This window comes from Pseudomonas fluorescens (genome assembly GCF_005938625.1).
GTDB classification, from domain to species: Bacteria; Pseudomonadota; Gammaproteobacteria; order Pseudomonadales; family Pseudomonadaceae; genus Aquipseudomonas; species Aquipseudomonas fluorescens_BD.
In genome coordinates this window covers 112,695-158,779 of the sequence record NZ_VCNJ01000026.1, presented here as the reverse complement: position 1 = coordinate 158,779, position 46,085 = coordinate 112,695, and the positions used below count along the sequence as shown (strand labels likewise).

Sequence of the window (46,085 nt, the reverse complement as noted above, 5' to 3'; positions counted from 1 at the left end):
ATGTACCCGGTCTTTACCCACGCCAGCCCTCTCCCAGAGGGAGAGGGGGCCGACCGCGCTGTCTTGCGCTCGACATCGACCTGAAAGGCCGAGTCGATTATGGATCAACAGATAATCGTTTGATTTGATGCTTCTGATACCTGAGTTCGGCTCGGTATTTCAGGTCGGCGTAACTCGTGAAAACACCTCGGTCAGTCCCCTCTACCTCTGGGAGAGGGCTAGGGTGAGGGTGCTTCTGACAACCGTTGGGTAAATAAGAGCGTGTCCCCAACCCCCATCCCCCCCTAAAATACCCGCCATTCCCGATTTCGCCCGTCCGAGGCCGCTTTTTCATGTCCGTTACTGCACCTGTTACCAAGCCTGCGCCCGATCACCACGCCCAGTTCATCGAGCTGCTGCAAACCAGCCTCGACCAGAACGGCTTCATCAAACTGGTGCTGGCCAAGTACGTCGGTGACGAAGCGGAGCTGCAGCGGGTGATCATCAAAGCGGTCACCGTCAAAGCGCAGCCGAACTTGTCCTTCGTCTATCGCTACAAAACCCGCGACATCACCAAAAACCTGCCGCTAAGCGAAGGTGTTGCGACCATTGCCGCGCTGCTGCCGGCCTCGTTCAAAAATGCGCATTTGCTCGCCGTCACTGACGAAGCCCAGCTCGAATACAGCAAAAAGGGCAAGAGTTCGCTGTTCAAAAGCAAACCTCAGCAATTGCGCGAAGCGCCGTCCGCCGAGCACAACCGCGAGAAAAATCGCTTCCTCGAATTGAGTCGGCCGTTCCTCAAGGACCTGGGCGTGACCAATGCCCAAAACGAGCTGATTCCGGCGATGTCGCGCAAGTGGAAGCAGATCAACAAGTTCATCGAAGTGTTCAGCCATGCGCTGACCTCGTCGCCGCTGGCGCTGGACAAACCGGTGCGTGTGGCGGATTTCGGTTCGGGCAAGGGTTATCTGACTTTCGCGATTCACGATTACCTGCGCAACACCTTGAAGGCCGAGGGCGAAGTCACCGGCGTCGAGCTGCGTGAGGAAATGGTCAACCTGTGCAACGCCGCGGCGGCAAAACTCGATCATCCGGGGCTGGTGTTCAAGTGCGGTGACGTGCGCAGCGTGGCGCCGAGCGAGCTCGATGTGATGATCGCCCTGCATGCCTGCGACATCGCCACTGACTACGCGATCCACACCGGCATCCGCTCGGGCGCGTCGATCATCATGTGCTCGCCGTGTTGCCACAAACAGATCCGCCTGCAGATCCAGAGCCCGGCGCTGCTCAAACCGATGTTGCAATACGGTTTGCACCTCGGCCAGCAGGCGGAAATGGTCACCGACAGTCTGCGCGCGTTGTTCCTTGAGGCCTGCGGTTACGAGACCAAGGTCTTCGAGTTCATCTCGCTGGATCACACCAACAAGAACAAGATGATTCTCGCGGTGAAACGCGCCGAGCCGGTGGATTCGGCCCAGTTGTTGGTGAAGATCGAAGAGTTGAAAGCGTTCTACAACATCAGCGAGCACTGCCTGGAAACCCTGCTGCGCGCCGACGGCTTTCTGGCCTGACCACATCTGCAATGCAACCACTGTAGGAGCTGCCGAAGGCTCGGGCCGCGATCGGACGATCTTTTGATCTTAAAAAACAAAGTCAAACGATCGCAGCCTTCGGCAGCTCCTACAAGGTTATGTGTTCAAGCTGTAGCAGGTTGTGCCGGGCTCACCGCAGTCTTGCGGCCGAGCATGACAGTGGCGATGACTCCGCAGGCAAACACCCAGGTTATCGGCTCGACATGTTCACCAAAGAACAGCGCCGAAAACGCGATGGTGAAGAAGATCTGCAACAACTGGATCTGACTGACCCGGGCAATGCCGCCCATGGCCAGCCCGGCGTACCACGCAAAGAATCCAAGAAACTGCGAAAACAGCGCCACATAACCAAACGCCCACCAGGTCTTGGCCGACACCGCGCCTTGATGTTGCAGCGCCAGATACAGCACCGGCCCGATCAACAGCGGCGTCGACAGCACCAGCGCCCAGCAGATCACCTGCCAGCCGCCCATCTCCCTGGCCAGTCGCCCGCCCTCGGCGTACCCCAGCCCACCGACGGCAATCGCCCCGAGCATCAACAGGTCACCCGCCTGAATACTCCCAGCGCCGGTATACAACGCATACCCGAGCACCAGCGCGCTACCCAGCGCCGCACAGGCCCAAAAGGCTTTCGACGGACGCTCGTGGGACAACCACGCGGCATACAGCGCCACGCACAGCGGTTGCAAACCGTTGACCAAGGCACCGTGGGACGCCGGCAACGTTTGCATGGCCCACGCCGACAGTACCGGAAAACCCAGAATCACCCCGGCGATCACCAGGCTCAGGCCTTTGACTTGCTGCCACGTCGGCCACTTCTCGCGGCGCCATAACAACAGCGCCGCCGCCGGAATTGCCGCGAACAGTGCTCGGCCCAAACCGTTGAGCAGCGGATGCAGTTCCTGCACCACGATGCGGGTGAAGGGCAGGGTGAGGCTGAAAATCACCACGCCGAGCAGGCCGAGGGCCATGCCGGTGTTTTCGCGCGAGGACATGATGGGGGACCAGATGTCGGGATGGTAGAAAGGTTTCCTCATCTAGCCATAATTCGTGGTGTACGGGCTGTTACAGCTAGGCACGGACTTAGGCGTACAGTTTCAGGGCCCCTTCGCGAGCAAGCTCGCTCCCACAGTGGATCGCATTCCAATGTGGGAGCGAGCTTGCTCGCGAAGAACGATGACACGGTCTCAGGTAGTAGCCGGTTGTTACCCGAGCCGCTGGATAAGGTCTACCTTGAACACTCCCAAGCATTTCCCCCAGAGGAGTCCTCCCCATGGCCGCGAAAAAGATCCTGATGCTGGTCGGCGATTACGTCGAAGACTACGAAGTAATGGTGCCGTTCCAGGCCCTGCAAATGGTCGGTCACACCGTCCACGCTGTGTGCCCGGACAAGGCTGCCGGCAAAACCGTGCGCACCGCGATCCATGATTTCGAAGGCGATCAGACCTACAGCGAAAAGCCTGGTCACCTGTTCGCCCTCAACTTCGACTTCGCCAAGGTCAGCGAGGCCGATTACGACGCGCTGTTGATCCCCGGCGGTCGTGCCCCGGAATACCTGCGCCTCGACGAAAAAGTCCTCGACCTGGTGCGCGCTTTCGACAAGGCCGGTAAACCGATTGCCGCGGTCTGCCACGGCGCACAACTGCTGGCGGCAGCGGGCGTTCTTGAAGGCCGCGAATGCAGCGCCTATCCGGCCTGCGCCCCGGAAGTGCGGCTGGCGGGTGGCACGTACATCGACATTCCGGTGACGGACGGCCACGTTCAAGGCAATCTGGCCACGGCACCGGCATGGCCGGCGCATCCGAACTGGCTGGCCGGTTTCCTTGGCTTGCTCGGCACCAAAATCACCCTGTAACGAGGATTCGCCGATGTGCGAGCTCTACGTCAAGGCTGACCCGATTCTCTACGAGTCACGCTCGCGCTCGCTGCGCATCTGCGGCGTGGTGACCACGTTGCGTCTGGAGAATCAGTTCTGGGACATCCTCAGCGAGATTGCCGAGGTCGACGGCATGACCACCAACCAACTGATCGCCAAACTGTATGAAGAGGTGATGGATTATCGCGGCGAAGTGGTGAATTTTGCCTCGTTCCTGCGGGTGAGTTGTACGCGCTATCTGAGTCAGCGGCGGGTAACTGCGCCTGAGTTGTCGGTGGTGCGGGCGGTGGTGAAATAGCCAGCATCGCAGTGACCCTTTCGCGAGCAAGCTCGCTCCCACTTTCGACCGCGTTCTGCAACTGGAATGCGGTCCCATGTGGGAGCGAGCTTGCTCGCGAAGGGGCCGGTACAGGCGACAGAAGTCTGGGGCTGGTCTTTACTCATTTGCGCGAAATCTCTCAATCGCCAAGGAGCAACGAGCATGTCCGGATGGTACGAAATCAGTAAAAGCAGCAACGGCCAGTTCAGGTTCGTGCTGAAAGCGGCGAATGCCGAAACGATTCTGACCAGCGAGCTGTACACCACTCGCGCAGCGGCCGACGGCGGTATCGCTTCAGTGCAAACCAACAGCCCGCTGGATGAGCGCTACGAGAAGAAGTCGACGAAGGACGGCCACCCGTACTTCAATCTGAAAGCGGCCAACCACCAGATCATTGGCAGCAGTGAATCCTATTCCTCGAATGCCGCGTGCGATAAAGGCATTGCCAGCGTTAAAACGAACGGTCCGAGCAAAGTGATCAAGGACAAGACTTTGCCGGTGCTCTGACCTCAGCACATCCCCCTGTAGGAGTGAGCCTGCTCGCGATCGCGGAGGGTCAGTCGACACATGTTCAACTGATTCACCGCGATCGCGAGCAGGCTCACTCCTACATTGGTTTTTGTGGTGTCAGTGAGATCAGCGCAGGGTCTTGAGGATTGCTTGCAGCTGAGTCTGGCCCGCTTCACTCAATGGGAATACCGGCAAACGCGGATCGCCCACCTCCAGCCCGGTCTGCCGCAACCCGGCTTTGATCGTCGCCGGCAAGCCCCCCTTGAGAATGAAATCCAGCAGCGGCAATTGGCGGTAGAACAAATCCCGCGCCCGATCCAGATCCCCAGCCATGGCGGCCTCGTACAAGTCCAGATTCAGTTGTGGAATCAAGTTCGGCGCCGCCGTGCACCAGCCTTTCGCCCCGGCGGCAAACGCTTCCAGCGCCAGCGGATTGCAGCCGTTGTAGAACGGCACCTGACCTTCACCGAGCAGTTGCAGTTTGTGCATGCGCTGAATATCGCCGGTGCTCTCCTTGACCATGGTCACGTTTTCCACGGCATTGACGATGCGCAGAATCAAATCCACCGACATGTCGGTGCCGCTGGTGGCCGGGTTGTTGTAGAGCATGATTGGCACGCCGATGCTCTCGCCGATGGCGCGGTAGTGGGCGAGGATTTCCGCCTCAGTGAGCTTCCAGTACGAGGCTGGCAGCACCATCACCACGTCGGCCCCGTGAGCTTCGGCGAAACGCGCTCGGCGCACGGCTTTGGCGGTGGTCAGGTCAGACACGCTGACGATGGTCGGCACGCGTTTGGCCACCTGCTTGATGCTGAATTCGGCGACCTGATCCCACTCCGCGTCGCTCAGGTAAGCGCCTTCGCCGGTGCTGCCCAGTGGTGCGATGGCGTGGACGCCGCTGTCGATCAGGCGATCGATCGATTGACCCAGGGCGGGCAGATCCAGTCCTTCGCCGTTGGCGCCGAACGGGGTGATGGTGTAGCCGATGATGCCGTGAATAGTGGACATGGGAATCTCTCCGTAACAGGGTTCAGTTCAGGCAATCGGCGTGTTGACGCAGGTTCTGCCGGGCGTAGTAGTTGAAGGCGGCGGCGTGGCGTTTCGGCTTGGCGATCCAGTCATGCGCCTCGCGGCCCAGCTCGGGGATGATCGGTTTGATCGTGCCGGCGGCCATCGCCAGCAATTGCAGCTTGGCCGCGCGTTCGATCAGTTGGGCGATGACACACGCCTCTTCAATCGTCGTACCGGTCGACAGCTGACCGTGGTGCGAAAGCAGGATCGCGCGTTTGTCGCCCAGGGCACCGGCAATCAACTCGCCTTCTTCGTTGCCCACCGGTACACCCGGCCAACCTTCGAGAAACGCGCAGTCGTCGTACAGCGGGCACAGGTCCATGTGGGAAATCTGCAGCGGCACTTCAAGCATCGACAGCGCGGCAACGTGGGTCGGGTGGGTGTGAATGATGCAATTTACATCCGGGCGAGCGCGGTACACCCAGCTATGGAAACGGTTGGCCGGGTTGGCCATGCCGTGACCTTCGAGGACTTCCAGATCCTCGTTGACCAGCAGCAGATTGCTCGCGGTGATTTCATCGAAACCCAGGCCCAGTTGCTGAGTGTAATAGGTGCCGGGTTGCGGGCCACGGGCGGTGATTTGGCCAGCAAGGCCTGAGTCGTGGCCGTTCTCGAAAAGAATCCGACAGGTCAGGGCCAGCTTTTGCCGGTCCGTCCACGTATTATCCGCCAGGGTTTTTTGCATCTGGGTCAGCGCTTGCTTGACCAGTTGGTCTTTGGGTAGTGCTAATGTCTTGGCCATGTCTGTGTCCTTTGGGTGATTGCAAATGACACGAAAGAGGCTATATGACACAAAGTGTCATTGGCAAGCACAAATCGTCGCTTCCTTGCTGGAATAACCGTCGCGCATGTCTATCCGTTTGAAATTATTGAGAAAAAAACTTGGTGTAACCCTTGAGGCACTGGCCGAAAAATCCGGCATGACCAAGAGTTATCTGTCCAAAGTCGAACGCGGGCTGAACACCCCGTCGATTGCTGCCGCGTTGAAACTGGCGAAAGCGCTGAATGTGAAAGTCGAGGAATTGTTCTCCGAAGACAGCGTCAGCCTCGACAGCTACAGCCTGGTGCGCAGTCACGAACGGCAGTCACTGTCGGCAAACGATCAGAGCCCGGGTTATGCGGTGCTGGCGCACCAGGTCAGCGAACGAAACCTGCTGCCGTTCATCATCTACCCGCCAAAAGAGTTCAGCGACAAAACCTTCAAGGAGCATCTGGGCGAGGAGTTTCTGTTCGTTCACGAAGGGCAGGTTGAAGTGGACTTCATGAACGAGAAGGTGCTGCTGGAGCGCGGTGATGCGCTGCACTTCAATGCGCAGAAGCCACACCGGATCAGGTCGGTGGGGGAGGTGCAAGCGCAGTTGCTGGTGGTGGTGCACAGCAGCGAAGAATGAGGTATCTGCTAAAAGCTTCGCGAGCAAGCTCGCTCCCACAGTAGACCGCGTTCCAATGTGGGAGCGAGCTTGCTCGCGAAGGCGTCGGCGGGGTCTACATTAAACCTCGACCGGCACCGACAACTTCGGATTCCCGAGCGCATGGCTCTTGGCATCAAAAAACCGCAACTCCACGCCCGTCCCCTCAAACACCTTCGCGTAATGCCGCTTCTGATGCTGAACAAACGCTGCACTGCGCGGATAAATCGAGATCGCCACTGTCGCAGGCTTCGCCATGCGCAGCGCCCGAACAATGTGCGCATCCTGCTCGCCCAACGCATGACCAAAGATGCACAAATTGCCGCCATGCCCGAGCAACTGCTCATAACAGAACGACAGATAATCCGAACTGCGAATGGTCTTGAGCTTGTCCGCGCTCGGCCCTTCGGTGACGAACAGCGGCACGTCATCCAGCGTCTTGATCGTGTTGTTGATGGCGAAGCTGCCGAGCAGCGTGCCCTCGGTTGAGGTCAATTTGCGCGCGGTGCCGTCCTGATTGCGCACCAGATGCAGACCGCCGTGCAGGTACAACAGGCGCGGTTTGTCGGTGGCAGTTTCGCTCAGATCAAAACTCGCGTTGGCGCCGTTGAAGAGATCGTCGATGGCGTCGCTTTGATGTTGCAGCGCCCAGTAATTAAGCAAGTCGTAATTGGTGGTGAACACAGTGCGATAGCGCGCCAGTTCTTCGTTCAACGTCGCCAGCGTCGAAGGCTTCACCAGTCGCCAAGGAATATGCACCGCGTGCACGGTGTTGATCAGCGCTTCCTTGATCGCATAGTAGCGATTGCGCGGCGCCGCCGAGCTGACGGCCAGCGCCTTGTTGACCCGGCTGGTGGTTTTCAGCGCGCCAAGGACCTGCTCGAAGCTGCGCGTCTGCATCGCGTCGAACACTGCCAGTTCCGACGGGCTCAGCGGTTTCTCTTCGACGGTACGGGCGTTTTCGAACAGCGAGTCATAGCCGAAATCGTCCCACACCGCACGGCTGGCGCCATTGCCCACCAGCAAGCCGTTGAACTCGGTCGCGGCGCGCAGGGTGTTCCAGTCTTCGAGGCTGGCGTCGACATCCAGAAAATCGGTCATTGCGTAGGCGGTCTCAAAACAAAGGGGCTGATGGGCGGCGACTTTATCACGAGCGGGCATTGAGCCAGATCAACATCGCTCGTGACCGATCGGTCGATGCTGTGTCTATCCGCCGAACCGGAGCAGTCGATTCGGCCCCTGTCAGGAGACGCGCGCATGACCAGTACCTTTTTCATTCCGGCGGTAAACATCATGGGCAACGGTTGCCTCGACGAGGCCATGGTTGCGATCCGCAACTACGGTTTTCGCAAGGCGCTGATCGTCACCGACACCGGGTTGGCCAAGGCTGGCGTGGCAACCATGGTCGCTGAGAAACTGGCGATGCAGGACATCGATTCGGTGATTTTCGACGGCGCCAAACCGAACCCGAGCATTGCCAATGTCGAGTCGGGTCTGGGACTGCTCAAGGAGAGTCGCTGTGATTTTGTCGTGTCGCTGGGCGGCGGTTCGCCGCACGACTGCGCCAAAGGTATTGCGCTGTGCGCAACCAATGGCGGGCAGATCCGTGACTATGAAGGTGTCGATCAATCGAGCAAGCCGCAACTTCCGCTGATCGCGATCAACACCACCGCCGGCACCGCCAGTGAGATGACCCGTTTCTGCATCATCACCGACGAATCGCGCCACGTGAAAATGGCCATCGTTGACCGCAACGTCACGCCGCTGCTGTCGGTCAACGACCCGGAGCTGATGGTTGCCATGCCCAAAGGCCTGACCGCCGCAACCGGCATGGATGCGTTGACCCACGCCATCGAAGCCTACGTCTCGACCGCTGCCAATCCGATCACCGATGCCTGTGCGCTGAAGGCCATGACCCTGATCAGCAACAACCTGCGCCTGGCCGTGCGCGACGGCAGCGACCTCGCCGCGCGGGAAAACATGGCGTACGCGCAGTTTCTCGCCGGTATGGCGTTCAACAATGCCTCGCTCGGTTACGTGCATGCGATGGCGCATCAGTTGGGCGGGTTTTACGACTTGCCCCACGGTGTGTGCAACGCCGTGCTGCTGCCCCATGTGCAGACGTTCAACGCGCTGGTTTGCGCCGATCGCCTGACCGATGTCGCTCACGCCATGGGCGCGGATATTCGTGGTTTCAGCGCGGAAGAGGGTGCCCAAGCGGCGATCAATGCGATCCGCTGCCTGGCCAAAGATGTCGAGATTCCCGGTGGCCTGCGCGAACTCGGCGCCAAGCTCAGCGATATCCCGGTGCTGGCCACCAATGCTTTGAAGGACGCCTGCGGCCTGACCAATCCTCGGGCGGCAGATCAGCGCCAGATCGAGGAGATTTTTCGTAACGCGTTTTGAGGAGCTGACTGGATGAAAGCCTTGAACGTCAGGTTTTGCCGTTCTCGGTCACCGTAAAGGTTCGAACGCGGCCCCAGTCTGAAACCTTGCCATCGATGTTGTGAACGGCGGACGTCCGGTACTGTGCGGCAGGTAAGGGCTGCGTCACCTGAGTACGCCATTGCCGGGTGCTGTCCACATTGGCTCTGGCAATCTCAAGGCCAGTGTCCAGGTCGAAAATGTTAACGAAGCCAGTGGCCTGTGTGACATCACCTGAGAAGACCGGAACCGAATCTACCTGTGCTCCCTCTTGCGGTTCGGAAATCACCGGGACGTCGATATCGGGCCGCAACCGCACGGTATATTTGCGCTCCTCACTCCAGTCTGACTTGATGCCTTCCCACGTCTGGTGGGCGCGAATCCCCTGCTGCCCCGGAAACTGGGCACCGCTGATGCTAAACGCCCATCGTCCATTTGCGCTGATCTGTCCACCACCGAGCGAATGTGTGTTTTCAATGTTCCAAACCTGCACCAGCGCACCCGGTATACCGCTGCCGAGCAACAGTGTTGCAGGCCCCGTGGTGCTGCCCTCTTCGGGGAGCGTGATGGTCGGCGGGGCTGGTTGGGTATTCTGCTCGTCGGGCGTGCTCATTGCTTTTCTCGTTTCGGGCTGAATGTGAGTCGAGAGATTGGCATGACGAATTTCGTTTCGAACCTGTAAAAACTACTAGTTTTTTAGCTTTTTTTGCTTGATTGGTAATTTCATTTTCTTCTAAAAAACTGTCATTTCTGTCAGTTGTCTGGCGTGGCTGCTTCGGATCGAATGCTCTGACAACGGAGGTCGACTTCGATCTCTCAAGGAGCACACGAACATGCCGAAAGCCACAGCACCCACAGTATCGAAAGCCCCCAGAACAGCAAAAGCACAATCAGCAGGAGAACTGGATGAGCGCTTTGGCCTGCGAACGCTGAATTTTCCCGGAGCGAGCAAAACCATTGGCCGTGGGGTGGCGATAACCCCGTCAGGGCAGATCATGGTCAGCGCAACCGTTGAGGTATCGGGGCTTTCGTATTTCGGCTTGGTGCGTCTGGATGCCAATGGAGATCGAGATCGGGGCTTTGGTGATGACGGCTATCTTCGCGGCCAATTTGGCAATGGTCTGCTCTCGCAAGCCGGAAAGTTGATCGTGGATGCAATCGGACGGATCTACCTGTGCGGTGTGATTGGCGTGATCAAAGGCACGGCCATCGATTACCAACAGGTCATCGCCCGCTTTCTGCCCGACGGCTCGCCGGACACCGGGTTCGGCGACGATAAGAGCGGCTATCGGATCGTGCCCACGCGTATTCCTCTGCTGACAGGTGCCACGGGCGGGCGTCTGATTCTGGCGAAATCCACTCCTCAGGCAGCAGAGCCGGACAGACTACTGTTCGTGACCTCGCAAAAGGGCAGTGGATTGCTGGCGCGGTTCAATCTCGATGGCTCGGACGATTCATTGTTCGCTACCAATGGCTGGATTGTCCTGACACTGCCAGGGGTGGCGATTGCATTGCCGGGAATCGTCCAGCTCGGCAATGGACTGATTCTCGTGCATGGCAAAACAGAAGTAACCAACCAGGGATTGGTCATGGCGTTCGACCACAGCGGAAAAGTCGCAGAAGCGTTTGGCAATAAAGGGACATTGCTGTTGAACCTTCAAAAGGATAACAAGCCGCTCGAAAGCTCGGTGGCGCAGATCATTGTGCAAACGTCAGAGCGCTTGCTGTTGATCGGATCGGCGGTCGAAGCGTCGGCAGGAGACAAATTCCAGCATGCATTTATAAGCGGCATCACCTACGCCGGCCGAATGGATGAAAAATTCAACGGTAACAACCCTGTTATCACCGCTGCGACAGGAGTACTCGATCTCAGAGGCTGGAAAGCAGGGCTTGCGCTGGATGACATCGCAGGCAAACGGATCGTCACGGTCGGACAGACCTCGGACGGCGAACGACGGTTACTCACGGGAGGCTTATTGGTCGACGGCGCCGTGGATCCGGCATTTGATGTAAAAGGCGCGGCCGCTATCGAGTGGATTGCGCAGGACGCCTGTCTGCAGGGCTCGTCAATGCTGGTGTTGGGGCAGAGCAATGAAGTGGCTCATCTGGTGCGATTGCTGACAGCGGCGAGCTGACGGGCAGGTTCATCACATTTTCGGTGTGATTGAAATCCGGGCTATCCTGCCGACTTGGAACAACCCCAGTCAGCGAGCCCTCCATGCTGCAAAAGAGCCTGATCCGCCGCCTCGACCTGATCACCCTGCAACTGTTTGTCGCCGTCCACGAAGAGGGCACGCTGACCCGCGCGGCCTCGCGCGAAGCCATCGCGGTGTCGGCGGCAAGCAAGCGCCTGATGGAGCTGGAAGAGGCGCTCGGGATCAGCTTGTTCGTGCGTCAGGCCAAGGGCATGACGCTGACGCCCGCCGGCGAAACGCTGCTGCACCATGCGCGGCAGATGTTGTTCAACGTCGAGAAAATGGGCCTGGAACTGGGTGAACACAGCCACGGCGTACGCGGTTATGTGCGCATGCTGGCGAACCTCTCGGCGATCATCCAGTTTCTTCCCGAAGACTTGCGCGACTTTTCCGCGCAGCATCCGCAGGTCAAGACCGACCTGGAAGAGCGACCCAGTGCTGGGGTGATTCAAGGCGTGCTTGATGGCGTGGCGGATCTGGGTATCTGCTCCAATGACAGCGATACCAAAGGTCTGCACAGCGTGTTGTACCGTCAGGACAAACTGGTGGTGGTGATGCTGCCGGAGCATCCGTTGGCCGCGCGTGAATCAGTGGCTTTCGCTGAAACCCTGGACAGTGATTACGTCGGATTGCACGCGGCCAGTTCGATCAACATGCGTACCCACGCGGCGGCGCGACAGGCCGGCAAGGTCTTGCGCATTCGCATTCATGTGCCGGGGTTCGATGCGGTGTGCCGGATGGTCCAGGCCAACATGGGCATCGGCATTTTGCCGCAGCGTGCTTATGAACTGTTTGGCCAGGCGCTGGGGTTGCACGCGGTGCCGTTGACGGATGACTGGTCGGATCGCGCGTTGATTGTGGTGGTGCGCGATGAGGCGGGATTGTCGCCGGTGAGCCGGTTGTTGTTTGAGCATTTGCGGGGGCAGGGAGCGTAGATCTCCAGTGAATGTTCCGGCCTCTTCGCGAGCAAGCTCGCTCCCACAGGTTTTGTGGTGTATTCAGATTTTGCGGCTGATCTCAATCCCTGTGGGAGCGAGCTTGCTCGCGAAGGCGGCCTCGAACTCACCACATCACCTTTGAGCGTTCGCATTTGGCGAACGCCCATTGCCGAGAGACGGCTGGATTGCCCGATCATCGTTCCTCTAGCCTTGGCGCATATTCCAAGAACAAGAGGTACCCCGCGATGACTGCCCCTTTGAGTGCGATCAAAGTGATCGAGATCGGCACGCTGATTGCCGCGCCGTTTGCTGCGCGCATGCTCGCCGAATTCGGCGCCGAGGTGATCAAGATCGAAGCCATGGGTCAGGGCGACCCGCTGCGCAAATGGCGCAAGCTGCACGAAGGCACGTCGCTGTGGTGGTACCTGCAATCACGCAACAAGAAGTCGCTGGCGCTCAACCTCAAATCTGCCGAAGGCATTGAACTGGTCAAGCAACTGGCCAGCGATGCCGACGTGATCATCGAAAACCTGCGCCCCGGTGCACTGGAAAAACTTGGCCTCGGCTGGGATGTGCTCCACGCGCTAAACCCCAATCTCACCCTCGTGCGTATTTCCGGCTACGGTCAGACCGGCCCGTACCGCGATCGTCCCGGCTTCGGCGCGATCGGCGAGGCCATGGGCGGCATTCGTTACACCACCGGCAGTCCCGGTTCGCCACCGGCGCGGGTCGGCGTCAGCCTCGGCGATTCGCTGGCCTCGCTGCACGCGGTGATCGGCGCGTTGATGGCGCTGCTGCGGGTCAAGACCGGGCAGGGCGGCGGGCAGATTGTCGATGTGTCGCTGGCCGAAAGCGTGTTCAACGTCATGGAAAGCCTGGTGCCGGAGTACGACATGCTTGGCCATGTTCGCGAACGCAGCGGCGGCGCGTTGCCAGGTATCGCACCGTCCAACACTTACCTCACGGCGGATGGCGCTTACGTGGTAATTGCCGGCAACAGCGACCCGATCTACAAGCGGCTGATGCAAACCATCGGTCGCGATGACCTGGCTGATGCAGAGGAATTCGCCCACAACGACGGCCGGGCGGCCAAGAGCGGTTTGCTCGATGCCGCGATCACCCATTGGACCAGCAGCCTGCCGATCGACGATGTACTCGCCGCGCTGGAAGCCGCTGAAGTGCCGGCCGGACGCATTTATTCGGTGGCAGACATCGTCGCTGATCCGCACTATCAGGCACGCGATATGCTGCTCAATGCCGAGTTGCCCGGCGGTGCAACAGTGAAGATGCCCGGCATCGTTCCCAAGCTCTCGGAAACCCCCGGCGGCGTTAACTGGTCGGGGCCGACACTTGGCCAACACACCGACGGCATTCTCGCCGGCCTCGGCCTGACTGAACTCGACATCGAACGCCTGAAGAACCAAGGGGTGGTGCAATGATCACCGACTATTCGCAAACCCTGATCGTCCAGGAAGTCTCGCCACGCGACGGTTTGCAGATCGAGCCGACCTGGGTGGAAACCGCTGACAAGATCGCGCTGATCGATCAACTGTCGCTGGCCGGTTTCAGTCGCATCGAAGCCGGCTCGTTCGTCTCTCCGAAAGCCATTCCGGCACTGCGCGATGGCGAGCAGGTTTTCACTGGCATTGAGCGACAGCCGGGGGTGATTTATGTCGCGCTGATTCCCAACCTCAAAGGCGCACAGCGTGCATTGGCGGCGGGTGCCGACGAGTTGAATCTGGTGATGTCCGCCAGCCAGACGCACAACATGGCCAATATGCGCATGCGCTGCGAGGATTCGCTGGCGGCGTTTGCAGAGATTGTCGCGTTCGCCAGCGGCTCCCGTGTGCGCCTCAATGGCAGTATCGCGACGACGTTCGGTTGCCCGTTCGAAGGCCAGATCGACGAGGATCGCGTACTGCAGATCGTCGACGCGTATCAGGAACTCGGGATTCAGGGCATCACCCTGGCCGACACCACTGGCATGGCCAATCCGCGCCAAGTCGACCGGTTGGTACGGCGAGTGTTGCAGCGGGTTTCTCCGGCGGATCTGACCCTGCATTTCCACAACACCCGTGGTCTGGGTTTGTGCAATGTGCTGGCGGCTTACGAGGCGGGGGCGCGGCGTTTCGATGCGGCGCTTGGTGGTCTCGGTGGCTGTCCGTTTGCGCCGGGTGCGTCGGGCAATATTTGCACTGAAGACCTGGTAAACCTGTGCGATGAGATCGGTATTCACACCGGCATCGACTTGCCGCTGCTGCTGAAACTCTCGCGCAGCTTGCCGGATCTGCTGGGCCACGAAGTCCCCGGCCAACTGGCCAAGGCCGGACGCAACTGCGACCTGCACCCCATCCCCACCTGAATATACAAATCCCCATGTGGGAGCGAGCTTGCTCGCGAAGACGGTGCATCATTCCCATTTGATTTCGACTGACTCGACGCCTTCGCGAGCAAGCTCGCTCCCACAAAAAAACGCTCCACAGTGAGCGTCATAACCAGACAACAAAAACAATCGGACGCCCACCGGCAGTCCGCCTGGAGAAAAGCTATGAGTCTCAATGTAATGGAGGCGGGCGCGAGTCCGTCCGTCGATCACGACGCCGAAAAAGCCCTGGTCAGCAAGGTCGCCTGGCGCCTGATGCCGCTGATCATGGTCTGCTACCTGTTCGCTTTTTTCGACCGCATCAACATCAGCTTTGCCAAGTTCCAGTTGCAGACCGACCTAAGCCTGAGCGATACCGCTTACGGCCTCGGCGCCGGGTTGTTCGTGGTCGGTTACGTGCTGTTCGAAGTGCCTAGCAACATGATGCTGTACAAGGTTGGCGCGCGGCGCTGGATAGCCCGAATCATGATGTCCTGGGGCGTGGCGACGGCGGCGATGGTGTTCGTCAACAGTGAATGGCAGTTTTACGCGCTGCGCTTTGTGATCGGCGCGATGGAAGCCGGGTTTGCCCCGGGCGTGCTGTATTACCTGACGCTGTGGTTCCCGCAGCATTTCCGTGGTCGCATTACCTCGATGCTGTTTCTCGCTTCGGCATTTGCCGGGCTGGTTGGCGCGCCGTTCTCCGGGCTGGTGCTGGAGCACCTCGACGGCGTGCTGCAAATGCGCGGCTGGCACTGGCTGTTCCTGCTCGGCGGCGTACCGTGCATCGGTCTCGGTTTTCTGGTGCTGATGCTGCTCAAGGATCGCATTGAGGACGCGCACTGGCTGACGGCTGATGAGAAGAAGTTGCTCTCCAGCCGCATCGCCCAACATGAGCCGCACAAGAGCGGTGGATCGTTGCTCGCGGCGTTGAAGATTCCGGGTTTCCTGACGTTGGGGCTGATCTACTTTCTGATTCAGGTGGCGTCCTACGGTTTGAATTTCTGGGCACCGCAACTGATCCGCAGCGCCGGTACCGAGAGCCCGGTGATGATCGGTCTGCTGACGGCCATTCCGTATATTTGCGGGGCGATCAGCATGGTGGTGATCGGGCGTCTGTCGGATGCCACCGGTGAGCGGCGCAAGTTTGTTGCCGGGTTGGTGATTGTCGGGGCTATCGGCTTTTTCAGTGCGGGGATATTTGCCAGCCACACCACGTTCCTGATTGTCGCCCTCGGTCTACTTGGCGCCGGGATCATTGCCTCGATTCCGAGCTTCTGGACCTTGCCACCGAAGTTGTTGGCCGGGGCGGGCGCTGGTGCGGCGGGCGGGATTGCGGTGATCAATACGCTGGGGCAGTTTGGCGGGATCGTCAGCCCGGTGATGGTCGGGCGGATCAAAGATCTGACCGGCAGCACCACGCCGGCGCTGTATGTAATCGGCGTGGCGGCGTTGATCGCTGCGGCACTGTTGCTGTGGGGCTTGCCGCAGAAATTGCGCACGCTCGACAAATATTGATATCAGCTCTGACACCTTCGCGAGCAAGCTCGCTCCCACAGTTGAAATGCATTCCCCTGTGGGAGCGAGCCTGCTCGCGAAGACTGACCTCCAGACACTGAAATCATCGATTCAAACGATCATCCAGGAGCCACTGCATTCCTCTCGAACACCCCACCAAACTGAATCAACACCACCCCGGCAATCAACAACACTGCGCCAAATACCCGCGACACGGTCAGCTGTTTCTCCTCCAACCCGAACAACCCAAAGTGATCCAGCACCATCGACGCAATCACTTGCCCAGCCAACGCCAGCGCGACAAACCCGGAAGCGCCGAGCTTGGGCAGCAACACCACTGCCAACGCCACAAAACACACGCCAAACGCCCCTCCGGCCCATATCCACAGTGGTGCTTTGCTGATGAACGCCAGTGACGGCAACGGCAAACGCAATGCCAGAATCACCGGCAGCAACACCAACACACTCACCAGCAACGACGCCAACGTCGCCCACAACGGATGCCCCAGTCCCCGCGCCAGGTTGCTGTTGATCGCACTCTGAAACGGCACCACCGCCCCGGCGAACGCGGCCAGCATCAACAAACCAGCCCACTGCCACGTACTCATGTTCAACACTCCAACAGGTTTTGCTGGACTCTAGAGTATTCGTCGCGCAGATTTAAATTCCGTTTCATCATCCAGAACATGCACCAGATGAATGATCTACGTCGTATCGACCTCAACCTGCTGGTGATCCTCGACGCCTTGCTCAGCGAGCAGCACGTCACCCGCGCCGCCGAGCGTTTGCACCTCAGTCAACCGGCGGTCAGCCATGCGCTGGCACGGTTGCGCGACTTGCTAGGTGATCCGCTGCTGGTGCGGGCCGGCTCGACGCTGGTGCCCACCGCGCGAGCGCTGGAACTGGTCGCGCCGTTGGCCGAAGCGCTGGCCCAGGTGCAGTCGCTGTTGGCGCCGAACACCTTCGATCCGGCCAGTGCGCGTCGGACCTTTCGTGTGGCCATGTCGGACTATGGCGCGGCGATCATTCTGCCTACGCTGATCCGCACCCTGCGCCGGGAAGCGCCGGGCATCGACCTGCAAATCAGCCATGCCAGTCGCGAAGGCATGCTGGAAGGCGTGCTCAATGGCGATATCGACGTCGCTGCCGGGGTCTTCCCGGAAATGCTCCACGAACTGCGCAGCTCGGTGCTGTTCGAAGAGCGCTACGTCTGCCTGCTGGATCGCCAGACGTTGCCGGCCAATGGTGTGCTGGATTTGCCGAGCTACCTGTCGCGGCCGCACGTTCTGCTGGAAATGCGCGGCAGCGGCACACCGGAAATCGAGCGCGCATTGACGTCTCTGCGTGAGCGTCGCCGCGTCGCGATCAGCCTGCCGCACTGGAACGTCGCGCCGCAGTTCATCAGTGGCACGGATCTGATTCTTACGGTGTCTTCACGCAGCGTGCGCGAGATCGATCAGCGTGATCTGATCGTGGTGCCGCCGCCGTTCGAGATACCGCCGTTTACGTTTGTACTGGCGTGGCACAAGCGGCGAGGTGGGGATCAGGCGTTGAACTGGTTGAATCGGATGATTGAGCAAGGGATAGTGCGCGGCTGAAAAAATAATCAAGGAGCGGGAAGTGACAGTGAAGTCTGGCTGGATCGGGTGTGCGGCATTGTGCGGGTGGTTGCTGGCGGGGCAGGCGTTTGCCGATTGCACGCCGGCGCCAAAAGCGCATGAGATGGATTTTTCCCTCTGCAAGGATTGGCCGGCGTATCCCGGACTGACGCTCACCGCCGCCGCCCATTTCTCGCCCGATCCGGTGTATGGCGCGTCAGAGACTATAGGGCTTTACGATCTGCGTTTGGCCTTGGTGGCGAGCGCAGACTCGCAGCCGTTAGCGAGCTTTTATCAGCCCTCCGCATTCTCTGTGGATGCCATCGCGCTGGACGAACTGACATTCGATACCGCCCGCTATAAGCTCGCACCGCAATTGCAGGCCTTTGGCGTGCGAGTACGGTTCAAAGGCTCTTCGCGCGTGAATCCTCTGGATGAAACCTGGTTGTCGCTCTATGTGAAAGACGGCAACGCATTGCGTCCTGTCATGGATCGGCTGGTGGTTTATGAATATGGCGGTGAGTGGGATGGCAATTGTGCGGGGGAGCGCTACGAGACTACGCGAACCGTGGCTCTGGCCAAGACCAGCAGCCATGGCTATGCCGACCTGATGATCAAAACGATCCGTAGCTCGACCGTTGGCGAGGGCGAGGGCGAGGCGTGCGTATCCAATACCGTCACGCAAAAACCGGTCTTGACGACACTTCGCTATGACGGCAAAAACTACGCAGTGCCTGAAGATTTCAAAGGCCACTAAGACCGATTTTTTACTCAAGGAAGAACAATGATTTCGCGTATCACCTTGCTAGGCTCTTTCATCGCAATGGGTCTTTTAACGACAACTGCCCAAGCCCAGGCCGCCTGCCAAACCAAAGACTTTGACGGCAAATCCCTGTCGCGCTGCAAAGTCTGGCCGGCCGTGCAGAACCAGGCGATTGCGGTTAAATCGACTTATCTTGCCGACCCCGGCGACGATGATGCCGGGGTGTTCGATCTGGATCTTTCGATCGTCAACGCCAGCACTTACAACCCCATCGTTACTTACCGTAAACCGGGGGCTTACAACTCCGATGCTGTGCGGTTTGAGGATCTGCGCATCGACACGGCCCGCTATCGACTGGCGCCGGATGTTCGGGCTTTTGGTTTGCGGTCAAGGTTCGCGCACAGTTCCCACGCCATTCCCTACGAGAAGACTGACCTGGCGCTGTATGTTCGCGAAGGCAATGAGTTGCGTCCGGTGCTGGAGGGATTGGTGGTCGCCAAGAGCAACGGCGAGTTCATGAATAATTGCGAGGGCTATACGAAGACCATTCGCCGAACTGTCGAGATCGGTCCTTCCAGCCATCATGGTCTGGCCGATTTGATCGTCACCACCAGCGGCAACAAAATGAAAAACACGCAATCGGGTAAAGAGTGCGTTTCCAATACCACCCGCCTGAAGCAAAAACAGATCACCCTGACCTACGACGGCCAGCAATACATCGTCCCCGAAGACCTCAGAGGTTACTGACCCGATGCTTACCGGCCTCAACCACTTGACCCTCGCCGTCGGCGATTTGCAGCGCAGCCTGGCGTTCTATCGCGATGTGCTGCAGTTGCGCGTTGAAGCCACGTGGGACGCCGGTGCCTACCTGTCGCTGCCCGGGCTGTGGTTGTGTTTGTCGCTTGATTCAACGCGCTCAAGCGAGCCGAGCGTCGATTACACCCATTACGCTTTCAGCCTCGATGCAGCCGATTTCTCAACATTCGTAGCAAAGCTAAAAGCGGTGAACGTGCAGGAATGGCGCGACAACCGCAGCGAAGGTGCATCGTTCTACTTCCTTGATCCCGATGGCCACAAGCTTGAAGCCCACGTCGGCGATCTCGCTTCGCGACTGGCAGCGTGTCGGCAAAAACCGTACGCCGGCATGCGTTTTTACGACGAGCAGTGAACACGCGCAATCGGCTGATATAGACTGGCGGCCACGTGTTCTGGCGCTTGCAGGTTTCCCATGACTCCATCGTTGCTAATGGCCGTGCTGGCCTCGGGTTTCATTTACGGCATTACGCCCGGGCCGGGGGTGCTGGCGGTGTTCGGCATCGGTGCAGCCCACGGGCGGCGGGCCGGGGCGGGGTTTCTTTGCGGGCACCTGCTCGGTGATGTGGTCTGGTGCAGTACGGCGCTGATCGCGATTGTCGGCGCCCGGGAAATCGGCAGCACCGCGTTTGATGTGCTCGGTGTGCTCAGCGGTTTGTACTTGTTCTGGCTCGGCTGGCGCGCGGTGCGCGCCCAGCGTTGCAACGGTGACGAGCCGCAAGGTGCGGCACGCAAGCCGTTCTGGCACGGCATTCTGTTCGGGCTGACCAATCCCAAGGCCTACCCGGTCGCCGTTGCGACCTTCACTGCGTTGCTGTCGAGCCGCGCCGAACTGCTCAACTGGTCGATGTTGCCGGCGCTGATTGCCCTGAGTTTCCTCGGCGGCTTGTTGGCCTACGCTATTCTGATTGGCGTGGTCGGCGCGCAGCGAGTGCGCACGTTGTATCAGCGCCATGAATTGTTGATTACTCGCCTGTGTGGCGTGATGTTCATCGGTTTTGCCATCAACGCGCTGGTGCATGCGCTGCCGGGTTTGATGCCGAACAAGGCTTGAGGTTGTTTGCACGGATGCAGGAAAAGCTCAGGGACGGTTGATCAGTGCTGCATTGCCCGGACACCCACGCTGAATCATGGAAAGCCGAAATTCCGCGCCGTTGGCGAGTTTTATCGACCTGTTGCTGGATGCCGTTTGCGCGGTCGACAAGCAGGGTCGCTTCGTTTTTGTCAGTGCCGCCTGCGAACGGGTTTTCGGTTACTCGCCTGAAGAGTTGATCGGCCGGCAAATGATTGAGCTGGTGCACCCGGCGGATCGTCAACGTACCCTCGCAGCCGCCAACGAAATCATGGGTGGCGAACCCAAGCTCAACTTCGAAAACCGATACCTGCGCAAGGATGGCAGCGTCGTGCATATCCTCTGGTCTGCGCGCTGGTCGGAAGTCGATCAGTTGCGCATCGCCGTGGCACGCGACATCACCGAGCGCAAGCAGGCCGAATCGCGCCAGGCTGCGCTGTATGCGATTTCCGAGGCCGCCCATGCGGCTGAGGATCTGCTGGCGCTGTTCAAGCGTATCCACCTGATCATCGGCGAATGGTTGCCGGCGATGAATTTTTCGGTGGCGCTGTACGACGAGCACTGCGCACAACTGGATTTTCCTTATCACGTCGACGATGACGAATTGCAGCCCGAGCGACCGGGCACCGTCACCGGACGTCTGTGCGCGGAAGTTATCCGTAGCGGCCAGCCGATTCTTCTGACGCCGGACAGTGCAGATTCCCCCGCCGGTTTCGCCGAGCTGGTGGCGGGGCAGAACTCGCCTTGCTGGCTCGGCGTGCCGTTGAATTCGAAAAATGGCACCATCGGTGCCTTGATCGTCAAAAGCCTGCCCGGCGGCGAGCGCTACACCGAGCAAGACAAGGAACTGCTGCAATACGTCTGCGCCCAGGTCGCCACGGCCATCGAACGCCAGCAATTGCACGCCCGGCTGCAGCGCATGGCGCAGTACGATCAACTGACGCAACTGCCCAATCGTGAATTGCTGCGTGATCGCTTGAAGGCCGCGTTGGCCGGCGCTCGCGAGCAATCCGGGCACATGGCCTTGTTATATGTCGACCTGGACCGCTTCAAACAGGTCAACGACACCTTCGGCCATGCCGTTGGCGACATGCTCCTGCAAACCGTGGCCAATCGCCTCAAGGGCTGCGTGCGGGAAACCGACACCGTGGCCAGAATCGGCGGCGATGAATTTGTCGTGCTGCTGCACAGCGTTCAGGCCTCGGAAGACGCTGACGGTGTCGCGGAAAAAATCCGACAGGTGCTGGTGCAACCGATGCGCCTCGATGGCCACAATCTGCATATCCAACCGAGCATTGGTGTCGCCCGCTATCCAGAGCACGGCAGTGAGGAACAGCAACTGTTCCGCCATGCCGATCAGGCAATGTACGCCGCCAAACGCTTGAATCACCACGCGCTCAATAGCTGATCTGGCGGCGCCGTTCGTCGCGGCGATTGCAATTTTTCTAAACCTTTGCCGGCGAGAAAATTCTCAATCTAGGCGGGCACCTGCTCGCCACGATCATTACCAAGAGGTAGAGAATCATGCCTAACTCAAGAAACTCGAACTCGGGAAACTTCGCCAACGATCGAACGAAGGCCTCTGAAGCAGGTCGCAAAGGTGGGAAAACCACCACAACGACTGTCGACAAAGAGCCAAAACCAGACATGGGCCGCAAGCCCGCTCAGAAATCGAAGTAGTCGGTGAAGGTAGTTTTGATTGAGAGGCGGGGGCGTAAGCTCCCGCTTGAATTTCGCAAGTAAGGAGGGCGCGACCATGAGCCGGATGGCCACCCGTATACGCACCATGAGTTTTGCATCGCTGTTGGGCCTGTGTGCCAGCAGTGCTTTCGCCCAGTCGCCCGCCGATTTCATCAACGATGCCTCCGCCAAAGGCATGGCCGACATCGAGGCCAGTCGTCTGGCCCACAGCAAAGCCGAATCGAAAGAGGTCAAGGACTACACCATCGTCGTCATCAACGACCGCACCACGGCCAACCAGCATTTGGCGAAAATTGCCAAGAAGCTCGACTTGCCCGTCGCGCCCCGTGAAGAACTGGCCGACAAGGCCAAGGAGTTGATGCCGCAAGTGACCGACGGCGCCTCCTTCGATCAGGCCTACGCCGCCAGTCAGGTCAAAGCCACCGAAGAGGCCATCGAGCAAATCCAGCAGGAAGCACAGACCACTGACGTGCCGGAGATCAAGGCGTTTGCCGACGAGACCTTGCCGAAGCTGCAGAGTCATCTGGAAAGGGCTCGCCAGTTACAGGCCAGTCGCTAATCAAGATCAAGAGATCGCAGCCTTCGGCAGCTCCTACACCTGTTTCTGTAGGAGCTGCCGAAGGCTGCGATCTTTTGATTTCAATCCTCAACACTCATTCAAATCCTGCTTCGACTTACTCTTCTCGCCCAGCCCTTCAAGATTGAACACCTCACCCTCGCCCAACGAGCGGTAGTGCCTGCGCAACGCCTCAAGTTGCTTCAAATCCAGCGCCTCCAGCCCGAGCATCGCGTTCTGCGCTTCTTTGGTCACCAACAACAACTCATCGATCTTCAAATGCAGAATGTCGGTATCGCGGTTCTGCGTGTTCTGGATCAGGAACACCATCAAGAACGTGATGATGGTGGTCGAGGTGTTGATGATCAGTTGCCACGTATCGTTGTAATGGAAGATCGGCCCGCTCAAACCCCATAACCCGATCAAGATCAACGCGCCCATGAAGGTCTTGGGACTACCGGCCACCATCGCGAGCTTTTGAGAGATTTTTGCGAATTTCATAGCCGTGTTCCTTATTGGGAGGAGTGCTTGAAATTAAGACATCTGCCGCAGGTGGAAAATTCTAATTACAAATCCGCCTTCGTCACCTGACGTTGGTAGGGGAGGCAGGCGTGCCAGATCGCTGTATCGTGACGAACCGCCAAAATGTCCCGACAGGAGAACGCAATGAGTTGGTCCGCCAAACAATACGTCGCTTTCGAAGATGAACGCACCCGCCCGGCCCGCGATCTGCTGGCGGCGATTCCCACGCCAGAAGCGCGAACGGTGGTTGATATCGGTTGCGGTCCTGGCAATTCTACAGAGCTGCTGGTGCAGCGTTTTCCAGACGCCAGGGTCAGCGGGCTGGACAGCTCGGCGGACATGATCGACGCGGCTCGCAAGCGCTTGCCGCAGTTGCAGTTCGATGTGACGGAGATTGATAAGTGGGCCGACTCAGGGCCGTTTGATGTGATCTTCGCCAACGCCGTGCTGCAGTGGGTGCCGGAGCACGCGTCGCTGCTGCCGGCGCTGGCCAGTAAGTTGTCGGCTGGTGGCAGTCTGGCGATCCAGATGCCGGATAACCTTAATGAACCGTCCCACCGTTTGATGCGTGAGGTTGCTGCGAATGGCCCGTGGGCGAGCAAGCTTTCCGGCGCTGCGGGGCAGCGTACCGACATGGCGAGTGCCAGTGATTATTTCTCGATGCTGCGGCCACACTGTGCGCGGGTCGATGTGTGGCGTACGAGCTATCACCATCAGCTGTCTGGCGGGGCGGCGGGGGTGGTGGAGTGGTTCAAGGGGAGTGGGTTGATTCCGTTTTTGAGTCCGCTGACCGAGGCGGAAAAGGCGCAGTACCTGGAGCAGTATCTGGCGGAGGTTGAGAAGGCTTATCCGGCGTTGGCGGATGGTTCGGTACTGTTGCCATTCCCACGGTTGTTTATCGTTGCGACTCGCTGAAATGAGCCGGACGTGTTGTTCGGCTGGAGATTTCGGGTGCGCTTTCGGACGGCCCCCTCATCGGAACGCCGCCCGCCCAGCCCTCTCTCGAGGGAGAGGGAGCCGATGCGTGTCGCTTCCAAAACCTGAGTTCGCCTCGATTTTAGCACGTCGGCGTAGATCGTACTGGCACCGCGGTCAGTCCCCTCTCCCTTGGGGAGAGGGTTAGGGTGAGGGGGCTTCTCAAGTTGTAAACCCGCTCAGCGCTGCACCGCCACCAACATCATCATCGGCCGCTCCCGCTCTTCCGCCAGCGCTGGTTGCGCCGCCACTTCAGCATCGCTCGGCCCCCATTCATTGACACGTCGAATCGAGAACCCCGCATCGATCAGCGAATTGAGCAATGTCCCGACCGTACGATGCTGCTTGATCACGCCCTCAGCCAGCCAGTTGGTCACCCGTTCACCCTCCAACTGATAGCTGTCCAGCGGCCAACGTTTGTTGCCTTCAGCGTCAATCAACCAACCCGGATTACGCGGCGCCATAAAGATCGGATGCTCAATGGAAAACACAAAATGCGAACCCGGTTTCAGCGCCGCATACAGGTGAGCAAACAGCCCTGGCAGATCCTTGATGTAATGCAGCGCCAGTGAGCTGTAAGCCAGATCAAAACTGCAGGCGGGCAGGTCGAGCTGTTCCAGATCGCCGCGCTCATAACGAATGTTCGCCGCCGTCGTAGATGCCCGCGCCCGCTCCAGCATCTTCTCCGAGACATCCAGCCCCAGTACGCTCGTCGCACCATTCTCAATGGCCCAACGACTGAACCAGCCATAACCGCAGCCCAGATCCACAACATTCAAGCCATGCATGGGCGGCAGCAATGCCTTGAGCGCCGGCCACTCCGGCGCCGCGTCGAGGCCGCCGATGGAGCGGTTCATCTGGCTGTAGCCCTGGAAGAATTCGGGATCGTCGTAAATGTTTTGCGTCATGGTGAAGGCTCTTTTGAGTTCGGTCGTCAGCGGCAAAGTAGCCGCGATTGGAATCCCTCGAAAGTGATGGCGCGTATTCGTCGATGGCCGCGCAGGGGGAGGGTGGTGGTCGATGGGGAGATGCTAGTCGGTTGGGCGGAAGGTGAAAACCGGTGGAGTGTTGTGGGTCTGTAATGTCGGGGAAATCGCTATGTTTTATCGCCGCGTAAACATCTTCCGAGCGAAGTGTTTAAAGGCGTGCAGTGTTACGTCCTGAAGCCTACAAATCCTTGCGCCGTTGCCTACCGCTACGCCAGAATCCGCCGGCTTGTGCGCTTGGGAGGCGGTCGGTAACTTGGTTCGCGTCACTGATTTCCAGTGATCGGGTTTAGTAGCCCGGCATCCTCAATCTAAATAGCTGCATGAGTACCACTCAGTCAGGCGAATGCCTGCACCTGATGGTGGCTGTGCGCATGGCGCCCTCGGGTGCGCCGGATTTGGATTGGGGTCCGGTCTACTAACTTGCGCACAGCTGCCACCCATCTGTTTAGTAGCGAGATCGGTTGCGGCCTGACTAAAAGGTCTCAATCCAATGTTCAAAGTTACGCCCAATCCGCCGGAAACCGATCCGGCATCCCCCTACGAATCACCCAATTCAAAGAAATTCCACGAAGCCGCCGAACGCGCCCTCGACCACTACCTCAGCCCGACCGCGCAGATCATGGGTTCCACCCGCGAACCCGAACCTATGTACCTCGCCAACCCTGCCTACGACACCGAGTCTCTACTGGCCAACGCCAGCGAAACCCTCGGCTCGGCCACCACCATGCTCAACAACTTAAAAAGGGGACTGATTTATTTCTCATAAAAAGCAAAAAAATAAATCAGTCCCCTTTTCTCACATGAGTTCGGCCGTCAGCAGTGCCGTGGGCGCGAATTGAATCTTGCAGATGATCCAGATTTCGGCTTGAAAAAAACCGTTTTTCAGACCGGTTTATCTGTTCTGACTCAATCCTTGGTCTTGTTGACCAATTTCGTTCCGCGCCCCACACGCAGCACTTTCGACACTGCGTTGCGCAACGTATTGTCGACGACACCCAGCAATCGACGTCCAGTTTCTTCCGGTCGGCCGCTGAACGACGTCACGTGAAAGTATTCATGATCGTCCGGTGAAGTCGCCGAAAAATAATAGTTGGAAACACAGCAGCGCGGCGTTTCGGCTCGTACGCCACTGACGGAGTGCCAAGAGAGTTTGTTGGTTTCCATGACTACGAGACGGTTGAATTGCGACACAATGGTTTTCTGTTGTTTGACCTGGGGGTCCCACAGCTCGAAATTGCCACCATTTACCAGCGCCCATTCTGGCGAAACGTAATACAGCAGATTCAGGCGGCGATACAGATTACGCGTGCCATCGTGGCTGTTGTCGATGTGCGGGTTGAGAAAGTCGTCCTTGAACATCATCGACAAACCACCGGCATACAGGCTCGGATCCGGAATGATGTCCGATACGCCTACCAGTTGTGCAACCTTGTCGACCACTGAAGGGTGCTGCATCGCGTAGGTGATGGCGCTCAGAATTGGCGGATAGTCAGAGAGATTGGTGAGGGTTTTTTTCTTCTCGCGAAACGACTGGCGGTCAAAGAAACCATCGGCGTTGCGCGGAAAGGCCTCATAGATTGCCTGAGCCATTTCATCGCTCAACAAAGCATCCACGACGAAGTGGCGCGTATGCGTGCCCTCGGGGTTATGCCATTGCTTTTGGATATCGGCGGCGAGTTCATCGAGTCGACTGACGATGCGCTCTGCGATTTGTGAAACGTCCATTTGAGGATCCTTGTCGTGTTGCGAGGAGGCAACAGTTTGTCTGCCATTCTCGTCGAAGTGCCGATTTTGCACCAAATGCCGGGCATAAAAAAACCGGCCATCAAGGCCGGTTTTTTCTATTCCTGCATCCCCCGTCAAAAATCACAACGTGAGACCAAAATTCGAGTGGAGCGGGTAGAGGGAATCGAACCCTCGTCGGAAGCTTGGGAAGCTACTGTTCTACCATTAAACTATACCCGCTCAGAGCGGCTGACTTTGTACCAGACTCGGCCATGGATTTGAAGTTTTTCTTTTACTCATGAACGCTTTAAATCACTGAAAACGGTCAATCACGGGCGAGCACTGCGGTGCGTAAAGCAAAATCCCAGCCCCGCAGCCTCGCGCGCGATGACACTCTTTCAAATAGCCAATGCATGTTGATCCTGAACAAACGAGTAACGCGTTCGGCTGGTCTGCTGTGCCGGTTTCAGAAAGCCGAGCAAGGCGTTCTGGCTGTCGCGGCAGGCGGCCTTGTGTTCCATGTCGAGAAAATGCCCGGTGGCTTGCAGCGTGGTAAACGTGCTTTGCGCCACGTGGTTGCCGAACAGACGGGCATCCTCGGCAGCGGTGTACTCGTCCCATTCGCCGTTTAGAAACAGCACCGGCACGTTGATCTTTTTCGCTGCATTCAGATAGCACTGCCGATCGCTGTGCAATACGTCGCTGATGTGGAAGTGCATCTGCCCGTATTCGTGCTCGGCGAGGCTGCTGACGTGGCGATAGTTGAAGCGTTTGAACAGTGACGGCAGGTGTTTGCCGATGGTGTTGTTGACTAGGTGGCCGACGCGGTCGCCGTCGCGCTGGCCGAGGTAGTCAACGCCGCGCTCCAGGTAATCGAGCATGTGCGCGTTGATCACTGGCGAGAAGGAGCTGATCACCGCCCGTTCAATGCGCCGTGGCTGGTGGGCGAGGGCGACCAGGGTCGCGGCGCCGCCCCAGGAAAACGACAGCACGTGTTCGGCGGCGAAATGGTCGATCAGTTCCAGCAGGATCTGCCCTTCGACGTCCTTGGTCAGATGTTTCTCGTGGCGGTTGTGGGCTTTTGACCGGCCCGCATAGGGCTGGTCGTAGCAAACCACGTTGAATTGCGGGTGCAGGTTTTTCACAGTCTGTGCAAACGACGCAGTCGTGGCCATCGAGCCGTTGACCAGGATGATGGTCTTTTCTGCGGCGTCTGCGCGATAAAACTCCGTGTAAACCCGATACTGACCCTGTATATCCAGCACAGCGATTTCTGGCCTCATGTCATAAGACTCCTGGCAAGCAAGCGGGTATGCGCGCAAATAGAGATTGCACGAGCTTTGTGACAGGTAGGCATACGCCTGGAATTTGCTTGGCCCATGTCGATCCATGACTGCGGTCGACGGGTGTTGTTATTGGCGGGCAGTTTGCCGGCTGAGGCGAAGCCCTTGGGGCTTACGACCGGCAAAAAGTTTCTTAGAAGTATGTTGTGACTCATCGGTCACAATCTGGCCGACGTCCTGATTCAAGCAGGGGAGTCGGGATCGCGCAAGTGCCGTTGGTAAATTGTTCGACAACTTCTGCTGAGCGGTCGCTGGCTTAGAACAAATGGATCTCTTCGGTGCGCAAAGCGCGGTACTCGCCCGGTTTTAGCGCGTTATCGAGCAGCAACGGGCCCATCGATTCGCGGTGCAGGCGCAGGACTTTGTTGTTGAAGAAACCAAACATGCGCTTCACCTGATGGTAACGACCCTCGACGATGCTCAGCCGCGCCGACCTTGGCCCGAGCAGTTCCAACTGCGCCGGCTGCGTGGTCAGGTCCTCGAAGGCGAAGTAGATGCCTTCGGCAAAAGTGCTCGCATATTGCGCGCCAATCTCCTGTTCGGTCTCGACGTAGTAGACCTTCGGCAGTTTGGTCTGCGGCTGCGTCAGGCGTCGCGACCACGCGCCATCGTTAGTGATCAGCATCAGACCGGTGGTGTTGAAGTCCAGGCGCCCGGCGATGTGCAGATCTTCCTTGTCCGGTTCATCGATCAGGTCGAGCACGGTCGGATGTTGCGGATCGCGGGTGGCGCTGACGCAGCCCGGTGGCTTGTGCAGCATGAAGTAGCGCGCCGGTTTGCCGCTTTGCAGGACTTCGTCATCGACTTCGACGCGACTGAATTCCAGCACCTCGCTGTGCGGATCGCTGACGACTTTTCCGTCAATCCGCACGCGCTTTTCCACCAGTAACAGGCGAACCTGCTGACGGTTGTAGCGGGGCAGGTTGCTGAGGAAACGGTCGACGCGCATGTTCAGTGTTCGATGAAAGAAGGGGCGCGCATCTTACGGGATCGGCCGCTTGGCCGCTTGCAGTTGCACCTCGACCTGCGCACAACGCGGACACAGGCAGGATTGGTTGCGCAGCTCTAGCGGCAGTGCTTCAAGCACGGCGGGATCGATGGTCACGCCGTAGCACCAGCATTCGCGCTCGGCGGTGCGCGGGTCAGCGAGACTGCAGTCGTTGCGGGCGCCGCAAGCCGGGCAGTGGTCGGGTTTAACGTAGGAATCAGGCATAAGTCGAGTGAGGCATTTCCACGCAGGTGCGGTTGCGGCCGGTGTGTTTGGCTCGGTACATCGCATGATCAGCCCGCGACAGCAGGCTGTGCAAGGTGTCATCGCGTTGCAGAGAGGTGGCGCCAATGCTCACTGTCAGATTGAGGCGGTGGCCGTCGTAGGCATATTCGTGCTGTTCGACGTGTTGGCGGATCTTTTCGGCAATTTTCTGACCGGTGTCGCCGTCGGTGTCCTTCAGTAAAACGATAAATTCCTCACCGCCCCAGCGGCAGACAATGTCGGCGTGACGCAGGCAACTTTGCAGGTCGCGGGCAAAACCGATCAACACCTGATCGCCGGCCATGTGCCCGTAAGTGTCGTTCAACACTTTGAAGTGATCGAGGTCGAGCAGCAACGCCGTTAGCGGTTTGGTCTCGCGTTGCGCTTCGTGCAGGGCCTGTGCGGCGAGTATGTCGAAGCCACGGCGATTCGGCAGTTCGGTGAGGCTGTCGAGGGTGGCCTGAGCCTGAATTTTGCTTTGATAGCGTTTGATCACGCGGTTGAGCAGCGCCAGCACAATCAGCGTCACCAGCAGGCAGATCAGCAGATTCAGATACAGCGACTGCCTGATTTCACTCAGCGCGCCATCCTCACGTTTATCGACAAACAGATACCAGTTGAGCTCCGGGATAAACCGCACGTTGAGGAAGTGCCCCTGGCCGTGGGCGGAATATTCGTAGCTGCCACTGTGCGGTTTGGGCAACTGGCTGACCAGACTCTTCATGCTTTCGAGTTCGCCGAGACTCTTGCCGATGTGCGCGCCTTCCGGACCGCCCTCGGCGCCGGTCAATACCAGTCGGCCGAAGGTGTCGACGAAGTACACGCTGCGTTGATAGCGCTGTTGATACTTGTCGATCAGCTTGATCACCGCGTCCACGGTCAGACCGACGCCCGCCGCGCCGATGAAACGGTTGTGGTAGTCGAAAACCTTGTAGTTGATGAAGAAGGTCAGGTTGTCCTTGTTGGCCAGATCCGGGTCGACATTGATCTCGTACGGGTCCTTCATGTCGCGCACGCGGAAGTACCAGGCATCGCGCGGTTCATCGACCTTGACCTGCTTGAGTACGCCTTTGGCGTGGTAGTAGGTGTGGCTGGCGTTGGAGACGAAGAACGCGGTGTAGGCGCCGTAATGGGTCATGACTTCGTCGAGGTAACGGGTCATTTGCTCGGGATTCTGCTCGCCGTTGACCACCCAATCTCGCATGAAGGTGTCGCGGGACATCATCGAGGAGATCAGGATCGGCCGGACCAGGTCTTTCTGGATTTCCGAGTACACCGTGTCGGAGGTCAGCGGCAATTCTGTGTTGACGATGTTGTCGCGGATCGACTCACGGGAGGCGTAGTAGCTGAGCAACGAGGTGGCGAGAAAACCGGCGCCGAGCAGGGCGATCAGCGTCAGGACCAGCGAGCGTTGCGAGTACAGGGGAGAACGAAGCGGCATGGCAGTTCCGTTGGCAGTGGCCCGATGGCATGCATTCTAGTGGCACTACCTGGAAATAACTGCTTCATGTGCGGCGCGAATGGTCGTTCCTGACGCAAAGCCAACCTTGTAGGAGTGAGCCTGCTCGCGATTGCAGTGTGACATTCAGTGAAGATGTGGCTGATACACCGTCATCGCGAGCAGGCTCACTCCTACAAGGTTTTGCGATGGGGTGGACACCGCTGATCTGAAGCCGAGCGGGACTGGGCACTTGATTGATCGGCATCAGTCAAACGTGTGTCGGCTGCTCTGTTCCGTTGCGGCCGTGGGTCTTTCAGGAGGCCGCCATGCGTATTCACAAAGTGTTGCTCGGTGCAGTTCTGGTTTTCGGTATTTCCGGCTGTTACTACTACGCCGGCCCCTACGATGCTTACCCCGCCACCTACTACTATCCCGGTTATTACTCACCTTATTCCTACGGCAGTTATTACGGCCCGCGCTACTACGGCGGTGCGCGGTATTACTACGGTGGCTACGGTTATCGCGGCGGTTACGGGCGCGGTTATCACGGCGGCGGATATCACGGCGGGCACCATTAATCAGCGGCTGAATGACGAGTTTTCTGGATGAACAAGGTTTCATCAATCACTTGTTTCAACTTGTTGCAGGAACGCACCAGATGCCGAAAACGCTGTCTGATTTTTCGACAGTCACCGATTAAATGACTGTCGCCTGCCAGCGTCGCTGGTGTGGCCAACCCGCGGTCCAGGAGGCCGCCATGTATAGACGAATTCTTCTACTTGCTGCGTTGATGTTTTCCGTTGCCGGTTGCGTCCCGTACTCCTATGCGGACTCGTATTACAGCTCAGAGGTCTACACATCACCCGCACCGGCCTACTACAACACAGGCGGCACCTATTATCGGGGTGGCAGCACGTATTACGCGCAGCCACGTTACTACCAGCCAGCCCCGCGGTACTACCAGCAACCACGCTATTACCAACCGGCGCCACGTTACTATCAACCGGCTCCACGTTATTACGAAAGTCGTCGCTGGCATGACAACGATCGCGGGCGCTGGGATGGCCACCGTCGCGGCGGTTGGGATAACGATCACCGCGGTCGTGGCAACTACGATCGCCACAGCGGACGTGTTGACCACAACGGACGTGGCAACCGCTGGTAATCACCCGCAAATGAAAAGCGACGCTTTGAGCGCCGCTTTTTTTGTGCCCGGATTTTAATACTGCGTCAAATCCGCCAACGGATGCCGCCCCTCCCAAACCTTGTGAAAGTGCGCCTCGACCACCGCATCCGGCACATTGTTGATATCCGGCCAATGCCAGTGCGGTTTCTGATCCTTATCGATCAACCGAGCGCGAACCCCTTCGCTGAACTCCGGATGCCGGCAGCAATTGAGGCTCAGGGTGTATTCCATCTGGAAGACTTCCGCCAGTGACATATGCCGGGCGCGGATGATCTGTTCCCAGACCAGATGCGCCGTCAGCGGTGAGCCTTCGCTCATGGTCTTCGCCGCACGGGCGATCAACGGGTCGCTGCTGTCGCGTTGCAGGCTGATGGCTTTCCACGCGCAAGTCACGTCGCTGACGTCGAGCAGTTCGTCGATCTGCTGACGACGCGGCAGCCACTGCGCTTCGGGCATTTGCGCCACCGCTTCCTGCTGCAAAGCCTTGAACAGGCTGTTGAGTTGCATGTCGGTCTGCTCCTGCCAATTGAGCTGCAGCAGGCCTTCGATCAATTGTGGCTGCTGCTCGTCGAGCAGGAAGCGATCAGCCAGATCCAGATCAATCGCATCGCGGCCGTTCATGTGCGCACCGGTCAGGCCCAGAAACAAACCAAGCTTGCCCGGCAGCCGGGCGAGAAACCAACTGGCGCCGACGTCCGGATACAGACCAATGGTGATTTCCGGCATCGCCAAGCGGCTGCTCGGCGTGACGATCCGTGTGCTCGCGCCTTGCAACAGGCCCATGCCGCCGCCGAGCACATAACCATGGCCCCAGCAGATCAGCGGTTTGGGATACGTGTGCAGGCTGTAATCCAGACGATATTCGGCGCTGAAAAACTGCGCGGCCAGCGGCGGGACTTCGCCGGGGTGAGCGCGACAGGCTTCGACCAGACTGCGCACTTCGCCGCCGGCACAGAACGCCTTGGCACCATTGCCGCGCAGCAGGACGCAGACGATTTGTGGATCTTTGGCCCAGACGTTCAACTTGTCGCTAAGGGCGTTGATCATCGGCAGAGACAGCGCATTCAGCGATTTTTCAGCATCCAGGCTGGCGATACCGATGCGGGCGCCGTCGGTGCCGGTGAGTTCTTCGAAGTGCAGATTCATCGTGACCTCGATCGGGAATTTGAACGATCAGTATGATCGTTGTGTGGGAAAGTGCCGGATCTGCGTCAGATCAATTGACAAGCGTGGTCGGCTTTCCTAGGGTTCGCCCCATTGTTTTTGCCGGGTATGACCATGACTGCTGACGACCGTATCAAACTCGAACCGAGCTGGAAGGAGGCACTGCGTGCTGAGTTCGACCAGCCTTACATGGCAGAGTTGCGCCAGTTTCTGCAGCAGGAGCGGGCGGCCGGCAAGGAAATCTATCCGCCGGGTCCGATGATTTTCAACGCGCTGAACTCGACGCCACTGGATAAAGTGAAGGTGGTGATCCTCGGTCAGGACCCGTACCACGGCCCGGGCCAGGCCCACGGTCTGTGCTTCTCGGTGCAACCGGGCGTGCCGGCACCGCCGTCGCTGGTCAACATCTATAAAGAGTTGAAGCGCGACCTGAACATCGACATTCCCAATCACGGTTACCTGCAGAGCTGGGCCGATCAGGGCGTGTTGATGATCAACACCACCATGACCGTCGAGCGCGCCAACGCCAATGCGCACAAGGACAAGGGTTGGCAGTTTTTTACTGATCGGATCATTGAGCTGGTTAGCGAACGGCAGCCGCACTTGGTGTTCATGCTCTGGGGCGCGCATGCGCAGAGCAAGCAGAAGCTGATCGACGCGACCAAGCATCTGGTGCTGACGTCGGTGCATCCGTCGCCGCTGTCGGCGTATCGCGGGTTCCTGGGCTGCGGACACTTTGGCCGCACCAACAAGTTTCTCGAGCAGAATGGCGAGACGCCGATCGAGTGGCGTTTGCCGCCGATTTGATCGGTTGGCTGAGCGGGCCACTTCGCGAGCAAGCTCGCTCCCACATTGGTTTTGCGGCGTTTACATGACCATTGTGGGAGCGAGCTTGCTCGCGAAGAAGGCAACTCGGTCTTGCAGACTTACTCGGGATTACGATTCCAGTACTTGAACAACGGCTCCGCCAGAAACAGCACAAACAACAGCCGCATCACCTGCATCGCCGTCACCAGCGGTACCGACAATTGCAGCGTCTCCGCCGTCAGACTCATCTCGGCGATGCCGCCGGGCATCATGCCCAACGTCAGTGAACGCAAATCCAGATGAGTCAAAGCACTTAACCCCAACGCAGCCAGCGTCGCGATCAACATGGTCAACGCCGTGCCGATCAATGTCCGCCCCATAAAAGATGGCGCGCGGCGGAAGAACTGCCGATTGAAGTGACAGCCCAAACCACTGCCAATCAACCACTGGCCAATCTGACTGCCGCCATTGGGCAAACCAATGTGCAGATCCCAGCCAATGCTCACCGCCGCACTCACCAGCAACGGCCCGAACAGCCACGGATTGGGTTGGCGCAAACGCTGCCAGAGCCACGCGAGCAGACCGCCCGCCGGAAACAGAAGCGCCAGCCAGCGCCAATCAACGCTGCCCGCGTGGGAAATCGGATTGCCGTCACCGAGCAGATACTTGAACGCCGCCGGCACGCACAGCACCACCACCAACACACGCAAACTCTGCCCCGCCGCGACGTGGCTGAGCATCGCGCCATTGCGCGCGCCAAGGTTGACCATCTCGCCAGAACCGCCGGGCATGCTCGAAAAGAACGCCGTGGCGCGATCCTCACCGGTGCGGCGCATCAACCACACGCCGACCACCGCCGACACACTGGTGACCAGCGCGCCGAAGAAGATCAAACCGAAATGACTGAGCACCTGCTCCATCACCACCGGGGTGAAGTGCAGGCCAATCCCGATGCCGACAATCCACTGGCCGCACTTGCGGCCGCCAGGGATTTCCGTAAGTTGCCACGGCGTCAGGCAGCGCACGAGGATGATCGCTAGCAACGAGCCGACCATCCACGGCAGTGGCCAGCCGATCTGGCTGGCGAGGAAACCGCCAAGCAGACCGACCAGCGGGGTTCCCCACCAGGATTTCAGTGAGGCGCGATCAAACATCGGCAATGGCGCGACGCGCGACCGAACGTTTGCGCCAGATGCGGATCAGCGGGAAAGCCAACATCAGCGCGGTCAGCACCCAGACACCGAAAGTGATCGGGCTCGACCAGAGGATTTCCAGCGCACCGTTGGAAATCGACAGCGCGCGACGCAGGTTCTGCTCCATCAAGCCACCGAGGATGAAGCCCAGCAGCACTGGCGACAACGGGAAGTCGAGCTTGCGCAGGATGTAACCGAAGATGCCGATGCCGACCATCAGGAACAGGTCGAACGTGGTGGCGTGCACCGCGTAGACGCCGATCCCGGTGATGATCGCGATAACCGGCACCAGTGCCCAGTTCGGCACGGCGAGGATGCGGGTGAAGATGCGGATCATCGGGATGTTGAGGATCACCAGCATGATGTTGGCGATGAACAACGAGGCGATCAGGCCCCAGACGATGTCCGGTTGTTGCTGGAACAGCAGCGGGCCCGGAGTGATGTTGTACAGCGACAGCGCGCCGATCATCACCGCGGTGGTGCCCGAACCTGGTACACCCAGCGTTAGCATCGGCACTAAAGCGCCACAGGCCGAAGCACCGATAGCGGTTTCCGGCGCGGCGAGACCGCGAGCATCACCCTGACCGAATTTGCCACTGGCTCCGGCGATGCGTTTTTCGGTCATGTAGGCCACGGCACTGGCCAGCGTCGCACCGGCACCCGGCAACACGCCCATGATGAACCCGAGCAGGCCGCAACGAATGTTCACCACGAACACCGACGACGCTTCCTTGAAGTTGAACATCATCCGCCCGGTGGCTTTCACCGCTTCCTGGCCGCGATGGGTTTTCTCCAGCAGCAACAGGATCTCGCTGACCGAGAACAGGCCGAGCACCAGCACGACAAACTGAATGCCATCAGTCAGGTGGATGTTGTCGCCGGTGAAGCGGTACACGCCGCTGTTGGCGTCAATGCCGACGCTCGACAGGAACAGGCCGATCAATGCCGCGATAAAGGTTTTCAACGGTCGATCACCGGCCATACCGCCGAGACAGACAATCGCAAACACCATCAACACGAAGTATTCGGCCGGGCCGAAGGCAATCGCCCATTTCGCCAGCAACGGCGCGAACAGGACCATGCCGCAGGTGGCGATAAACGCGCCGATAAACGAACTCCACGCCGACAGCGACAGCGCCACACCGGCGAGACCTTTGCGGGCCATCGGGTAACCGTCAAGGGTGGTCATCACGGTGGACGCTTCGCCCGGGATGTTCAGCAGGATCGAGCTGATCCGCCCGCCGTATTCACAGCCCAGATACACCGCTGCCAACAGAATCAACGCCGACTCCGGCGGCAGGCCGAGGGCGAAAGCAATCGGGATCAGCAAGGCCACACCATTGATCGGGCCCAGGCCCGGGAGCAAGCCAACGACGGTGCCGATCAGCGTGCCGGTCAGGGCCGTGACCAGGTTGTACGGGCTCAGCGCGACGCCAAAGCCTTGACCCAAATAACCGAGGGTATCCATATCAGTTCTCCAGCACGTCGAGCAGGCCAAGGGGCAGCGGAACGTCCATCACACGGTCGAACAGCAGGTACAGACCGATGGCCATCAGCGTGGTCACCACGATGCTCGGCATCCAGCGCCCGCCATACAGGCGCGCCATCGGAATGCCGATGAGGATGCTGCTGAGGATGAAACCCAGCGGTTCGAACAGACCGGCGAACACCAGCAGCAGTGCGACGCAGATAGCAATCTTGGTCAGGGTTTCGCGATCCAGTGGCGGCTCGTCATCGCTGTGTTTGATCGGCGCCGGGCGGAACACCATGTACAGCAGCGCTGCGCCCATCAGGCCGAGCATCAGCAGCGGGAAGGCGCGCGGGCCTACCGGTTCGTAGGAAAAAGCCGCTTGGTACGGCCACGCCATCAGTGCCAGGCCGACACAGACCAGCAACAGCACTGAGGCGAAAATGCGTTGAATAAGCATGGGAACTCCTGTGCCGCGTCCCCGTCACCGGGAACGCAGCCGCTAGACAGAGGCGATCACTGAATCAGGCCGAACTCTTTGGCCAGCACTTTGTAGTCCGCAACTTGCTTCTTCACGTAGGTGTCGAGTTCCGGACCGGTCATGGCGAACGGGAACAGTTCACGCTGGTCGCGCAGCTTGGCGAACTCGTCGGATGCCAGCAGTTTGTCGAAGGAGTCTTTCCACCAGGCGTAGTCCTCATCGCTGACTTTTGGCCCCAGGTAGAAGCCGCGCACCACTGGCCAGACGATGTCGTAGCCTTGCTCGCGAGCGGTCGGGATATCTTTCATTTCCGGCTCGTCGAGGCGCTTGTCGGCGAACACCGCGAGCAGGCGCATGTCACCGCTCTGGATGTGCGGCATGGAGTCGGAGATGTCGGTACTGCCGACCTGGATGTGACCGCCGAGCAGGGCGGTGGCGATTTCGCCGCCACCTTCGAGGGCGACGTAACGCAGGTCGCGCGGGTTGATCCCGGCAGCCTTGGCGATCAGTGCGGTTTGCATCCAGTCCTGGCTGCCGACGGTGCCGCCGGAACCGATCACCACGGAGCTTGGATCTTTCTTCAAGGCTTGAACGAGATCGTCGAGGGTCTTGTAGGGCGAATCGCTTTTCACCGCGATGGCGCCGTAGCTGGTTCCGACGGCTGCCAACCAGCGCACGTTGGTTTCATCGAAGCGACCGAATTTGCCCTGCGCCAGGTTCAACAGCGAACCACTCGACCACGCCACCAGCGTGCCGGCATCCGCCGGACGCTGCGCGACCACGGCGTTGTAGGCCACCGCGCCGACACCGCCGGGCATGTAGGTCACACGCATCGGTTTGCTCAGCAGCTTCTGGTTGACCAGTGCGCTCTGCACCAGTTTGCAGGTCAGGTCGAAACCACCGCCGGGGGAGGCCGGGGCGATACATTCCGGACGTTTCGGTTCAGCCATCAGTTGGCCGGCAAACAGGACGCAACTGGCGGCCAGTGCAACTTTACGCAGTGACAGGTTCATTCGATTCTCCACGGGCATTGTTGTTATTCGACGTGTTTTTCACTTACGGGCATTTACCAAAGTGCAACGCTGTAGCTCACCAGCAAACGCACTTCGTCTGCATCACGAGCCGAGTAGTTAGAGCGGTAAGTGGCATTACGCAAACGCACGGCGACATCCTTCAAGGCGCCGCTTTGTACTACATATTTGATCTCGGTGTTGCGTTCCCACTCTTTGCCTTCTTCACCGTTCTTGAGCTTGATGTTGTCACCGCTCAGGTAACGACTCATGAAGCTCAGGCCTGGAATGCCGAGCTTGGCGAAGTCGAAGTCGTAGCGAGCCTGCCAGGAGCGCTCTTCAGCGCCGGCGAAATCGTTGATCTGCACGAAGTTGACCAGATACGGGTCGCTGCCATCGACGTAAGGGAAAGCGCTGTCGCCAGACATGTGCTGATAACCGGCGCTGAACTTGTGCCCGCTCAGCGCGTAGCTGACCAGACCGTTGAGCGAGCGGTTGTCGATTTCGCCGCCACGGGCCGCGCCCTGATCATCACTGACGGCAAAACGCAGGTCAGTGGCAACCGTGCCCGGGCCCATCGGTCGCGAAGCAACGAGGCCGAAGAAGTGCTGGTTATAGACTTCGTCGAGTTGAGCAAAGTGATAACTGCCGGTGATCTTGTCGGTGAACTTGTAGTCGACGCCGCCAAAATCGAAGTGCTTGCCGGCGGCGGTGCCAGCGAAACGGCTGTTCTTGTTGTTGAGGGCGATGTCCTCGAAATCGGTGCTGTCGCGATCCTTGGCTTTTTCCAGTCGGCCGCCAGTGAACGTCAGGTTCTTGATCTCTTTGGAGGTCAGCAAACCGCCTTCAAAGGTCTGCGGCAGGATGCGCCCGTCATTGGGTTTCAGGATCGGCAGTTCAGGAATCAGGCTGCCGATTTTAAGTTCTGTGGCGGAGATTTTCACTTTGCCGGTCAGGCCGACCTTGGAGTACTCGTCCGCCGCGCGCCCATCGTCGTGGGTTGGCAGTAGACCTGTGCCGGTACGGTCCGGACTCGAATCAAGTTTTACCCCAAGCATGCCCAACGCATCGACACCGAACCCCACGGTGCCGTCGGTGTAACCCGATTGCAGATTGAGCATGAAACCCTGAGCCCATTCGTCACGCTTGGATTGCTGGGCGCTGGTGCCATCGCGAAAGTCACGGTTGAAATACATGTTGCGGGTTTCGACGGTGGCGCTGCTGTCTTCAATGAAGTCGGCAAAACTCAACGGCGAAAAACCGGCAAGGGCGGCGGCACTGGCGAGGGCAGTGTGGCTGAAACGGGAAGGGCGAACAGGCGTGGACGCCTGAGGCTGCATGGACGGCATGCGGGTGTACTCCGTTTATTGTTCTTATTGGTCGAAAACGCTTCGAGGCGTTTTTCTTTGCGCTGTGTGGCATCAGCGACGGCAGTCGGAACTGTCCGTGGGCCGACTCTAACCAGCTAACCTTTCGCTAACCTTTCAGCAGACTTTCAAGGTTTTCGGGCTTCACAGCGGCGGTTGCGGCTGTAAACTCCGCGGCAAAGCGTGGCGTCGGCCATCCCTGAACGAGGTAAAAATCCATGCGTGTTCTGCTCGTCGAAGACCATCTGCAACTGGCCGAAAGTGTCGCTCAGGCGCTCAAGAGCACCGGTCTGACCGTCGATGTGTTGCACGATGGCGTGGCCGCCGATCTGGCGCTGGGCAGTGAGGAATACGCCGTGGCGATCCTTGATGTCGGCCTGCCGCGCATGGACGGTTTCGAGGTGCTGGCGCGCTTGCGCGCACGTGGGAAAAATCTGCCGGTGCTGATGCTCACCGCGCGCAGTGATGTGAAAGATCGCGTCCACGGCCTCAATCTCGGCGCCGACGATTACCTCGCCAAACCGTTCGAACTGACCGAACTGGAAGCGCGGGTCAAAGCCCTGCTGCGCCGCAGTGTGCTGGGTGGCGAACGCCAGCAGCGTTGTGGCGTGCTGGCCTATGACCTCGACACCCGGCGCTTCACCCTCGGCGAAGAATTGCTGACGTTGACCTCTCGCGAGCAAGCGGTGCTGGAAGCGCTGATCGCCCGGCCGGGGCGGGTGATGAGCAAGGAACAACTGGCCTCCCAGGTGTTCGGTCTCGACGAAGAAGCCAGCCCCGACGCGATCGAAATCTACGTGCACCGTTTGCGCAAGAAACTCGACGGCCAATCGGTTGCGATCGTGACCTTCCGCGGCCTCGGTTACTTGCTGGAAAGCCGCGATGCATAAGCCCAGCAGCCTGCGCTGGCGCTTGCTGTGGAACCTCGCATTGCTGCTGGTGGTGTTGATGCTCGCCAGCGGCTTGAGCGCGTACTGGAATGGTCGCGAAGCCGCCGACACCGCGTATGACCGTACGCTGCTGGCCTCGGCGCGGACCATCGCTGCGGGCCTGTCGCAACGTGACGGCACACTGAGCGCCGACGTGCCTTACGTCGCACTCGACACCTTCGCTTATGACAGCGCCGGGCGGATTTACTATCAGGTCAATGACATCCATCAGAAGCTGATTTCCGGCTATGAAAACCTGCCTGGTCCACCGCCGGGGACGCCGCGAACCGACAGTTATCCCGCCTTGGCGCGTTTCTACAACGCCACCTACAAAGGGCAAAACGTGCGCGTGGTCAGCCTGCTTAAAGCAGTGACCGAACCGAACATGAACGGCATGGCGGAAATCCGCGTGGCCGAAACCGACGAAGCACGAGTGAGCATGGCGCGCAGTCTGGCGGCCGATACGTTGCTGCGCCTGGGCATGTTGGCGATTGGCGCGTTGTTGCTGGTGTGGTTCGCGGTCAGTGCGGCTTTGCGCCCATTGGAGCGCTTGCGTACAGCGGTGGAAGAGCGGCAGCCGGATGACTTGCGCCCGCTGCCATTGGTTGAAGTGCAGCATGAGCTGTGGCCGTTGGTTCGTGGACTCAACCATTTCACCGAACGCCTGCGTGGTCAGTTTGAACGGCAGGCGCAATTCATTGCCGATGCGGCACATGAGTTGCGCACGCCATTGGCAGCACTGAAAGCGCGGCTTGAATTGGGCTTGCGTTCGAACGAACCCGAGACGTGGCGCACGACCTTGGAATCCTCGGCGCAAAGCACTGATCGCCTGACCCATCTGGCCAATCAGTTGCTGTCGCTGGCGCGTGTCGAAAACGGTGCCCGGGCGATCGCCGAGGGCGGTGCGCAGTTGCTCGATCTGAGTCAGTTGGCCCGGGAACTGGGCATGGCCATGGCGCCGCTGGCGCACAAGCGCGGGGTGGCGCTGGCGCTGGAGGCGGATGAGCCGGTGTGGTTGCGCGGTGAGCCGACGTTGCTCAACGAGTTACTGAGCAATCTGGTGGACAACGCCTTGGCGCACACGCCACCGGGCGGTAACGTGATTTTGCGGGTAACCGCGCCGGCAATACTTGAAGTGGAAGATGACGGCCCGGGCATCCCGCTGGAAGAGCGCGATCGGGTGTTCGAGCGGTTCTACCGGCGCAATCAACAGGTGGCGGGTTCAGGGTTGGGGTTGGCGATTGTCGGCGAGATCTGCCGGGCGCATCTGGCGCAGATTAGTCTGCATGACGGCGAGCAGGCTGGGTTGAAGGTACGAGTCAGTTTTATTGCCGGATGATTTTGCGGTGTTCTTGCAGGCCCCTTCGCGAGCAAGCTCGCTCCCACTTTGGAATGCATTTTCCTGTGGGAGCGAGCTTGCTCGCGAAGGGCGCGCCTCGGTCTCGGATCAGTAAAACATCGTCCGCGATTCTTCCAGATCTTCACACAGCGCTTTGTTTTCCGGATCAATCCCAAGCTTCCTGAACGCCGGAACCGTCATTGGATCAATCCGCGCAAACGGATGATCGGTGTCCTTGTGGCAATACAGGCTCGCCACCTGCACCAGATCGACGTAATCAATGGCCGTCGAATCGCGTTTGAAGTCCTGATAGCGCCCCGGCAATTCCACCAGTCGCTCCGGGAACTCCCAGACGCGCAACAACTTGTCGCCCAGCAACGGATGAATGTGATCGATCACATGGTTGAGGCTGACCGGGTCCGACAGCAGTTCGTAGTGGTCTTCGGCGTAGGTCAGAATCGGCAACACGCCGATCTGATGCACCAGCCCGCCGAGCGCTGCCTGATCGGGTTTGAGCTGCGTGTAGCGGCGACACAGCGCATAACTGACCCCGGCAATTTCCAGGCTCTTGCGCCAGACTTCGCGCATCTTCTGCTCGACCACTTCGGAGCGCGCGTGGAAGATCTGCTCCATCACCAGACCGATCGCCAGGTTGCTGCTGTAGTTGATGCCCAACCGGGTGATGGCCGTGTGCAGGTCGGTGACTTCCTGTGCGGCGCGCAGCAACGGGCTGTTGACCACTTTGATCAGGCGCGCCGACAGCGCCGTGTCCCGGCCGATCACTTTGCTCAGGTCGCTGACGCTGATTTCCGGGTCTTCAGCGGCCTTGCGAATCTGCAGGGCCACTTCCGGCAACGTGGGCAGAACCAGGTCATCGTTATCGATGGCCTCAACCAAATCCTGTTGGACTTTTTCCGCCAGTTCGCTCATTTAAACTCTCTAGGGTGTTGCAACAAATGCTGCGATCAGCGCTGGATTTCGCGGTCGCGATCCAGTTCGTAAGGCAGGTCGAGCAGATGCAGCGCGGGACCTTCGAGGGTGCCCAGATGCAAATCACCGGCTTCGGCAGCTTCGGCCTGCAGCACCGCCAGGAGTTCAATGTTTTGCCCGGCCTTGGCGGCCAGCACCACTTCGCCGATGGCGCTGTTGTGGCTCGGCGCAAACAGTTGTGTGCCAGGCTCTGGCAAATCAGCGGCGTCCAGGCTCAGGCGATACAAGCGACGCTTGAGTTTGCCCAGGTACTGCATGCGCGCAACGATTTCCTGGCCGGTGTAGCAGCCTTTCTTGAAACTCACGCCGCCGACCGCTTGCAGGTTGAGCATTTGCGGAATGAACAGCTCGCGGGTGCTCGGCATGACCTGGCCGATACCGGCGCGGATCTGGCCCAGCAGCCACTGATTCAGTCCGGCTTCAGGCAGCGCTGCGGACAATTTGGCTTTAATGGCGTCAGCCTGATCGGCCGGTGCCCAGAGTTCAGCGCGATCGGGCGAGACGCGAATCGCGATCAGGCTTTCATTACGCACGAGGCTGTCAGTTTCTGCCGGCAAATCAAGACCGAGGCTGGTCAAGGCGCTGTCGCCATGCTCCAGGCCAAAGCGTACCCAAGCGGCGCTTTCGTCGGTCAGTTTTGATTTGGAGAACACCGCGTACTTTTTCAGGTCTGCCAGTTGCGGCTCCAGCAGCTCGCTGGCCATTGCCAGAACCACGCCATCACCCTCGAGCAGAATGCGGAAGCTCGACTGCATCCGGCCTTTCTGCGTGCAGCGGGCGCCGAGGCTGGCGCGGTTGTCGCTCAGGTAATTGAGATTGCAGGTCAACTGGCCTTGCAGGAATTTTCCGGCATCCGCGCCGCGAACCGCGAGAACGCCTTCATGAGACAGGGTGCAGAAAAAAGCAGAATCGGCCATGGGTCATCGCAGGGTAAATAGACTGGGGCACATCATAAGGGGGCATGGTTGAAATGGGTAGTTGATAAAGGATCGGTGGTCCCCGACCAAAGCCGACTGTGCGACCTGTCCCGGGGCTGTATACTTGCCGCCAAATTTGAGGAGGGCTCCATGGTCGAACAAGTTGAACTGAATCGCCTCTTTTGGCACAGCCGTCGCGGCATGCTTGAGCTTGACGTGTTACTGGTGCCGTTCGTAAAAGAGGTTTACGCGACGTTGAACCAGGTGGATCGCGATCTGTATGTGCGTCTGCTGACGTGCGAGGATCAGGACATGTTCGGCTGGTTCATGGAGCGCAGCGAGTCTGAAGATCCGGAACTGCAGCGCATGGTTCGCATGATTCTGGACCGTGTCCAGCCCAAGTAACACGTTCGAATGCCGCTGGCATGCCTCACGGCAGTTGCTGGCGGCGTATCTGTTGGCCCAGGCGTTCGCTCTGGGTTCGTTGTTGCTGCTTTCGATTCCACTCTGGGCCAGCGTGCTCGGGGCTTTTGGCTGTCTGCTTCACGGGTTTTGGGTGTTGCCTCGGCAGATTCTGCTGAGTCACCGTCGGGCGTTTCGCGGATTGCGACGCGATGCCGATGGCTGGCAGTTATGGAATCAGGCCAATGGTTGGCAAGCCGTGCAGTTGAGGCCGGACAGCCTGGCGCTGCCATTGATCGTGGTGTTGCGTTTTCGTCTGCGCGGGGAATGGCGGGTCAGATCGATCTGCGTGCCGCGAGACTCACAGGCGGCCGATATCCATCGACGCCTGCGAGTGCGGCTCAAATTCAGCCGACGTAGGTGGGCGGCACCAGAATAGTGTCGAGCGCTTCGGGCAGCATGTCCGGATAGTCGAGGGTGTAATGCAGACCGCGACTTTCCTTGCGCTCCATGGCTGAGCAGATCATCAGTTCGGCCACTTGCGCCAGATTGCGCAGCTCGATCAGATCGCGGCTGACTTTATAGTTGCTGTAGAACTCGTCGATCTCGTCCAGCAGCAGGCGCACGCGGTGCTGCGCTCGTTGCAGGCGCTTGTTGGTGCGCACGATGCCGACGTAGTCCCACATGAACCGCCGCAGTTCATCCCAGTTGTGCGCGATGATCACATCCTCGTCCGAGTCGGTCACCTGGCTGGCGTCCCAGACGGGCAGGGTGTTTGGCGCAGGGATATCGTCCAGTTGCGCGAGGATGTCCGCCGCAGCCGAGCGCGCATAGACGAAGCATTCCAGCAGTGAATTGCTGGCCATGCGGTTGGCACCATGCAGGCCGGTGAAGCTGGTTTCGCCGATGGCATATAGACCGGGCACATCGGTGCGACCGTTCTGATCGACCATCACGCCGCCGCAAGTGTAATGCGCGGCAGGCACGACCGGGATCGGCTGCTTGGTGATATCGATGCCGAAACCCAGGCAGCGCTCATAAACAGTGGGAAAGTGACTTTTAATGAACGCTTCGGGCTTGTGGCTGATGTCGAGATAGACGCAGTCGACACCCAGACGCTTCATTTCATGGTCGATGGCGCGGGCGACGATGTCGCGCGGCGCCAGTTCGGCGCGCTTGTCGAAGCGAGACATGAAGCGTTCGCCGTTGGGCAGCTTCAAATGGGCGCCTTCGCCGCGCAGGGCTTCGGTGATCAGAAAACTCTTGGCCTGCGGGTGATACAGGCAGGTCGGGTGGAACTGGTTGAATTCCAGGTTCGCCACCCGGCAGCCCGAGCGCCAGGCCATGGCGATGCCATCACCGCAGGCGCCGTCGGGATTGCTGGTATAGAGGTAGACCTTGGCGGCACCGCCCGAGGCCAGAATCACAAAGCGTGCGCCGTAGGTGTCAACTTCACCGGTCTTGCGGTTGAGTACGTAGGCGCCGAGGCAGCGCTCGCCGTCCATGCCCAGGCGTCGTTCGGTGATCAGATCAACGGCAACCCGCTGCTCCAGCAGTTCGATGTTTGAACGCTCTTTGGCCTGAGCCAGCAAGGTTTTGAAAATCGCCGCGCCGGTGGCATCGGCCGCGTGGATGATGCGTCGGTGGCTGTGACCGCCTTCACGGGTCAGGTGGAATTCGAATCCACCATCTTCAGTGCCGGACTGCTCGTCGCGAGTGAACGGCACGCCTTGGTCAATCAGCCACTGTATGGCTTCGCGGCTATGCTCGACGGTGAAACGCACAGCGTCTTCATGGCACAGACCACCGCCGGCGTTCAGGGTGTCATCAACATGGGATTCGACAGTATCGGTGTCGTCGAGCACGGCGGCGACGCCACCCTGAGCCCA

Annotated in this window: 49 protein-coding genes, 1 tRNA gene and 1 pseudogene (1 of these 51 only partly in view); 28 read left to right on the top strand and 23 right to left on the bottom strand. The window is 59.2% G+C overall.

The window, feature by feature from the left end:
- The first annotated feature begins 332 nt into the window (after positions 1-332).
- Complete coding sequence (locus FGA82_RS17705) at positions 333-1,550, top strand: class I SAM-dependent methyltransferase (RefSeq protein WP_141128045.1); 1,218 nt, start codon at positions 333-335, stop codon at positions 1,548-1,550.
- A gap of 125 nt (positions 1,551-1,675) precedes the next feature.
- On the opposite strand, the gene FGA82_RS17700 is transcribed toward FGA82_RS17705, so the two are convergent.
- Positions 1,676-2,566 (bottom strand): DMT family transporter, encoded by an 891-nt coding sequence (locus FGA82_RS17700; protein ID WP_141128044.1) that lies wholly within the window; start codon positions 2,564-2,566, stop codon positions 1,676-1,678.
- 278 nt (positions 2,567-2,844) lie between these two features.
- On the opposite strand from FGA82_RS17700, the gene FGA82_RS17695 reads away from it, so the two are divergent.
- The 3 genes from FGA82_RS17695 to FGA82_RS17685 all read left to right on the top strand — a co-directional run bounded on the left by FGA82_RS17695 (position 2,845) and on the right by FGA82_RS17685 (position 4,273).
- A complete protein-coding gene (locus tag FGA82_RS17695; RefSeq protein ID WP_141128043.1) occupies positions 2,845-3,426 on the top strand; it encodes a DJ-1/PfpI family protein in 582 nt (193 codons plus the stop codon).
- Positions 3,427-3,439: 13 nt separating this feature from the next.
- Positions 3,440-3,745 (top strand): ribbon-helix-helix domain-containing protein, encoded by a 306-nt coding sequence (locus FGA82_RS17690; protein ID WP_141128042.1) that lies wholly within the window; start codon positions 3,440-3,442, stop codon positions 3,743-3,745.
- A gap of 183 nt (positions 3,746-3,928) precedes the next feature.
- On the top strand, positions 3,929-4,273 hold the full coding sequence (locus FGA82_RS17685; protein WP_141128041.1) for a YegP family protein: 345 nt from the start codon (positions 3,929-3,931) through the stop codon (positions 4,271-4,273).
- Positions 4,274-4,402: 129 nt separating this feature from the next.
- Here FGA82_RS17685 and FGA82_RS17680 read toward each other — a convergent pair whose 3' ends face one another.
- Complete coding sequence (locus tag FGA82_RS17680) at positions 4,403-5,284, bottom strand: dihydrodipicolinate synthase family protein (RefSeq protein WP_141128040.1); 882 nt, start codon at positions 5,282-5,284, stop codon at positions 4,403-4,405.
- Between the two features lie 22 nt (positions 5,285-5,306).
- Positions 5,307-6,089 carry an aldolase gene (locus tag FGA82_RS17675; RefSeq protein ID WP_141128039.1) on the bottom strand — a complete coding sequence of 261 codons (783 nt, stop codon included), beginning with the start codon at positions 6,087-6,089 and terminating at the stop codon, positions 5,307-5,309.
- Positions 6,090-6,195: 106 nt separating this feature from the next.
- Between FGA82_RS17675 and FGA82_RS17670 the strand changes: the two genes are divergently transcribed.
- A complete protein-coding gene (locus FGA82_RS17670) occupies positions 6,196-6,738 on the top strand; it encodes a helix-turn-helix domain-containing protein (RefSeq protein WP_141128038.1) in 543 nt (180 codons plus the stop codon).
- 99 nt (positions 6,739-6,837) lie between these two features.
- On the opposite strand, the gene FGA82_RS17665 is transcribed toward FGA82_RS17670, so the two are convergent.
- Entirely contained in the window at positions 6,838-7,857 is a 1,020-nt protein-coding gene (locus tag FGA82_RS17665) for a DUF4917 family protein (protein ID WP_141128037.1), read from the bottom strand.
- Between the two features lie 156 nt (positions 7,858-8,013).
- Here FGA82_RS17665 and yiaY point away from each other — a divergent pair, with 156 nt between their 5' ends.
- Complete coding sequence (gene yiaY / locus FGA82_RS17660) at positions 8,014-9,162, top strand: L-threonine dehydrogenase (protein WP_141128036.1); 1,149 nt, start codon at positions 8,014-8,016, stop codon at positions 9,160-9,162.
- Between the two features lie 28 nt (positions 9,163-9,190).
- Here yiaY and FGA82_RS17655 read toward each other — a convergent pair whose 3' ends face one another.
- Entirely contained in the window at positions 9,191-9,793 is a 603-nt protein-coding gene (locus FGA82_RS17655; protein WP_141128035.1) for a hypothetical protein, read from the bottom strand.
- 220 nt (positions 9,794-10,013) lie between these two features.
- Here FGA82_RS17655 and FGA82_RS17650 point away from each other — a divergent pair, with 220 nt between their 5' ends.
- From FGA82_RS17650 to FGA82_RS17630, 5 genes are all read left to right on the top strand, one after another.
- On the top strand, positions 10,014-11,315 hold the full coding sequence (locus FGA82_RS17650; RefSeq protein ID WP_141128034.1) for a hypothetical protein: 1,302 nt from the start codon (positions 10,014-10,016) through the stop codon (positions 11,313-11,315).
- Between the two features lie 83 nt (positions 11,316-11,398).
- The gene (locus FGA82_RS17645) at positions 11,399-12,310 is read left to right on the top strand and encodes a LysR family transcriptional regulator (RefSeq protein ID WP_141128033.1); all 912 of its coding nucleotides are present in this window, start codon (positions 11,399-11,401) and stop codon (positions 12,308-12,310) included.
- Positions 12,311-12,558: 248 nt separating this feature from the next.
- Complete coding sequence (locus FGA82_RS17640; RefSeq protein WP_141128032.1) at positions 12,559-13,752, top strand: CaiB/BaiF CoA transferase family protein; 1,194 nt, start codon at positions 12,559-12,561, stop codon at positions 13,750-13,752.
- Positions 13,749-14,675, top strand: a complete 927-nt coding sequence (locus FGA82_RS17635; protein ID WP_141128031.1) for a hydroxymethylglutaryl-CoA lyase — start codon at positions 13,749-13,751, stop codon at positions 14,673-14,675. Before FGA82_RS17640 ends, FGA82_RS17635 begins: the two co-directional genes overlap by 4 nt.
- 186 nt (positions 14,676-14,861) lie before the next feature.
- A complete protein-coding gene (locus FGA82_RS17630; protein ID WP_141128030.1) occupies positions 14,862-16,193 on the top strand; it encodes an MFS transporter in 1,332 nt (443 codons plus the stop codon).
- Between the two features lie 119 nt (positions 16,194-16,312).
- On the opposite strand, the gene FGA82_RS17625 is transcribed toward FGA82_RS17630, so the two are convergent.
- Entirely contained in the window at positions 16,313-16,801 is a 489-nt protein-coding gene (locus tag FGA82_RS17625; RefSeq protein ID WP_141128029.1) for a DMT family transporter, read from the bottom strand.
- A gap of 78 nt (positions 16,802-16,879) precedes the next feature.
- Here FGA82_RS17625 and FGA82_RS17620 point away from each other — a divergent pair, with 78 nt between their 5' ends.
- From FGA82_RS17620 to FGA82_RS17585, 8 genes are all read left to right on the top strand, one after another.
- On the top strand, positions 16,880-17,791 hold the full coding sequence (locus FGA82_RS17620; protein WP_171057302.1) for a LysR substrate-binding domain-containing protein: 912 nt from the start codon (positions 16,880-16,882) through the stop codon (positions 17,789-17,791).
- A 22-nt stretch (positions 17,792-17,813) separates the two neighbouring features.
- On the top strand, positions 17,814-18,548 hold the full coding sequence (locus tag FGA82_RS17615; protein ID WP_141128027.1) for a hypothetical protein: 735 nt from the start codon (positions 17,814-17,816) through the stop codon (positions 18,546-18,548).
- A 27-nt stretch (positions 18,549-18,575) separates the two neighbouring features.
- A complete protein-coding gene (locus FGA82_RS17610; protein ID WP_141128026.1) occupies positions 18,576-19,301 on the top strand; it encodes a hypothetical protein in 726 nt (241 codons plus the stop codon).
- Positions 19,302-19,305: 4 nt separating this feature from the next.
- Complete coding sequence (gene fos / locus FGA82_RS17605; protein ID WP_141128025.1) at positions 19,306-19,722, top strand: fosfomycin resistance glutathione transferase; 417 nt, start codon at positions 19,306-19,308, stop codon at positions 19,720-19,722.
- Between the two features lie 60 nt (positions 19,723-19,782).
- On the top strand, positions 19,783-20,421 hold the full coding sequence (locus FGA82_RS17600) for a LysE family translocator (protein ID WP_141128024.1): 639 nt from the start codon (positions 19,783-19,785) through the stop codon (positions 20,419-20,421).
- Positions 20,422-20,497: 76 nt separating this feature from the next.
- Complete coding sequence (locus FGA82_RS17595) at positions 20,498-21,847, top strand: sensor domain-containing protein (protein WP_141128023.1); 1,350 nt, start codon at positions 20,498-20,500, stop codon at positions 21,845-21,847.
- A 116-nt stretch (positions 21,848-21,963) separates the two neighbouring features.
- Entirely contained in the window at positions 21,964-22,119 is a 156-nt protein-coding gene (locus FGA82_RS17590; RefSeq protein WP_007911485.1) for a KGG domain-containing protein, read from the top strand.
- Between the two features lie 76 nt (positions 22,120-22,195).
- Positions 22,196-22,699 (top strand): DUF4142 domain-containing protein, encoded by a 504-nt coding sequence (locus tag FGA82_RS17585; protein ID WP_141128022.1) that lies wholly within the window; start codon positions 22,196-22,198, stop codon positions 22,697-22,699.
- Positions 22,700-22,786: 87 nt separating this feature from the next.
- Here the strand turns inward: FGA82_RS17585 and FGA82_RS17580 are convergent, their stop codons facing one another.
- Entirely contained in the window at positions 22,787-23,197 is a 411-nt protein-coding gene (locus tag FGA82_RS17580; RefSeq protein ID WP_123594790.1) for a low affinity iron permease family protein, read from the bottom strand.
- A 165-nt stretch (positions 23,198-23,362) separates the two neighbouring features.
- Here FGA82_RS17580 and tam point away from each other — a divergent pair, with 165 nt between their 5' ends.
- Positions 23,363-24,133, top strand: coding sequence for a trans-aconitate 2-methyltransferase (gene tam, locus FGA82_RS17575; RefSeq protein WP_141128021.1), 771 nt, complete (start codon positions 23,363-23,365; stop codon positions 24,131-24,133).
- 239 nt (positions 24,134-24,372) lie between these two features.
- Here the strand turns inward: tam and FGA82_RS17570 are convergent, their stop codons facing one another.
- Positions 24,373-25,101 (bottom strand): class I SAM-dependent methyltransferase, encoded by a 729-nt coding sequence (locus FGA82_RS17570; protein ID WP_141128020.1) that lies wholly within the window; start codon positions 25,099-25,101, stop codon positions 24,373-24,375.
- A gap of 571 nt (positions 25,102-25,672) precedes the next feature.
- Between FGA82_RS17570 and FGA82_RS17565 the strand changes: the two are divergent.
- Positions 25,673-25,918: pseudogene (locus FGA82_RS17565) on the top strand (DUF6124 family protein); the annotation flags it as partial.
- 170 nt (positions 25,919-26,088) lie between these two features.
- Here FGA82_RS17565 and FGA82_RS17560 read toward each other — a convergent pair.
- From FGA82_RS17560 to FGA82_RS17535, 6 genes are all read right to left on the bottom strand, one after another.
- Positions 26,089-26,907, bottom strand: coding sequence for a 2OG-Fe(II) oxygenase (locus FGA82_RS17560; RefSeq protein ID WP_141128019.1), 819 nt, complete (start codon positions 26,905-26,907; stop codon positions 26,089-26,091).
- Positions 26,908-27,073: 166 nt separating this feature from the next.
- Positions 27,074-27,147, bottom strand: a tRNA-Gly gene (locus FGA82_RS17555).
- A 158-nt stretch (positions 27,148-27,305) separates the two neighbouring features.
- Positions 27,306-28,190 (bottom strand): alpha/beta fold hydrolase, encoded by an 885-nt coding sequence (locus tag FGA82_RS17550; protein WP_064119706.1) that lies wholly within the window; start codon positions 28,188-28,190, stop codon positions 27,306-27,308.
- Positions 28,191-28,506: 316 nt separating this feature from the next.
- Positions 28,507-29,199: a pseudouridine synthase gene (locus FGA82_RS17545; RefSeq protein ID WP_141128018.1), complete on the bottom strand. Its 693-nt coding sequence runs from the start codon at positions 29,197-29,199 to the stop codon at positions 28,507-28,509.
- Between the two features lie 33 nt (positions 29,200-29,232).
- A complete protein-coding gene (locus tag FGA82_RS17540) occupies positions 29,233-29,463 on the bottom strand; it encodes a cysteine-rich CWC family protein (RefSeq protein ID WP_141128017.1) in 231 nt (76 codons plus the stop codon).
- Entirely contained in the window at positions 29,456-30,943 is a 1,488-nt protein-coding gene (locus FGA82_RS17535) for a sensor domain-containing diguanylate cyclase (RefSeq protein WP_141128016.1), read from the bottom strand. Before FGA82_RS17535 ends, FGA82_RS17540 begins: the two co-directional genes overlap by 8 nt.
- A 326-nt stretch (positions 30,944-31,269) precedes the next feature.
- Here FGA82_RS17535 and FGA82_RS17530 point away from each other — a divergent pair, with 326 nt between their 5' ends.
- A complete protein-coding gene (locus FGA82_RS17530; RefSeq protein ID WP_141128015.1) occupies positions 31,270-31,521 on the top strand; it encodes a hypothetical protein in 252 nt (83 codons plus the stop codon).
- Between the two features lie 179 nt (positions 31,522-31,700).
- On the top strand, positions 31,701-32,108 hold the full coding sequence (locus tag FGA82_RS17525) for a hypothetical protein (protein WP_141128014.1): 408 nt from the start codon (positions 31,701-31,703) through the stop codon (positions 32,106-32,108).
- A 54-nt stretch (positions 32,109-32,162) separates the two neighbouring features.
- On the opposite strand, the gene FGA82_RS17520 is transcribed toward FGA82_RS17525, so the two are convergent.
- On the bottom strand, positions 32,163-33,275 hold the full coding sequence (locus FGA82_RS17520) for an enoyl-CoA hydratase/isomerase family protein (RefSeq protein ID WP_141128013.1): 1,113 nt from the start codon (positions 33,273-33,275) through the stop codon (positions 32,163-32,165).
- Positions 33,276-33,407: 132 nt separating this feature from the next.
- Between FGA82_RS17520 and ung the strand changes: the two genes are divergently transcribed.
- Positions 33,408-34,100 carry a uracil-DNA glycosylase gene (ung, locus tag FGA82_RS17515; RefSeq protein ID WP_064119805.1) on the top strand — a complete coding sequence of 231 codons (693 nt, stop codon included), beginning with the start codon at positions 33,408-33,410 and terminating at the stop codon, positions 34,098-34,100.
- A gap of 119 nt (positions 34,101-34,219) precedes the next feature.
- Here the strand turns inward: ung and FGA82_RS17510 are convergent, their stop codons facing one another.
- The 5 genes from FGA82_RS17510 to FGA82_RS17490 are packed head-to-tail and all read right to left on the bottom strand — an operon-like array spanning position 34,220 to position 39,601.
- Positions 34,220-35,254, bottom strand: coding sequence for an AbrB family transcriptional regulator (locus tag FGA82_RS17510; protein ID WP_141128012.1), 1,035 nt, complete (start codon positions 35,252-35,254; stop codon positions 34,220-34,222).
- Positions 35,247-36,761, bottom strand: coding sequence for a tripartite tricarboxylate transporter permease (locus FGA82_RS17505; RefSeq protein ID WP_053118038.1), 1,515 nt, complete (start codon positions 36,759-36,761; stop codon positions 35,247-35,249). The genes FGA82_RS17510 and FGA82_RS17505 overlap by 8 nt, the downstream gene beginning before the upstream one ends.
- Position 36,762: 1 nt before the next feature.
- Positions 36,763-37,221 (bottom strand): tripartite tricarboxylate transporter TctB family protein, encoded by a 459-nt coding sequence (locus tag FGA82_RS17500; RefSeq protein ID WP_008083560.1) that lies wholly within the window; start codon positions 37,219-37,221, stop codon positions 36,763-36,765.
- A gap of 56 nt (positions 37,222-37,277) precedes the next feature.
- Complete coding sequence (locus FGA82_RS17495) at positions 37,278-38,255, bottom strand: Bug family tripartite tricarboxylate transporter substrate binding protein (RefSeq protein ID WP_141128011.1); 978 nt, start codon at positions 38,253-38,255, stop codon at positions 37,278-37,280.
- 53 nt (positions 38,256-38,308) lie between these two features.
- On the bottom strand, positions 38,309-39,601 hold the full coding sequence (locus FGA82_RS17490) for an OprD family porin (RefSeq protein ID WP_141128010.1): 1,293 nt from the start codon (positions 39,599-39,601) through the stop codon (positions 38,309-38,311).
- 236 nt (positions 39,602-39,837) lie between these two features.
- On the opposite strand from FGA82_RS17490, the gene FGA82_RS17485 reads away from it, so the two are divergent.
- On the top strand, positions 39,838-40,509 hold the full coding sequence (locus FGA82_RS17485; RefSeq protein ID WP_141128009.1) for a response regulator: 672 nt from the start codon (positions 39,838-39,840) through the stop codon (positions 40,507-40,509).
- A complete protein-coding gene (locus tag FGA82_RS17480; RefSeq protein ID WP_141128008.1) occupies positions 40,502-41,887 on the top strand; it encodes a sensor histidine kinase in 1,386 nt (461 codons plus the stop codon). The genes FGA82_RS17485 and FGA82_RS17480 overlap by 8 nt, the downstream gene beginning before the upstream one ends.
- Positions 41,888-41,995: 108 nt before the next feature.
- On the opposite strand, the gene FGA82_RS17475 is transcribed toward FGA82_RS17480, so the two are convergent.
- Entirely contained in the window at positions 41,996-42,817 is an 822-nt protein-coding gene (locus FGA82_RS17475) for an HDOD domain-containing protein (RefSeq protein WP_016984704.1), read from the bottom strand.
- A 35-nt stretch (positions 42,818-42,852) separates the two neighbouring features.
- Positions 42,853-43,794: a YgfZ/GcvT domain-containing protein gene (locus FGA82_RS17470; protein WP_141128007.1), complete on the bottom strand. Its 942-nt coding sequence runs from the start codon at positions 43,792-43,794 to the stop codon at positions 42,853-42,855.
- A gap of 150 nt (positions 43,795-43,944) precedes the next feature.
- Between FGA82_RS17470 and FGA82_RS17465 the strand changes: the two genes are divergently transcribed.
- Positions 43,945-44,199 (top strand): succinate dehydrogenase assembly factor 2, encoded by a 255-nt coding sequence (locus FGA82_RS17465; RefSeq protein ID WP_053118052.1) that lies wholly within the window; start codon positions 43,945-43,947, stop codon positions 44,197-44,199.
- Complete coding sequence (locus tag FGA82_RS17460) at positions 44,183-44,635, top strand: protein YgfX (protein WP_141128006.1); 453 nt, start codon at positions 44,183-44,185, stop codon at positions 44,633-44,635. Before FGA82_RS17465 ends, FGA82_RS17460 begins: the two co-directional genes overlap by 17 nt.
- Here the strand turns inward: FGA82_RS17460 and nadB are convergent.
- A protein-coding gene (gene nadB / locus FGA82_RS17455; protein WP_141128005.1) for an L-aspartate oxidase crosses the window boundary here: on the bottom strand, positions 44,604-46,085 show its 3' portion. 135 nt of this gene lie beyond the right edge of the window; the window shows 1,482 of its 1,617 coding nt (coding positions 136-1,617); its start codon lies beyond the right edge, outside the window; it ends in the stop codon at positions 44,604-44,606. The two genes, FGA82_RS17460 and nadB, sit on opposite strands and share 32 nt — an antisense overlap.

What these genes read in the sequence shown, in the direction of transcription:
- FGA82_RS17705 (WP_141128045.1), top strand. Translation starts at nt 333, where the DNA reads ATGTCCGTTACTGCACCTGTTACCAAGCCTGCGCCCGATCACCACGCC.
- FGA82_RS17700 (WP_141128044.1), bottom strand. Translation starts at nt 2,566, where the DNA reads ATGTCCTCGCGCGAAAACACCGGCATGGCCCTCGGCCTGCTCGGCGTG.
- FGA82_RS17695 (WP_141128043.1), top strand. Translation starts at nt 2,845, where the DNA reads ATGGCCGCGAAAAAGATCCTGATGCTGGTCGGCGATTACGTCGAAGAC.
- FGA82_RS17690 (WP_141128042.1), top strand. Translation starts at nt 3,440, where the DNA reads ATGTGCGAGCTCTACGTCAAGGCTGACCCGATTCTCTACGAGTCACGC.
- FGA82_RS17685 (WP_141128041.1), top strand. Translation starts at nt 3,929, where the DNA reads ATGTCCGGATGGTACGAAATCAGTAAAAGCAGCAACGGCCAGTTCAGG.
- FGA82_RS17680 (WP_141128040.1), bottom strand. Translation starts at nt 5,284, where the DNA reads ATGTCCACTATTCACGGCATCATCGGCTACACCATCACCCCGTTCGGC.
- FGA82_RS17675 (WP_141128039.1), bottom strand. Translation starts at nt 6,089, where the DNA reads ATGGCCAAGACATTAGCACTACCCAAAGACCAACTGGTCAAGCAAGCG.
- FGA82_RS17670 (WP_141128038.1), top strand. Translation starts at nt 6,196, where the DNA reads ATGTCTATCCGTTTGAAATTATTGAGAAAAAAACTTGGTGTAACCCTT.
- FGA82_RS17665 (WP_141128037.1), bottom strand. Translation starts at nt 7,857, where the DNA reads ATGACCGATTTTCTGGATGTCGACGCCAGCCTCGAAGACTGGAACACC.
- yiaY (WP_141128036.1), top strand. Translation starts at nt 8,014, where the DNA reads ATGACCAGTACCTTTTTCATTCCGGCGGTAAACATCATGGGCAACGGT.
- FGA82_RS17655 (WP_141128035.1), bottom strand. Translation starts at nt 9,793, where the DNA reads ATGAGCACGCCCGACGAGCAGAATACCCAACCAGCCCCGCCGACCATC.
- FGA82_RS17650 (WP_141128034.1), top strand. Translation starts at nt 10,014, where the DNA reads ATGCCGAAAGCCACAGCACCCACAGTATCGAAAGCCCCCAGAACAGCA.
- FGA82_RS17645 (WP_141128033.1), top strand. Translation starts at nt 11,399, where the DNA reads ATGCTGCAAAAGAGCCTGATCCGCCGCCTCGACCTGATCACCCTGCAA.
- FGA82_RS17640 (WP_141128032.1), top strand. Translation starts at nt 12,559, where the DNA reads ATGACTGCCCCTTTGAGTGCGATCAAAGTGATCGAGATCGGCACGCTG.
- FGA82_RS17635 (WP_141128031.1), top strand. Translation starts at nt 13,749, where the DNA reads ATGATCACCGACTATTCGCAAACCCTGATCGTCCAGGAAGTCTCGCCA.
- FGA82_RS17630 (WP_141128030.1), top strand. Translation starts at nt 14,862, where the DNA reads ATGAGTCTCAATGTAATGGAGGCGGGCGCGAGTCCGTCCGTCGATCAC.
- FGA82_RS17625 (WP_141128029.1), bottom strand. Translation starts at nt 16,801, where the DNA reads ATGAGTACGTGGCAGTGGGCTGGTTTGTTGATGCTGGCCGCGTTCGCC.
- FGA82_RS17620 (WP_171057302.1), top strand. Translation starts at nt 16,880, where the DNA reads ATGCACCAGATGAATGATCTACGTCGTATCGACCTCAACCTGCTGGTG.
- FGA82_RS17610 (WP_141128026.1), top strand. Translation starts at nt 18,576, where the DNA reads ATGATTTCGCGTATCACCTTGCTAGGCTCTTTCATCGCAATGGGTCTT.
- fos (WP_141128025.1), top strand. Translation starts at nt 19,306, where the DNA reads ATGCTTACCGGCCTCAACCACTTGACCCTCGCCGTCGGCGATTTGCAG.
- FGA82_RS17600 (WP_141128024.1), top strand. Translation starts at nt 19,783, where the DNA reads ATGACTCCATCGTTGCTAATGGCCGTGCTGGCCTCGGGTTTCATTTAC.
- FGA82_RS17595 (WP_141128023.1), top strand. Translation starts at nt 20,498, where the DNA reads ATGGAAAGCCGAAATTCCGCGCCGTTGGCGAGTTTTATCGACCTGTTG.
- FGA82_RS17590 (WP_007911485.1), top strand. Translation starts at nt 21,964, where the DNA reads ATGCCTAACTCAAGAAACTCGAACTCGGGAAACTTCGCCAACGATCGA.
- FGA82_RS17585 (WP_141128022.1), top strand. Translation starts at nt 22,196, where the DNA reads ATGAGCCGGATGGCCACCCGTATACGCACCATGAGTTTTGCATCGCTG.
- FGA82_RS17580 (WP_123594790.1), bottom strand. Translation starts at nt 23,197, where the DNA reads ATGAAATTCGCAAAAATCTCTCAAAAGCTCGCGATGGTGGCCGGTAGT.
- tam (WP_141128021.1), top strand. Translation starts at nt 23,363, where the DNA reads ATGAGTTGGTCCGCCAAACAATACGTCGCTTTCGAAGATGAACGCACC.
- FGA82_RS17570 (WP_141128020.1), bottom strand. Translation starts at nt 25,101, where the DNA reads ATGACGCAAAACATTTACGACGATCCCGAATTCTTCCAGGGCTACAGC.
- FGA82_RS17560 (WP_141128019.1), bottom strand. Translation starts at nt 26,907, where the DNA reads ATGGACGTTTCACAAATCGCAGAGCGCATCGTCAGTCGACTCGATGAA.
- FGA82_RS17550 (WP_064119706.1), bottom strand. Translation starts at nt 28,190, where the DNA reads ATGAGGCCAGAAATCGCTGTGCTGGATATACAGGGTCAGTATCGGGTT.
- FGA82_RS17545 (WP_141128018.1), bottom strand. Translation starts at nt 29,199, where the DNA reads ATGCGCGTCGACCGTTTCCTCAGCAACCTGCCCCGCTACAACCGTCAG.
- FGA82_RS17540 (WP_141128017.1), bottom strand. Translation starts at nt 29,463, where the DNA reads ATGCCTGATTCCTACGTTAAACCCGACCACTGCCCGGCTTGCGGCGCC.
- FGA82_RS17535 (WP_141128016.1), bottom strand. Translation starts at nt 30,943, where the DNA reads ATGCCGCTTCGTTCTCCCCTGTACTCGCAACGCTCGCTGGTCCTGACG.
- FGA82_RS17530 (WP_141128015.1), top strand. Translation starts at nt 31,270, where the DNA reads ATGCGTATTCACAAAGTGTTGCTCGGTGCAGTTCTGGTTTTCGGTATT.
- FGA82_RS17525 (WP_141128014.1), top strand. Translation starts at nt 31,701, where the DNA reads ATGTATAGACGAATTCTTCTACTTGCTGCGTTGATGTTTTCCGTTGCC.
- FGA82_RS17520 (WP_141128013.1), bottom strand. Translation starts at nt 33,275, where the DNA reads ATGAATCTGCACTTCGAAGAACTCACCGGCACCGACGGCGCCCGCATC.
- ung (WP_064119805.1), top strand. Translation starts at nt 33,408, where the DNA reads ATGACTGCTGACGACCGTATCAAACTCGAACCGAGCTGGAAGGAGGCA.
- FGA82_RS17510 (WP_141128012.1), bottom strand. Translation starts at nt 35,254, where the DNA reads ATGTTTGATCGCGCCTCACTGAAATCCTGGTGGGGAACCCCGCTGGTC.
- FGA82_RS17505 (WP_053118038.1), bottom strand. Translation starts at nt 36,761, where the DNA reads ATGGATACCCTCGGTTATTTGGGTCAAGGCTTTGGCGTCGCGCTGAGC.
- FGA82_RS17500 (WP_008083560.1), bottom strand. Translation starts at nt 37,221, where the DNA reads ATGCTTATTCAACGCATTTTCGCCTCAGTGCTGTTGCTGGTCTGTGTC.
- FGA82_RS17495 (WP_141128011.1), bottom strand. Translation starts at nt 38,255, where the DNA reads ATGAACCTGTCACTGCGTAAAGTTGCACTGGCCGCCAGTTGCGTCCTG.
- FGA82_RS17490 (WP_141128010.1), bottom strand. Translation starts at nt 39,601, where the DNA reads ATGCCGTCCATGCAGCCTCAGGCGTCCACGCCTGTTCGCCCTTCCCGT.
- FGA82_RS17485 (WP_141128009.1), top strand. Translation starts at nt 39,838, where the DNA reads ATGCGTGTTCTGCTCGTCGAAGACCATCTGCAACTGGCCGAAAGTGTC.
- FGA82_RS17480 (WP_141128008.1), top strand. Translation starts at nt 40,502, where the DNA reads ATGCATAAGCCCAGCAGCCTGCGCTGGCGCTTGCTGTGGAACCTCGCA.
- FGA82_RS17475 (WP_016984704.1), bottom strand. Translation starts at nt 42,817, where the DNA reads ATGAGCGAACTGGCGGAAAAAGTCCAACAGGATTTGGTTGAGGCCATC.
- FGA82_RS17470 (WP_141128007.1), bottom strand. Translation starts at nt 43,794, where the DNA reads ATGGCCGATTCTGCTTTTTTCTGCACCCTGTCTCATGAAGGCGTTCTC.
- FGA82_RS17465 (WP_053118052.1), top strand. Translation starts at nt 43,945, where the DNA reads ATGGTCGAACAAGTTGAACTGAATCGCCTCTTTTGGCACAGCCGTCGC.